General features: G+C 57.7%; 33 protein-coding genes (1 of these 33 only partly in view). 15 read left to right on the forward strand and 18 right to left on the reverse strand.

The annotated features are described in order from the left end of the window. A protein-coding gene (locus BGC09_RS09210) for a beta-sandwich domain-containing protein (protein WP_069803590.1) crosses the window boundary here: on the reverse strand, positions 1-2,514 show its 5' portion. It extends 939 nt beyond the left edge of the window; 2,514 of the gene's 3,453 nt are visible here — the first part of the coding sequence; the start codon lies at positions 2,512-2,514; the stop codon falls past the left edge of the window. Positions 2,515-2,725: 211 nt separating this feature from the next. After that, positions 2,726-4,018, reverse strand: a complete 1,293-nt coding sequence (locus BGC09_RS09215) for an NAD(P)/FAD-dependent oxidoreductase (protein WP_069803591.1) — start codon at positions 4,016-4,018, stop codon at positions 2,726-2,728. A 794-nt stretch (positions 4,019-4,812) separates the two neighbouring features. On the opposite strand from BGC09_RS09215, the gene BGC09_RS09220 reads away from it, so the two are divergent. The 6 genes from BGC09_RS09220 (at position 4,813) to BGC09_RS09245 (ending at position 11,428) form a co-directional block, all read left to right on the forward strand. Next, the gene (locus BGC09_RS09220) at positions 4,813-6,729 is read left to right on the forward strand and encodes a DEAD/DEAH box helicase family protein (RefSeq protein ID WP_176728885.1); all 1,917 of its coding nucleotides are present in this window, start codon (positions 4,813-4,815) and stop codon (positions 6,727-6,729) included. 12 nt (positions 6,730-6,741) lie between these two features. After that, positions 6,742-6,915 carry a hypothetical protein gene (locus tag BGC09_RS22845; protein ID WP_176728886.1) on the forward strand — a complete coding sequence of 58 codons (174 nt, stop codon included), beginning with the start codon at positions 6,742-6,744 and terminating at the stop codon, positions 6,913-6,915. A 7-nt stretch (positions 6,916-6,922) separates the two neighbouring features. Beyond that, entirely contained in the window at positions 6,923-8,917 is a 1,995-nt protein-coding gene (locus BGC09_RS09225; protein ID WP_069803593.1) for an AAA family ATPase, read from the forward strand. Further along, positions 8,914-9,351 carry a DNA phosphorothioation-associated 4-like protein gene (locus BGC09_RS09230; protein WP_069803594.1) on the forward strand — a complete coding sequence of 146 codons (438 nt, stop codon included), beginning with the start codon at positions 8,914-8,916 and terminating at the stop codon, positions 9,349-9,351. The genes BGC09_RS09225 and BGC09_RS09230 overlap by 4 nt, the downstream gene beginning before the upstream one ends. Positions 9,352-9,370: 19 nt before the next feature. Continuing rightward, a complete protein-coding gene (locus BGC09_RS09235; RefSeq protein ID WP_069803595.1) occupies positions 9,371-10,258 on the forward strand; it encodes a sigma-70 RNA polymerase sigma factor region 4 domain-containing protein in 888 nt (295 codons plus the stop codon). Positions 10,259-10,513: 255 nt separating this feature from the next. Continuing rightward, entirely contained in the window at positions 10,514-11,428 is a 915-nt protein-coding gene (locus BGC09_RS09245; RefSeq protein WP_069803597.1) for a restriction endonuclease, read from the forward strand. Between the two features lie 22 nt (positions 11,429-11,450). On the opposite strand, the gene BGC09_RS09250 is transcribed toward BGC09_RS09245, so the two are convergent. Genes BGC09_RS09250 through dndC form a run of 4 tightly spaced genes read right to left on the reverse strand, consistent with a single transcriptional unit; the run spans position 11,451 to position 16,544 of the window. Further along, a complete protein-coding gene (locus BGC09_RS09250) occupies positions 11,451-12,611 on the reverse strand; it encodes a cysteine desulfurase family protein (RefSeq protein WP_069803598.1) in 1,161 nt (386 codons plus the stop codon). 23 nt (positions 12,612-12,634) lie between these two features. Further along, complete coding sequence (locus BGC09_RS09255; RefSeq protein WP_069803599.1) at positions 12,635-13,060, reverse strand: DndE family protein; 426 nt, start codon at positions 13,058-13,060, stop codon at positions 12,635-12,637. Positions 13,061-13,094: 34 nt separating this feature from the next. Beyond that, positions 13,095-15,128 (reverse strand): DNA sulfur modification protein DndD, encoded by a 2,034-nt coding sequence (dndD, locus tag BGC09_RS09260; RefSeq protein WP_084658270.1) that lies wholly within the window; start codon positions 15,126-15,128, stop codon positions 13,095-13,097. Then, positions 15,129-16,544, reverse strand: coding sequence for a DNA phosphorothioation system sulfurtransferase DndC (gene dndC / locus BGC09_RS09265; RefSeq protein ID WP_176728887.1), 1,416 nt, complete (start codon positions 16,542-16,544; stop codon positions 15,129-15,131). Between the two features lie 513 nt (positions 16,545-17,057). Between dndC and BGC09_RS09270 the strand changes: the two genes are divergently transcribed. Together BGC09_RS09270 and BGC09_RS09275 are read left to right on the forward strand one after the other, a co-directional pair. Further along, complete coding sequence (locus tag BGC09_RS09270; protein WP_069803602.1) at positions 17,058-17,846, forward strand: helix-turn-helix domain-containing protein; 789 nt, start codon at positions 17,058-17,060, stop codon at positions 17,844-17,846. A 655-nt stretch (positions 17,847-18,501) separates the two neighbouring features. Further along, the gene (locus BGC09_RS09275; protein WP_069803603.1) at positions 18,502-20,784 is read left to right on the forward strand and encodes a transglycosylase domain-containing protein; all 2,283 of its coding nucleotides are present in this window, start codon (positions 18,502-18,504) and stop codon (positions 20,782-20,784) included. A gap of 17 nt (positions 20,785-20,801) precedes the next feature. Here BGC09_RS09275 and BGC09_RS09280 read toward each other — a convergent pair whose 3' ends face one another. Further along, positions 20,802-21,665 (reverse strand): PHP domain-containing protein, encoded by an 864-nt coding sequence (locus tag BGC09_RS09280; protein WP_069803604.1) that lies wholly within the window; start codon positions 21,663-21,665, stop codon positions 20,802-20,804. 239 nt (positions 21,666-21,904) lie between these two features. Further along, the gene (locus tag BGC09_RS09290; RefSeq protein ID WP_069803606.1) at positions 21,905-22,639 is read right to left on the reverse strand and encodes a response regulator; all 735 of its coding nucleotides are present in this window, start codon (positions 22,637-22,639) and stop codon (positions 21,905-21,907) included. Between the two features lie 366 nt (positions 22,640-23,005). Here BGC09_RS09290 and BGC09_RS09295 point away from each other — a divergent pair, with 366 nt between their 5' ends. From BGC09_RS09295 to BGC09_RS09310, 3 genes are all read left to right on the forward strand, one after another. After that, positions 23,006-23,635 (forward strand): histidine phosphatase family protein, encoded by a 630-nt coding sequence (locus BGC09_RS09295; protein ID WP_141727707.1) that lies wholly within the window; start codon positions 23,006-23,008, stop codon positions 23,633-23,635. A gap of 401 nt (positions 23,636-24,036) precedes the next feature. After that, positions 24,037-25,587 (forward strand): MFS transporter, encoded by a 1,551-nt coding sequence (locus BGC09_RS09305; RefSeq protein ID WP_069803608.1) that lies wholly within the window; start codon positions 24,037-24,039, stop codon positions 25,585-25,587. 307 nt (positions 25,588-25,894) lie between these two features. After that, a complete protein-coding gene (locus tag BGC09_RS09310; protein WP_069803609.1) occupies positions 25,895-26,425 on the forward strand; it encodes a DinB family protein in 531 nt (176 codons plus the stop codon). A 58-nt stretch (positions 26,426-26,483) separates the two neighbouring features. On the opposite strand, the gene BGC09_RS09315 is transcribed toward BGC09_RS09310, so the two are convergent. The 5 genes from BGC09_RS09315 to BGC09_RS09335 form a co-directional block, all read right to left on the reverse strand. Beyond that, positions 26,484-26,762: an Lrp/AsnC family transcriptional regulator gene (locus tag BGC09_RS09315; RefSeq protein WP_052887501.1), complete on the reverse strand. Its 279-nt coding sequence runs from the start codon at positions 26,760-26,762 to the stop codon at positions 26,484-26,486. A gap of 313 nt (positions 26,763-27,075) precedes the next feature. Continuing rightward, the gene (locus BGC09_RS09320) at positions 27,076-28,035 is read right to left on the reverse strand and encodes a ribonucleotide-diphosphate reductase subunit beta (RefSeq protein WP_069803610.1); all 960 of its coding nucleotides are present in this window, start codon (positions 28,033-28,035) and stop codon (positions 27,076-27,078) included. Continuing rightward, complete coding sequence (locus BGC09_RS09325; protein ID WP_084658274.1) at positions 28,016-29,662, reverse strand: long-chain-fatty-acid--CoA ligase; 1,647 nt, start codon at positions 29,660-29,662, stop codon at positions 28,016-28,018. Before BGC09_RS09325 ends, BGC09_RS09320 begins: the two co-directional genes overlap by 20 nt. Positions 29,663-29,704: 42 nt before the next feature. Beyond that, on the reverse strand, positions 29,705-30,142 hold the full coding sequence (locus BGC09_RS09330) for a MaoC/PaaZ C-terminal domain-containing protein (protein WP_069803611.1): 438 nt from the start codon (positions 30,140-30,142) through the stop codon (positions 29,705-29,707). A gap of 359 nt (positions 30,143-30,501) precedes the next feature. Continuing rightward, positions 30,502-30,987, reverse strand: a complete 486-nt coding sequence (locus tag BGC09_RS09335) for a hypothetical protein (RefSeq protein WP_069803612.1) — start codon at positions 30,985-30,987, stop codon at positions 30,502-30,504. Positions 30,988-31,384: 397 nt separating this feature from the next. Here BGC09_RS09335 and BGC09_RS09340 point away from each other — a divergent pair, with 397 nt between their 5' ends. From BGC09_RS09340 to BGC09_RS09350, 3 genes are all read left to right on the forward strand, one after another. Next, entirely contained in the window at positions 31,385-32,422 is a 1,038-nt protein-coding gene (locus BGC09_RS09340) for a thiamine pyrophosphate-dependent dehydrogenase E1 component subunit alpha (RefSeq protein ID WP_069803613.1), read from the forward strand. Further along, positions 32,419-33,435 (forward strand): alpha-ketoacid dehydrogenase subunit beta, encoded by a 1,017-nt coding sequence (locus BGC09_RS09345; protein WP_069803614.1) that lies wholly within the window; start codon positions 32,419-32,421, stop codon positions 33,433-33,435. Before BGC09_RS09340 ends, BGC09_RS09345 begins: the two co-directional genes overlap by 4 nt. A gap of 401 nt (positions 33,436-33,836) precedes the next feature. After that, a complete protein-coding gene (locus tag BGC09_RS09350) occupies positions 33,837-34,607 on the forward strand; it encodes a hypothetical protein (RefSeq protein ID WP_069803615.1) in 771 nt (256 codons plus the stop codon). Positions 34,608-34,685: 78 nt separating this feature from the next. On the opposite strand, the gene ccsB is transcribed toward BGC09_RS09350, so the two are convergent. The 4 genes from ccsB to BGC09_RS09370 all read right to left on the reverse strand — a co-directional run bounded on the left by ccsB (position 34,686) and on the right by BGC09_RS09370 (position 38,309). Further along, on the reverse strand, positions 34,686-35,762 hold the full coding sequence (gene ccsB, locus BGC09_RS09355) for a c-type cytochrome biogenesis protein CcsB (RefSeq protein WP_069803616.1): 1,077 nt from the start codon (positions 35,760-35,762) through the stop codon (positions 34,686-34,688). A gap of 263 nt (positions 35,763-36,025) precedes the next feature. Then, positions 36,026-36,589: a PadR family transcriptional regulator gene (locus BGC09_RS09360; protein WP_176728888.1), complete on the reverse strand. Its 564-nt coding sequence runs from the start codon at positions 36,587-36,589 to the stop codon at positions 36,026-36,028. 219 nt (positions 36,590-36,808) lie between these two features. After that, positions 36,809-37,492 (reverse strand): DedA family protein, encoded by a 684-nt coding sequence (locus tag BGC09_RS09365; RefSeq protein ID WP_069803618.1) that lies wholly within the window; start codon positions 37,490-37,492, stop codon positions 36,809-36,811. Further along, positions 37,473-38,309 carry a YjbE family putative metal transport protein gene (locus tag BGC09_RS09370; protein ID WP_069803619.1) on the reverse strand — a complete coding sequence of 279 codons (837 nt, stop codon included), beginning with the start codon at positions 38,307-38,309 and terminating at the stop codon, positions 37,473-37,475. The genes BGC09_RS09365 and BGC09_RS09370 overlap by 20 nt, the downstream gene beginning before the upstream one ends. A 440-nt stretch (positions 38,310-38,749) precedes the next feature. Between BGC09_RS09370 and BGC09_RS09375 the strand changes: the two genes are divergently transcribed. Continuing rightward, on the forward strand, positions 38,750-39,664 hold the full coding sequence (locus BGC09_RS09375; protein ID WP_069803620.1) for a glucosaminidase domain-containing protein: 915 nt from the start codon (positions 38,750-38,752) through the stop codon (positions 39,662-39,664). A 171-nt stretch (positions 39,665-39,835) separates the two neighbouring features. On the opposite strand, the gene murJ is transcribed toward BGC09_RS09375, so the two are convergent. After that, positions 39,836-41,620, reverse strand: coding sequence for a murein biosynthesis integral membrane protein MurJ (gene murJ / locus BGC09_RS09380; RefSeq protein ID WP_084658284.1), 1,785 nt, complete (start codon positions 41,618-41,620; stop codon positions 39,836-39,838). Positions 41,621-41,870: the final 250 nt, after the last annotated feature.

Genomic DNA, 41,870 nt, shown 5'->3' on the forward strand with positions numbered 1-41,870 from the left:
CCCGGCGGCGATATAGTTATTGAGCTGGCCGGCGGCGGCGTCAGGCCACTGAAAGACCACGCCAGACACGCCGCGGTAGAAGGCATTATCGCCGGGATTGATCCCTGCCTGCTGCAGGGCTTGCAGCGAATAACTATGGCCAGCATTGTCGAAATTGGCCTGAGCGGGCAGGTGGTCGTCGCTCACCCCAATGTTGTTGTAGCTCCCGTAGAGGCCCCTGGTAGCAATGGAGAAGATGTGCAGGCGACTGGGGCCGGCAGGTGCTGGTGGCAGGGTCACGCTCTTAATTGTTTTGGTCGCATCGACCGCCACATCTGTGTAAAACAGGTAGACCGTCACCGGCTGCTGACCGCCGGGTCCATTGCGATAGCTCATCGTCGCCACTGTCTTATTATTAAAGGCAGGGGAGCTGCTGGTCCAATCGGTCAGGCCGAGCGTAAACGGCTGGGTCGAGCCGTCGCTATAGGTAATGCGTGCGGTGCCGCTGGTTGATCCCTGGGTAGCCGAGCCGAGGAAGGCCACCAGCGTCACGCCTGGGCCGCTGTTCAGTGGGATCGTCTGGCCATTGGCCTGGTAATTGTCCTTGACTCCGGCGGGCAGGTCCGGCCAGATGAAAGCCAGACCATTACAGAGCACACTCGCCCCTGGAGTAATGCCAGCTTGTGCCAGGGCTGTTGCAGAGTAGCTATAGCCCAGACCGTCGTAGTTCGCTGCCTGCACATTCTGTGTAAAGTCGTCGCTGATGCCGACATTGTTGTACGTCGCTGGCGGGGGAGGGGCACTGCTCTTATTGAGCAGGCCGTAGACGGTCAGCGTCGTCTTAGTTGGCACGAAGACCCGGCCATCGGCGATAGTTGGCGTACTGAACTTCACATAGCTATCGAGCGTATCGTAGTCCGGGTCCTGGGCGCTGCTGTACAGTTCATGGCCCAGATTGGTCGCATCGTAGGCGCGCAGGGCGCCGCCTGGATCGATCAGCCAGAGGATGCCGTTGCTTGTCCCATTGCTGGAGAGCGAGGGATTGCCGCCGGAGAAGAGGAAGCTTCTCTCGGGCGTCTGGGAGCTTGGTGTTGGCGGAAGCAAGACCTGTCCTTTAGCGTTGCGCTGCAGGCGGTAGGCCAGAGTAGGGTGTCCGACGCTGGAAATGTAGACATACTCCGCGCTCGCGCTGCGCCAATAAGCGGGTGTGCCATACATGCCGCCGACAGTGCTGGGAGGGGTCTCCTGAAGGACCTGGTCCACGTCGGTGCGGCTCCGATTCGTTTCGGTGCAGGGTTGGGTGATCGTCGTAAACTGGCCCAGCTTATTGGTATCCAGCACATAGATGCGGCCCTCCTTGCCGCCTCCGATCAGCTCTGGATAGGAGGGGAGCAGCAGCGGCCCGCCCGAGCCGAGGTCGGCGTCGGCCTCACCCAGGCACTCCTCATTGAAGGGCGCGAAGAAGTCCAGCAGGCGCAGATCGGGACTGAGTTTGACAAAGCTATCACCCAATGATGGACGAGGGGCGGACGGTTCGAAGTCGCCGTTACCGCTGATAAAGTAGATATTGCCCTCGCTATCGGAGGCCAGGCCGCCGCCTCCATGCCAGACGCCGGCACCGGCCCCGTCGGGGGTCACGTTGAAGACGTGGGTTTGGCGGAAGCCGTTGCCGTCGTAGGTATAGCTGATGATCCAGCCGTGGTACGGCATATTGTCGCAGAACGATCCCCAGGCGATGTAAATCTGGCCGTTAGCCAGTAGCAGGGCGGCGCGCTGGCGCTCGTAGCGGGGGTCGAAGCTCACGCTGCCGTTCTGGCTCCCGGCCCCCTGGCCAGGGAGGCTGGCCCGGACCACCACCGGGCTGCCGGGGCGCTCGCGCCCTGTGCTGATGTCAATGGCGTGAAGCCGGTCGAAGAACTGCCCGCTGCTATTTTGCGAGAAGGTCACGAAGAACATCGTGCGAGAGGCCAGATCGATCACTGGCGTGCCGGTGATCCCGACCTCCGGCACCGTATCGCCGCAAGCCACATCCTCCCAGGAGACGGTCGTCTCGCCGGAAGGCAGATAGTTGACGTGCCAGAGCGGAGGAGGGGCGCCGTTGCTGCTCTGGGCATCGGCATCAAAGGCGTAGATGCTATCGTGCTCGGTGGCGACAAAGACCACATTGTGGGGGGTGCCATTGACGTTCACATTGGGCACATAGAGTGGCTGGGCATAGATCTGACCGTCGACGGGGTAGGCTACCCGTTTGCCGAAGCTCTGGGCATTGACATTGCCTGGGGTCAGGAGGGTCTCCGTGGTATTCTGGCCGCTGCGCCAATTATCGTTTTTGTAGGTCAACACAGCGGTATGGCCGCTACTGCGGGGGATTATCGTCTGGGTTTGGCGAGAGTCCCTTCCCATCTGAGTTGCGGACCGCTCGGGCTGGAGTCGGGCGCTCATAAAGGGAGCGGGCAAGAGTGTGGTGGCAAGGGCCAGGAAGGTCAGCAGCTCAAGCAGTGGATGCTGCTGACGAGAGAAGCGAGCCTGGTTCATCAAATCCTCCTCCTCTCCTCACTGTACCAGGGTATTGCTGCTTCCATGCAGCTTTGCGTGTAGTAGTTTTCTGAATGGTAGCCTGTATTCGACAGTGGCAAAGCAGATATAGAGAAGCAATTAGGCTTGATCACGAAACTACTCTAATTGTAGTGTAGAATAAAGGAGAAGAGAGGAAGGATATCGAAAGAAGGTGGAGAAGGGTGCTTTCTCAGGGGTGAGAGGAAGCTTCCTTCTCCTCCAGGATCAGGCGAACCAGGCGCTCAGCCAGAGCGATCGAATAGTTCTGGCCGCGGTCGTGGGGATAGACCTGGAACATATTGGCCAGCCAGAGGCCGGGGAGGGGAGTTTTCAGGGGAGGGATATGCTCGCGGTAATCGGGGGTGACGATAGGTTGGGCGAAAGGAGCGCGGAACATCCAGCTCTCGCGCACCCAGGAGGGGTCGAAATCCGGGCGAATGCGGCGCAGATGGGGTAAGAACTGGGTCAGGACCTCAGCTTTCTCCATCTGGAAGAGCGGGTCATCCATTGGGCGGTAGTTGCCCAGGTAGAGCAGATGGCGACCGCCGTACTCCTCGGGAGGGCGCAGGTTCGTATGTTCGACGATACTCAGGAAGGGATAGCCTGGATCGCAGATATTGAGCCAGTAGGTAGCTGTCAGGCGGCGGTCGAGAGCCAGGATCAGGCAGTGGGTGCCGTAAGCCTGGCCCCACTCGTAGCGAGCGCGGTAGTCTGAGGGCAGGGCTGGGATCAGGCGCAGGGTCAGGCGGGTAGCCAGGGTAGAGATTACCTGATCGACCGTCCAGGTGCCGCGCGTAGTGCGGACCTGCCAGCCGCTGGTGGCGAGGGGTTCGGCGCCTTCGATGCGTGTCCCGAGCAGGATCTTGCCGCCGAGGGAAGTGATGCGTTCCGCCAGGCGGTCGTAGAGCTGTTGGAAGCCGCCTTTGAGGTAGCCCAGGCTAGTGGTGCGGTCGTGGAAGCGGGCCCAGAACCAGGGCAGGGCAATCTGCTCATGGAGGGCGCCGAACTTGCTCACGAAGAGTGGTTCAAAGACCAGCTCGTAGGCGCGTTTCCCCATCCAGCGTCGTAGCCAGGGGGCGGCGGTGCGACCTTCTAGTGGCCAGGATGGGGAGAGTTTCAGGAAGGCGGCGACTGCTCCGACGCGCAGGCGCTCGTAGAAGCGCAGCGGGCGAAAGGCCAGGAGTGAGGTAGGCGAATCGAGGCGGTAGATCTGGCCTTCGATCAATGACTCTGTGCGTGGAGTAGACCAGACCAATTGTGGGCCGAGACCCAGCTCTTTGATCAAGCGAATGGCGGCGCGGTCAGTGCGGAAGAGGTGGTGATAGAACTTCTCCAACCAGACGCCTGGCGCGACCTGGAAACCGGCGGCCAGGCCGCCGGGGACCTCCTCCTGTTCGAAGACCATGACTGACTGGCCGGCCTGAGCCAGGCGATAGGCGGCCACAAGGCCAAGTGCGCCGCCACCGAAGATTGCGTACTGCATGGTGAGTATAGTGCTCCTCTCCCTGGTGCTTGCGATAGCCCTTACGTGTATGCGTGTCGCGCGTTGTGGTCAGTCTCTTTGTTCTGTTCTGGGGCGAAGCGGGCGGATGACCTGCTATCTTACTCTCTCCTCTCTTCTTGCCCGAGCCGCCGTGGTGGTGTGTGGCGTGTGCCTTGCGAACGGCGGTTCTGGGGTGTGAGGGGAGGAGAAGCGAGCGCAAGCCATTCAGCCCGCCAGCAAAGCGAGCCAGTCGGGTTAATCGATCTAGCGACGGAAGGGCCTCGCCTGCGTCCTTGCTCTCCTGCTGATTGGCATCTATTGTACCACAGCTGCGCGAGGCCTGTCAGCCCCTGGGAGAGAGCAGGTCGGGGAGGACCCATAGCTTCCGATCAATTTTAGGCTAGATTCCCTCTGTAACAGCGAAGTCCTCCGCTTGAAATTCGGAGTCATTCACTGTATAATACAGTTTATCCACCATCTTTCTTAAAGAAGATCTCTATCAAGCTCGGTTAATTATGGATGGTTATGGCCAACCTGCAGGGAACGGGTGGCACTTGGAAGCGCCTTGCTTAGGGTGATGAAGGGATGATCTAGGCAGCGGCCTCGTCTTGCTCCCGTAGTCGCGAGTATGAACCATGGAGCCATTCACGAACCTCTGTCTTCCGCGTGTGATGGACACCTCCACTTATGACCTCACCACTCAGTTTTTTGAGAGACTACTGTCTCGTGCTCAGAGCTACGATCGCGGCGTGGGTTATTTCAGCTCGGGTTGGCTGCGGATCAATGCAAGGGGCATGGTGGCCTTTGCGAACAATGGAGGGCGTGCACGCTGGATTACCAGTCCTATCCTGGATCAAGAGGACTGGAAAGCGCTGATGACTGGCGAGGCTGCCAAGATGAACCCGGCGCTTCACCGGCTCCTGGAGCGGAACATCACCAGTCTTGAGCAGGCTCTGGAAGAGGATGTGTTATCGGCACTTGCCTGGATGGTGGCAGATGAGGTCATAAGCTTTCGTCTTGCCCTGCCCCAGAATAGCCTGGAGAGCGGGGATTTCCATGACAAATTTGGGGTTTTTACAGACGCCTATGGCAATCGTATAAGCTTCAATGGCTCATATAATGATAGCATTCACGGGCTGCGTAACTACGAATCCATCAAGATCTTTTGCTCGTGGGAGTCACCCATTCTGGCGGAGCTAGTACAAGCTGATGCCGAGCGCTTTGAACGGCTATGGAACAACCGCGATCCCAATGTGAGAGTGCTGGAGTTACCCGAGGCCGCTCGTGAGAGAATTGTACGTCTCCGTCGAGGTGAGCGTCCTTATGCCGAGCCAGAGTGGGTGAGACAGCGTCGTTTGGCGGAGAATGGAGCAGTGTATCAGATCGGTCGTCCCTTTTTTCCAACTGGCCTGGTTCTTCGTGATTATCAGCAGGAAGCTGTTGACGCCTGGTTCAATGCCGATCGGCGTGGCCTGCTAGAGATGGCTACTGGTACTGGTAAAACGATCACAGCTTTAGCTGCTTCTGTCAGGCTTTTTGAGCTAGAGCAGAGACTTGTGGTGATCATCGCAGTGCCCTACCAGCACCTGGTGGACCAATGGGCAGAGGAGGCTAAGGTTTTTGGCTATCGTCCCATCCTCGCTTACGGTTCTCGGAAGCAATGGCTGGAGAAGCTGCGGACGCGCCTGGAGGACTACCGGGCTGGTTACCGTCCCTGCCTCATGGTGATTACCACTCATAAAACCTTCATTAGTGAGGCCTTTCAAGATCTGCTGGTTCGCCTCAAAGGACCAGTGCTCCTGATCGCTGACGAGGTGCATCACCTGGGTGCTCAGCAGAGCCGCAAAAGCTATCCCTGGCAGATCCCCTACAGGCTAGCGCTCTCGGCCACTCCCCAGCGCTGGTTTGACGAAGAGGGCAGCCGTGCCCTAACTGAGTACTTTGGAGAGACTGTCTTCTCCTTTCCACTAGAGAGAGCGATCGGATCTTGTTTGACACCCTACTATTACTATCCGCATCTTGTGCCCTTGACAGGCGAGGAGCTGGATGAGTATCATAGGCTCTCAGTAAAGATTAGCCAGTTCGTCTACTCGGAGGACGAGAGTAAACAGGAGGCCCTGGAGCGCCTCTTGATAAAACGAGCACGTTTGCTGAATAATGCCAACAACAAGCTGGCTGCTTTGCGGGACCTGTTGCACGAGCCGGATCAGCTCAGTCACACGCTCTTCTACTGCACTTCGGAGCAGATAAAGGATCTGACTCGTCTATTGGGATTGGAGAAGGGGATGCGGGTCCATCCTTTTACGGCGAAGGAAGATGCGCAGGATAGACAACATTTACTAGAGTGCTTTGCTTCCGGTGACCTGCAGGCCCTGGTGGCGATGAAGTGTCTTGACGAAGGGGTCGATGTGCCTGAGACACGCACGGCTTATATACTGGCCAGCAGCGGCAATCCGCGCGAGTTTATCCAGAGGCGAGGTCGCATTTTACGCCGGGCTCCGGGCAAGAAGGTTGCTGAGATCCATGACTTAATTGCGGTTCCGCCGCTGGGGCGCGTTAGCCAGAGTTCGCCGACCTTCGCCTCGGAGCGCAAGATCATGCGCCGCGAGCTGCAGCGTTTCAAGGAGTTTGCGGAGCTGGCCCTGAATAAGTATGGCGCCCTCAACAGCGTTTGGGAGCTGATGAGAGCTTACGATTTAGCGGATTTATAGGGGAGGGTTCCGATGCTAAAAGAGTACATAAGGAAGATAGCAGGAGAATACGGTTACCCCATTGGATCAATTTTAAGGGAACTGATTGAAGAACAAAATTTGGATAAAAAGAATATCGAGATGGTTATAGATAAAATTATAGATAAATACGCAAAAAATATGAGACAATCCAATGAGAGGGGGTAGATCAAGCATGATTCTCAAGAGTTTTTCAGTCGAACTTTTTCGGCAATATATGAAAAGGCAGGAAATAAGGTTTGCTCATGATAATGAGCGTAAAAGAAACATAACGATTATCAATGGGGTGAATGGAACAGGGAAAACCTCCCTTTTTGCTGCAATTAACTGGTGTCTTTTTGGCTTTGAGGCAATTAGAACAGTTTCTTCAATTGACGTTGAAGATGAAGAAGATCTCTTTTGTAAAGAAGCCATTAGCCGAGCTGTTCCCCTGGAACAGCTGCAGATGTCTGCTACCTTAACGTTTATCCATAAAGGAGATCAGTATGAGGTCAGTCGCTGTAGAGAGGCTATCAAGGATACAAATGGTGGTATCCTTCTAAAGAAGGAGAGGTTTCTAGTTGCGAAGCGTTGTTTCGATGGTACAACGGATATTCTGAGCACTGATGATCAAGATCAATTTGGGCCTGAGAGGGAGATCAGAAAGGTGCTTCCGGTGGAGGCCAGCAAGTACTTCTTCTTTGATGGTGAGCTTATTGACTCCATCACCAGACCAGGATCGAAGCAAATTGCTAGTGCAATTAACAATATATTTAAGGTAAATAATCTTGTAGAAATTCACAAATCTATAAAAAGCATAATTAAATCTTATGAGCATAGAATGGCTGTTATCGATCAGAGTAATAAAGAACTCGAAAAAGCAATTCATGAGAAGGAGAAACTAGAGGGCGAGCTCCATGAACTGGACCAGAAGTATGAGCAGATATCAAGATCTATGGAAGAAGCTGAAGAGTATAAAAAACGTATTGAAAGAGAAATAAAAGATAGCGGAGCTGAAAGGGTGAGTGAGCAAATTAAGTACCAAGAGGGTATTATCAATTCTAAACGTGAAGAAGTTGAAGAACTGGCAAAAATAGTTAAAAAGGAAACCACAGACGCTTATTATGTTTTGGCTCTGCCTATTCTCAGAAAAGCTTACTCATCACTAGCAGACATAGGAGCTCAAGAAGCAATTCCCAGTTACGCGCTCCAACGCCTGGCACGTGACTTGCTAAGTCAACTATGTTGCATCTGCGGTCGTCCCTTCGAAGAAGATGGGCCTGAGTATCAGCGCTTGCGGGCACTCCTGGAGAAAAACGTCTTCGATGATAACCGCTCCAACAGAGAGGCTGGCCTGAGTACCGAGTTGTTCTCCCTGGAGCAGAGCAGCAGGGAGAAGCTGGAGCATCTCGGCAATTGGTGTAAGCGGTATGTAGATCTAAGAGATACTATCACTAATGAATTACAGAGATTGGACGATCTTCATGGTCAACTTGAAGCTATGGGGGGAGCTAGCGTCGCTGCTTGGCAAAAGCAATGGCGAGAGGTTACTGAGAGGTATTATGCACTACAGAAAGAGCTGGACCGGATCGGTAAACTTAGGGAGATGACAAACTCTCAAATGAAGGATAAAGAAAATAAGATTAATGCTATTAGTAATAGCAAAAATGTTGATTTGATTAAATTTAAGCATGAAATTGCTAGAAGTTTGAGAGATGTGGTTGAAGATAATATCCAAAAATACAAGGAGAAAGTGAGAGTTGATATAAGTAGAAAGGCCTCGGAGATCTTCCGCTTACTTCTCTGGAAAGAGGGACAGTTTCAGGAGATTTCCCTGGATGAGAGCTTTAACCTCGAAGTAGTAGATCGCTACAGTAAGCCAGCTCTTCAGGATCTCTCCTCTGGAGAGCGGCAGATACTCAGCCTGGCCTTCATTGTTGCAATGTCTCGTCTGAGCGGAGAAGAGGCTCCTCTCGTGATGGACACCCCTTTTGGGAGGCTGTCTGCCGAGAATCGGGCTAATATCACTGAGCATCTGCCTGAGCTTGCCGACCAAGTGATTCTGTTCGTCACTGATGAGGAACTGCATGATCAGGCCCGGGCCAACCTGGAGCCTCACATTGGCCGGGAGTACAACCTCGACTTTGATCGTCGTACAGGTTGCACAACTATTGTGGAGGTTCGACGATGACAGCTGAGTCTGAGGGCTTAAGAGAAGCGATTTACATCGAAGTAGGAGTTCATCCCAGCTATAAACGTCTGACTGAAAGTAAAGAACCTGCTGAGTCCCCTTTTAGCACTATGAAGGATCTCTTCATGTGGGCTGCTTGCTTAGGAGCTAGGCGAGGCTGCAGGAAACCACTAGTTTCCAGAGAGACTATCTTTCGGTGGGACCAACTCAATTCCCGCGATATTGTCCTACTTGAGGCGATCGCCCTGGTCGTCACAGGTGATCCTCAAGTCATCTTACACCGTAACACCGTTCTAGAGATCGCTGAAGAATGTGCCAACGCTGGTATTGCCGAGCTGTTGGACGAAATAGAGTCACGTCATGGAAAGCCGCTTTGGAATCTCCTGGAGTTTGTAGTGAAGGAATGTGCCCTGGAGGGGGATGGCGAAGAGTAGTGAAGGGAGTATCGTTGCAATGCCATTCTCGCCATACTTGGAGCCGCGGCAGGTTCCACTGGCCAGCCTGCTGCTCGATCCCAATAATCCGCGCTTCTTCGACCTGGAGGACTGGCAGAAGGTCCCTGAGAATCTCTATCACTTAGAGAGAGTTCAGCTTAAGGCTTCGCAGCGTCTCGAAAGCTCCCAGGCCTGGCAAATCACCGAGCTTGAGCAATCCATCAGAAGCAACGGCTATATTCCCACGGAGCTGATCGTCGTCAAGCCCTATGAATTGAGCGATCCTGTTCTCAATGCTGATCAGGGACCTTACTTTGTCGTGATCGAGGGCAATCGCCGCCTGGCAGCGATTCGCAAGATCGTTAGGGAGGCCCTTAATCCTGAGCAAGACGAGCTGGTGCAGTCTCTTCAAACGCTCAACGTACTTGTCTATACCCCCACGGGAGATCCGGAGCAAGATCGCATCAATGAGACTATTCTGCAGGGCATTCGCCACATCAGCGGTCCTAAGGAGTGGGGAGCCTACCAGAAAGCACACCTCATTGTCCAACTGTATGATACGTTAGGACAGTCATGGACAGAGATTGGACAACGTCTCGGCCTCAGCGCCAGGGTCGTGGGCCGCTACTATCGGGCCTATAAAGCCCTGCGCCAAATGATGGAGGACGAAGAGTTTGGCCCAAAGCCAAACCGAGGCTCTTCAGCCTCTTTGACGAGGCTCTCAAGAGCAATGCGATCAAAGAATGGCTGGGCTGGAGCGAAGAGTTATGGCAGTTCACGAATGCTGAGCGTCGGCCTACCTTCTATGGGCTGCTTCTGGGAGACCTGGAGGGGGAGCGTGGCCCCGAGATCACGAACCCCCAGCAGATGCGCCAGTTCGGTGAAACCCTCGCCTCGAAAAAAGTAGATGTTCTGGAGCGCTTTATCGAGGGCGAGCTGACCATCGAAAGAGCGGTCAGTCTGACGAAAATCGAGCCTATCACTGTCCCCTTGCGCGACTCCCTCCGAACCTTTCTCCAGGCTCTGGAAAAGTTCCCTGCTAGCCTCCTGACAACCATTACTGAAGAAGATCTGCAGCTCTTTGAAAGCATAGAGAAGAAGCTTCAGGAACTACGGGCCTTGAGACAAGCATCGCTACAATACTCTCAAGAGAGAGCGGCCAATGAATGAGGTTGAGCCTGAGCACATCGCTGACATACTCGCAGAGAGCTTTGATTTCTATAGCCCACCTCGCTCGCTGCGGGAGGTCCTGGTGGAGGTAACCGCCCAGCAGGGGCCTCTGCTCTCCCCACTGGCCGTGGTTGAGCAGGTAGAGGAGCACTATGAAGACTATCTCTCTTGCCTGCTCAATAAGCAGCAGGTCCTTCGCGCCAAAGGATTGTTTGCTCCCTATGATATCGTTGCTGATGGGGACGAGATAGCCGGTTTCTCTTATCCACGAGCCAAAGATTCGACCTATATGCAAAGTGTCAGGAAGGTAGCTCCTCAGATCCCTGCTATTCTAGAGGCAGTGAGAAGCCTTTCTCCCTTGGAGTTCGAACAGCTTTGTGTACGCATTCTAGGCCTGCTCAACGCCAGGGGTATGAAAATGACAAAATACTCTAGGGATGAGGGTATCGATTTTCTTGGCTGGCTGGATATCCATGAAAACTTTCTGCTCGGGGAGCAGCCTGTGCCTTTCCGTGTTGGTTTCAGTATGCTAGTGTTAGGCCAGGCCAAGAAATATGCGCCTGATCACCCTGTCGGTGTCAAAGAGATCAGAGAGTTGGTAGGGGCTGCCGCTGCCTTCCATCATGATCAGCTTGCACCTTGGCAATCGCGCTTGCAGCTAGACTCTTTCAAGCTCATGATTCCTATCCTTCCTTTACTCATGAGCACTGGAACCTTCTCTAAAGAGGCGCGTAAGCTAGCCCATAACTGTGGAGTGCTCACGCGCCACGGAGCGGAGATCGCCCTTTTTTTGGGATTGGAGGGGATAGGAGTGAAGGATGTGCCTGACCTCCATCCCCCGCGAGTCCGCTTTGACAAAGAAGCCTTTTTACAGTGGCTGAGGGAGAGAGGACTCTCCTCCTCCTAACCGACTGACTGGGCGCGGAGAGTCAGATCCTCAGTTTATGGGTTAGCTCCTCGACTGCTCCTGCAAGGCTGTCGACAGCCCTATCTATCTCTTGCTCGGTATTGCTTCTTCCCAGGCCAAGCCGAATAGAACTCTTCGCCCTTTCCTCTGGGTAACCGAGAGCGAGGATCACGTGGGAAGGCTCGACTTTAGTTGTAGCGCAGGCGGAGCCCGTCGCAAAGGCCAACTCATGCTTGAGGGCCACCAGCAATGCTCGGTTATTGACCCCAGGAAGGTAGATATTCAGGTTATGGGGAAGCCTTTGAGTGGGATGGCCGTTGATCTCAATTCCTGGGACTCTTGCACGCAGCCCTTCCCAAAGCCGGTCACGCAGGCGTCGCAGGCGCTCGCTTTCTTGGCGCATTTCTCGTGAGGCAATCTCTGCGGCCTTGCCGAGGCCCACGATCCCAGGAACATTCAGCGTACCTGAACGTAGCCCTCGCTCGTGTCCACCACCGCGTATCTGCGCTTCCAGGCGCAAAGAACGCTTGAACCGGCGTACATAGAGCGCCCCGATCCCCTTGGGACCATACATCTTATGTCCCGAGAGTGACAGGAGGTCTACATGCAGCTCCTGGACATCGAGGGGTAGATAGCCAGCTGCCTGGGTGGCATCTGTGTGGAAGAGTACCCCATGCTCTCGGGCGATCTCACCGATCGCCTTAATGGGGGCAATCGTCCCAATTTCATTATTGGCAGTCATAATGCTGATCAGCACCGTGTCTGGTCGAATAGCCCTCTGCAGCGCATCGAGGTCGACTAGGCCGAAACGATCAACGGGCAAGCGAGTGATCTGCCAGCCATGACGCTCCAGGTAGAGGCAGGGATCGAGAATGGCTGGGTGTTCCGTGGCAGCGGTAATAATGTGGCGCCCCTTGTCGGCGAGCGCCTCAGCAACACCGAGGATAGCCAGATTATTGGATTCAGTAGCTCCGCTGGTAAAGATAATTTCCTCTGGCTTGGCTCGGATAAGGCGCGCTACCTGACTGCGCGCCTGCTGGACAGCCTCGTCAGCCCGGCTACCGTATTCATGATCAATGCTAGAAGCGTTACCAAACTCCTCAGTGAAGTAGGGCAGCATCGCCTCGAGCACCCGCTGATCAACCGGGGTGGTAGCGTGATGATCCATATAGATCGGTCGCATGGATGCACTCCTCTCTAGGCTGCTTAAGCCAGGCTTTCCAGCTCCTCCGCTAAATCGGGATGAGCGGCTTTCAAGCGGCGCTGCGCCTCGGTCACGAGATCACCCAGGTCCTCCAGGCTCTTCAGGCGCTGGTAGAGCATGATCACTCCCCGGCAGAGATGGGCTTTAAACTGAGCCTCCAAGTCCTTGTCTGGATCAAGTCCTTCCCGGGCAAGTCGCTCGCGTAAGAGGGCGAAGAAAAAGAGATCCCACGGACCTGTCAGAGTGTATCGGTTGAACTCGCGGACCTGACCATCCTCATAAAGATGGGGATCGGGGGGAGTGGGATCAGCCAGAGAAAGGCAGTATCCCAGACGACAGAGGAGGTTAGGAGTCAGACCAGTACGTGCCTTAAGATTGCGCAGGCGTAAGTCAACCTCCTCGCCGACATAGATGCGATTCAAAGGCATAGCTTGGATCTCCTATCCTGCTGAGTAATTGCGACTAGCTGGGCAGGGCTGCCTGATCTGCTGACAGCTCCTGGAGAGATACGATCGTTTCTCCACGTTGGGAGTCATAGCTTAGCTGATAAATGCGTGCAACGCGCTCGCGGATCTGGCCAAGGAGGTAAGTGTCCAGCTCAGTATCAGTTGCGAATAAAAGAACCTGCTCGCTGATTTGCCCAATATAGTCCTGCAAAAAGCGCTGGCGGTGCTCTGCGTCAAGGCGAGCTAAGGGGGTGTCGATTGCCAAAGGCAGGTCACGATTGCCGATCCTTCTTAGTGCCCATAGCAGCGCCAGTGCATAAAGCTGGCGTTCTCCTGCCGAAAGCTGCTCCAACTTAAATGACTGGCCCAGCGTATTACTGAACTGAACTTTCCAGCTCTCTGGGTCGATCGTGGCCTCAGAGAGAAGGCCGTCCTTATGGCACAGCTGGTTAAAGCAGTGAACAAGCTCGCGCTCAAGCTCGGCCAGCTTCTGACGTAAGAGGGCATCTTGATAGGTGCGCAAAACTACCTGACTCAGCTCGGCCAAGCTACGCTGTTTCTCGCTGCGTTGAGCCTTCTCATAGGTTTCGACCAAGCTCTTCAGCTCGCGCTGCTTCTCCTCGATCTGAAAACGGAGCGACCCTAACTGTTCAGTGAGCTTCGACTCACGCTTGCGTTTCTCCTCCAATTGGGCTTTCAGCTCACCTATTTTGGCATAAATAGGGGCGATCAATGAATCATCGGGTGCCCTCTCCAGGCTCTTGTCTATACGCTGTAATTCGCGCTTCAGAGCGCGAAGCTGCTTTGTTTGAGCTTCGACATGCTTGGGGACAAGCTGGACAGCTGCCATAATCCATTGCTTAAGCTTTCTATGGTCCGGCTCTGCCAGATGGTGAGTCAGCCGGGCAGCATTTGCCTGAGAAGGTATTATCTGCTCGAAAGCTTGTTTTATGCGCTCTGCTAGTATAGATCGGCTACCCTCTGAAATCTCGACCCCTTCCCAGAGATGAGAGCTGGTCAGGAGCCTCTCCAGGAGCTGATGCTGACGCGACCAGAAAACAGAAGCCACCTGCTGGCGTTGGATCTCAAGCTCTCCTTCCAAAGTCTCCGCCAGTTGCAGGCAAAGCTCTGGTGCAAGAGCAAACGGGAGCAGCTCTGAGCACAGCTCTCGTAAGGTATCAGAGATCTCCTCGATCTGCCTGTTGATCTCTGCCTTGCGCTGCTGGAGCAGAGGGCGTTGAGCGGCATACTTGCCTCCCTCGGCAGAGAGACGATGCTCCTCCTCCCTGAGCGCTCTCTCTAGATCAGAGATAGAAGAGTGGATTCTATCGCGCTCCGAAGAGAGCTGAGCGATCTGCCATTCCAGCTGATCCGTCTCAGCGCGTAATGACAGCGCCTTCTTGTAAAGGCTTTCCACCTTTTCCGAGCTACCCCCCTGGCGGTTCACTAGCTGGCGCAAGTCTGTTTGCAGCCGATTGACGATGTCCAGCCCAAGTAAGCGGGCGAAGATCTCAGAAAGCGCCTTTCCCTGCTGGGCGGGATCAATCAGAGCTTCGAACTGCTCAGCGTCGAAGAAGCACAGCTGGCCATAGCCGGGTGAAATATACTCATTTAGCCAGACCTGGTAGTCAGAGGGATCAACTTCCAAGGGCTCGCCATTGCGCAGGACTAAAAGTGTTTCCCGAATGGTTCCATGCTGACGCTGCCAGCGGCGCTCGATATCGATGATGCTCATTTGGCCAGATTGAACATACTCAAGGCTCACTGTTACAGCACTCTGTCTAGCGGAGGCATGGTCTTCCCCCCCTGTGGGGGATCTGTGTATGCGCTCCATTAAGAAACGCTTGTAATTGCCCTCTTCGGAGAAATAGGTGGCACCGTAAAGTGCTAGAAGCAGCGCTTGGAAAAGCGTTGATTTGCCAGCTCCATTGTGGCCCCTAAAGACAGTGATATGGCGTCCAGGTGATCTCTCGACAAGCGGTCTCAGATCGAAGACATGACGGCCTGCAAAAACCCCAAAGTTTTCTACTGAGAAATGGATAAAGCGCATTTATTTCTCCGCTACTGAAGGCAAGGCTAAGTCTAATCTAATCTCTTGATAAAAAACGTTTTTCTCCCTAGCCGCCGTCATAATTTGAGATTCGTCTCCCCACTCCTGGGTCAAGATAGAGGTTAGTGCTTTATGGATGCCGGCTCGTTTCGTGATATCAATAGATTGTTTCTCTACCTCTAGCAGCTTAGCTAGCAGCTCAAAAGGAAGGTCGTATTCCTTGCAGATGCCCTCTAACAGAGCTTTCTGGGCAGAGTCGAAGACATGGTCATCGTCCTTTGGCCACGGAAGATCGAAGCCGTTGACCTGACGGAAGATCGCTGGCACTGAATCCTCCCAATCCTGGCGTTCGACACGCCAGATTCGCCTGATCTCAAAAAGCTCCTCGTCCGAAATCAGCTTCATTGTAGGATCTGGGCCGTGCTGCTGAATCTCCTTCTGGGCTACTAGAAGTTTGTGCAGCATGATCTTGCTTGTATTGAGAGTGTAGGTCCGTGCCGCCAGAGTACCATCCTTCTTAAAGACCACACGCCCATCGCGACCACGGATATCGCGGAATTCACGCTTTCGCTCGGGATCAATAGTTGTGACGAGCCACTCGCGAAACTCGAGTAAGGGGAGCATCCACTCCTCGCCGTTGTCGATCAGGGCCTCCATTGAAGTATCTCTCCTTGCAACTGTGCAGACCCAGCATCCAAACCGAGAGTTCCCACATGAGGGGGTGCTGGTGTCGATGACAAGAGGACACTCGCCAGCGCTGGCATTGCGGTAGAGTGCCGCCAGATCCTCGTTGTTGTTTCCCCAAGGAGAAGGCACCTGAAGCAGGTATTTCCACACATCATCTGTCGAAAAATCGGCGATGGGAGCATAAACATAGGCACCGCGCAACGAGCTGTGCCGGCGAAGCAGGTGTCCCTTAACCTGGTAGGTGTTCATCAGCTGCATGCGCGTCGAACTCTCCGTTTTTCGCACCCCCAGAACCATAATTACCTCACCGTACTGGGCCACTTTTTCTTCGATAAAGCGATTAGCAGGGGTGATTTTCATGCGCTCAGTGCACCAGCGGAAGCGCGTTGTTGGCGCTGGATAGCCTCGCCCTATGAGGTTCACCCAGAAGCTGTCATTGAGCGTTGGCATAACCTTCTCTGCCCTAAAAGGCATGCCCAAAGCGCGAGCGGTTTCGTTGATACGCTGAAGAGTAGTGTCAATATAGTCCACAATCACCGGAGTTTCCACTCGCGTGTCGGATGCGATAACGAAAACGGGCTTCTGACGTTCCTCTGGCGGTAGAACCTCAAGCGCCTTCCAGACGAGCTGAAGCACTGTTGTGGAATCCTTGCCTCCACTGTAACCGATTACCCACGGTTGGGGATAGCGCTTGTACACATTGCGGATCTCTTCATAGATGTCTTCCAAGCTGCGATACTCAAATATAGATCGCTCATGTGGAAGCCCTGTGAGCATAGGTAGACCTCACTTCTGCCAAAAACTTCCAGGCAGCCTGCTTGTCTCTGCCATCTTTCAGCGAGCTGCAGAGCAGCTAACGAGTGGGTCTTGGCCATTAGCTTACGCTACTGACCTCGCTGCCAGATCTCTTTAAACGTGGCTAGCTTTAGAAAGCATCTTTCTAAAAGCTACGGCATTCTTCATCAGTAGCCTGCATTATATAATATGTGGCGGCATGAGGATACGGTTGACGGTACTATCCATCTAGTGCAAATGATCGTCTTCCGCATGGGGTGGGAGAGAGCGGCCTTGACGGGCATGCGCAATTCCCATACAATCTATTTACAGGGGAGAGACGTGCAGCCAGCCGGTGAAGCTCAGGAACCATTACGCACAGAAGGTAAGATACCAGATCGTCGTTCGTCCGTTCGCCGTTCAGCTGTCGGCACCACACCGACCCTGGCTCTGAAGGGAGGTCGGGCTATGACGTCTGCTTCTACACCACGGCCAGAGGAGGAGTGGCTGAGTCTGCGCGAGGCCGCAGAATTGCTGGGGATGCATCCAGCTACGGTGCGCCTATGGGCCGACCGCAACGCCTTGCCCTCACGACGTACCAGCGGAGGGCATCGCCGCTTTCGCCGCTCCGATATCGAGGCCCACTTGCGCCAGGAAAGCGAGCGCAAACCGCGCCCTGCCGCTCGACTCCTCGTGCAAAGCGTCCTGGGACGTGTACGCGAGGCCTGGGCCGAAGGCGTCCTGGAGCGCCTGCCCTGGCACCGCCATTTCGATGAGGCCGCCCGCGAAGCCTATCGCCGCCTCGGACGACGCCTACTGGAGCTACTGCTACGCGCCCTGACAGACGCAGGCGCCTACCCCGAGCTGCTGCATGAGGCCGCTCACCTCGGCTACGAATATGGCTCGATTACCCGCACCTCCCACGTGCCTGTGGCCGACGCTGTGCGCGCCTTCCTCTATTTCCGCAGCCTCGTCGACGAAACCCTGATCCAACTGGCCGAAGTCCAGGGAACTCGCGATCATCAAGAGATACCCTGGGCCGAAAGTCTCTATCAAATCCAACGCCTGACGAACGAAATCTTGCCCGCCCTGATCGAGGCCGCCCTCGGCGAGACTGCAAATCAGCAGCCGGCTGTTGCCCAAACAACAGCCAACACCCACGGCAACACCCCGGCTCCCGAAGACTCCCCCAGCCAGCCCACCGAAAACCTTCTCCCCAACAGAGAAGCGAGAGCCCACCCAGACCACCCAGAGTAATGGCCCAATAACCAGCTCCTCCCCTCCCCTCCTTCAAGCTACCCTGGCCGCCTGCTTACCTTTCTCTCCTAGGAAATGACTCCACCCGCTACGAAAGGAGAAGGATCGACGTATTATCACCTGTGAGCAAGAGAGGCCCGCTACGCGCTGGGGGATGCGCAGGCGACAGGTCTCAGCAGTAATCTAGAAAGTATTCCGTAACTTCCAGCCCACAATTGAATTAAAGATACATTCTGTGTTACAATATGAATATAACTCCGAAACGGTGCGGGGAAGGGTGGACTGGTGACTGGCGGCACCGATCATTCGTTCGTGAATAAGGGTACGACCAGAAGTAAGCACAACAGTACTAACGCCGTGTTCTTGTGGCCGCTCCAGCCCGGCAGGCGGAGCGGCAAAAGCCGGCACAATTCTGCATTTCCTGTGAAATCCACTCCATCGAGATAGACTATCAGTTTCTGTTATCTGCTATTCTGGATATAAGGACCCACTTGACTCTCAAGCGACTCTCTGTCTGTGAGAGCGTGGGTCGAAGTCGTGAGTACTGTCTCCGAGAAAGATCAGCGGCCAGCAGAGCAGGCGGGGGAAGCCGAAACGCAGACCCTGCCATGCGCTCAATAAGCAAGCAAGCAGGAGAGAGAAAAAGGGGTAGACTATGTCCGACGAGAGGCAGATAGAGGTTCTGGAAGAAGAGTCGGCGGGAGAGAAGACGGAGGTGCTCCACCTCCCTGCTCGTCTGCCGGCTAACAGCCGCGCAGCTGCCGCACAACGACTGGAGGAGCGCCCTGAAAAACCGGCAGTGGGCGTTTTCTATGAGGCTCCTCATCTGATGACCCACCCGCACGGCTGGCGTCTCAGGCGCCACTATAAGCGCAAGAACCTCCATCGCAGTAATCTGCGCTACGCGCTGGCTGAGAAGATCGGCACCCAGTGGACGCTGATGCCCCTGGCCGTGATCTCACTGGCGGTGGTCATTGTGCTCACCAGCGTGCTGGTTGGGGTAGCGGGTCTGGTCAGCGCTACCGAGGAGCGCTTCGGACAACAGGTCGTCACTTTGGCTGACATCCTGCCCAAGGATAACCTGAAAATGTACGATGCCAGTGGTGACCTGATCTATCAGATGACAAGCGAAGGACTGCAAACAACGGTCCCGCTCTCCCAGATCTCTATCCATCTACAGCATGCCGAAATCGCGATCGAAGACCAGAATTTCTGGAATAACCCAGGCTATGATATCACTGGCATTGTCCGCGCCGCCCTCGACGATCTCACCCACGGTCGCATTGTCTCTGGCGGTAGTACTATCACCCAGCAGCTCATTAAAAATGCCATTGTCGGTAATAAAGATACCATTATTAGAAAATTGCAAGAAATTATTCTTGCTCCGCAGGTGACACGCTACTATACCAAGCAGCAGATTCTCTCTATGTACCTGAATACCGTCTACTACGGTGAGCAGGCCTATGGAGCAGAAGCAGCTGCTTTCACCTACTTCGGTCTCAAGGACACCCCAACGAAGAAGGCCGCGGCTCAGCTCGATATCGCCCAGTCGGCTATGCTGGCTGGTATCCCCAGTTCGCCGATTGCCCGCGATCCCTTCATTAACTGGCCAGCTGCCTTCCAGCGCGCCAAAGATGTGCTCCATCAGATGCGCATTCAGGGCTACATTAATGCCCAGCAGGAGCGTGCGGCTATTGTAGAGATGCAGCAGCCGAATTTCCTGCATCGCGGCGTGGTCAAGAACAGTCCTGATGCCCCGCACTTTATCAATTATGCGCTCAGCGAGCTGGCCCAGGTCTTGCATGTGAAGGTTCCTCAGCTCGCTCGCAGCGGGCTAAGTGTCCATACGACGCTCGATCTCGCTCTGCAGAAGCAGGTTTTCAACATCGCGAAGCAGCAGATTCAGAAGATGGCCGCCCACCACATGAGCGATGCGGCGGTAGTGGTGATGGACCCGCATACGGGGGCCATCCGCACGCTGATTGGCAACATTCACCCAAACGATCCCAACACAGGCCAATTCGATGTAGCAACGCAGGGCTATCGCCAGCCTGGCTCGGCCTTTAAGCCCTTCATCTATGCCACGGCCTTCGCCCAGGGGATCAGTCCGGGCATGCCAGTTTACGACGGCCCGTTGACCATCCAGATGTGCTGCGGCCTGCCGCCCTATACGCCGCATAACTATGATATGAGCTATCACGGCCTGATTACCTACCGCTATGCCCTCCAGAACTCGTTCAACATTCCGGCGGTCAAGCTGTTGATGCAGGTCGGCGTTGATAAGGCTCTCAAGACGGCGGAGACGATGGGCATCACGAACTATGTCGGTACGCCTAACTATACGATGGTGCTGGGCACGCTCGGTGTCCATCTCTTGGATATGACCGCCGCCTATGCCGTCTTTGATAACGACGGTGTCCGCGTGCCACCGCATGCGGTCAACACAGTGACCGACTCGCAGGGACACCTGATTTACCGCTTCGTGCCGCAGGGCAAGCGAGTGATTAGCCGCCAGGTGGCCTTTGTTGTCACGAATGTGCTCAGCGATAACAATAACCGCACCTACGAGTTCGGTAAGTGCAGCGCCCTCTACCTCTATAGCAACACGCAGCAGCAGTGCTATGCCGGCAATCCCGGCGTGGTCCGCCCGGCAGCGGCCAAGACGGGGACGTCGGAGAACTTCATGGATAACTGGACGGTGGGCTATACACCTGATACGGTGGTGGGGGTCTGGGTCGGCAATGATGATAACTCGCCGATGCTCAACGTCATTGGTGTCGACGGCGCCGGCCCCATCTGGCACGATACGATGCTGCTGGTGGAAAAAGGCAAGCCGGTAAAGCAGTTCCCTGCCCCACCGCCTGGCGTGGTGAAGAAGACGGTCTCCTATCAGGGACTGACCACAACCGATTGGTATATTGTTCACAATGGCGAGTAGGATAGAGGCAATCGCCTCTATCCTACCTGAACACCGAGACGCTCCAGTAGACGCCGGCTAAGCTCGGCGCGGTACTTGATAGGCATGCGTCCGACGTGTCCGTGAGAGTCGGAGCCGGTGCTCAGCAGGAGGTCGTGCTTGTTGACGTAGGCGAGATAGCTCTCGATCGTCTCAGGACTGTGGTAGGGATGGTAGACCTCAATGCCGTCGAGCGGGACCTCGGCCCGCACTTCGTCCAGCAGGGTGGGGTCGTAGAAGGTAAAGCCTCGCTCCTTCCGCCCTGGATGGGCGATCAGGGCAACTCCCCCGCTGCGGTGAACGGCGTCGACGGTCACGGCCAACTCGGCATGGATGCTGCGCTGACCAGCCTCGCGCAGGATCTCCAGCGCCCGTGGCCAGTCCGGCGCATAGCCATGCTCGATGAGGAGAAAGGCATTATCCCGCAGCTGCCGCGGCTCGCCTCCGCTGGCAGCGAGCAGCTCGGCTGCACGCGGAAAGCTGTAGCCGCGCCTCTGGAGGGTCTCATAGACCTCCCATGCCTGCTCTCTCTGCCGACCCTTGACATCGGCTATGACCTCCCGTAACAGGGTGGTTTCGGGATCAAAGCCGTAGCAGAGGACGTGCGCCGAGTGGTTGCGCCAGGTGGTGCTCATTTCAACGCCAACGAGCACACGTAGCCCTTTGCTGGCAGCTAGCTGGCGCACGGTGTTGATGGTGTCAACACGGTCATGATCAGTGACGGCGACCAGCGCAAAGCCTTCTTGAACCAGGTAGTCGATCAGTTGATCGGCTGTCCAGCGCCCATCACTGTAAGTGGTGTGCATGTGCAGGTCAATGGGCGCTTCTGGAGAAAGCTTGAGTGGTGCTGTAAACAGGTCCAAGAGTGAACTCCTTCTACCGATAGAAATGCAATGGGGGTGGCCTTCGTTGGCGTGCTTCCACCTCGCTCGCTGAAGATCAGCCCTGGCTGGTGCCGGCGTGCTGGCAGGGCACCACTTCCCTCGGAGGAACGTTGGCGCGCTCTGCTCAGTCGCTGTCGCAGCCAGGCGCTGGAAGCCTGGATAGCCTGCTGCCTCGCTCTCCTCTGGCCTTACCTTGGCTTGCTTCGCCTCCTTGACTCTTAGCGACGGAAGCAGTAGCCAACGCCACGCACGGTCTGGATAAGCTTGGGGTTGGCGGGATCTTCTTCGATCTTCTCGCGCAGCCAGCGCACGTGCACGTCGACAGTGCGTGTGTCTCCTACATAGTCGTATCCCCAAACGTTATGGAGAAGCTGATCTCGAGTGAGCACTGTTCCACGGTTGCGCACCATGTAGACAAGGAGATCGAACTGCTTGGGCTGCAGCTCAATTTCTTGATCGCGACAAAAGATGCGTCGACCGTCGAGATCGATGCGCAAGGGGCCGGCGACAAGCTCGCGCCTGGGCCGTGTAGGCGCTTCGGGGCCGCCCCGCAGACTCTCCTCGTCAAAGGCGCTGCCATACTCAACGCGACGCAGTAAGGCCCGAATACGCGCCAGCAACTCCCGACGCCCGAAGGGCTTGGTCACGTAGTCGTCTGCTCCCACTTCGAGGCCAACGACTTTGTCGATCTCGTCCCCTTTGGCTGTGAGCATGATGATGGGAATGGTGGCGGTCTCCGGCTCGCGTCGCAGCTGCCGGCAGACTTCCAGTCCATCAAGGCCAGGCAGCATGATGTCGAGCAGGATGACGTCGGGGTGCTCGCTCCGAGCCGCTTCCAGGGCGCTGTAACCATCTGCCGCTGTAATCACCTGGTAGCCGGACTGCTCCAGGTTGTAGGCAATGGTTTCGACCAGAACCTCCTCATCATCTACGACGAGAATCTTGCGCGCCACGGTTCTTCTCCATCCTCGTCTCTCTCTGGCTGGCTGAGCTAGAAAGGCATCACTCTGAATCACTTCATTTCATTATACTATATCGCTCATCCTCCCCAGCCTGCCAGCCGGCTCCCGCTGACGCCAGTGTTGTCCGACGGCTTTCAGACATGGTAGCATGAGATAAAGAAGGCGGACAGGCCGGCGGCAAGGAGCAAGCAGCGTGCTTGAGACGACGTACACACGTACCCACGCACGCACGCACGCATCGCCCGGCTGATCAGTCCCATCCCTCTCTCTCTGTCTTACTCATTCTCGGTCAGCTGCTTGTGGCTCAGCGCTGGCTCCTGACCCTATCTTGAGGAAGAAGCAAAGGAGACCCTGCTTATGACTCATCTCTATCTGATCCGGCATGCGGAGGCACTGAACGCTGTTCAGCGACGTTTCGGTGACCTGGACCTCACTCCTCGGGGGATCAGGCAGGCCGAACGCCTGCGCGATCGCCTGGCTACAGGCGAGATCGCTGCCGATGTGCTGATCTCCAGTACCTTGCGCCGCGCCTATCAGACCGCTGAAATTATTGCGCCAGCTCTGGGCCTCCCTGTTATCCCTGATGACGAGGTGCAGGAGATGCGCGAGGGACAGGCCGCCGGCTTAAGCGAGGAGGAGTTTGTCGCGCGTTTCGGATTCCCCAATTTTGAAGAGAATCCTTTCCAGCCAGGCGCCCCGGAGGGCGAAAGCTGGCCGGAGTTCTTGCTCCGCGTCGGGCGCGCCCTTCAGCGCATTACCCATGAGTATGCAGGGAAAACGATCGTGGTTGTCTGCCACGGCGGCGTCATCGATGGTTCGTTTATCTACTTCTTCGGCCTCAATTCTTTTTCTTTACCATCTGTGCGCTTTCAAACAGAGAATACCTCTATTACACATTGGTACCACGGCACTTCGTTCCTACAGGAACGCGCCTGCTGGCATCTGCGTTCTTACAACGATACCTGCCATCTCCGCGATATGGAGTAAGCGACTCACTCAGGTGACTGCCTCCGCTGACTGCCTCCGCCCTGCCCGATGACGAGGCCGACCATCTGACTTACTGGCTGGCTGATCGGCTGGTTCGAGCGATCCTGGCCTGCTCCCGCCTGGATCACTGCCAGCCGATCGGCGGGCATGCTCGGGTACTTGGACCGTGTTGTAATGTAGTGGAAGAAAGGAAAGAGGCTCAATCGAGGCCATGCTGGGGTTCCCGGCGTCCAAGCGACCATCATGGACGAAGGGACGAAGGTAGTGTAGAGCAGAGCTGGCCTCGTTTGTTAACCAGCCTTAAAGCCTACTTAACAAATCCATAACATTGGCGCGCTACGATTCTGCTAGAACTGGTTTGAGTCGCGAACATGTCCCTGAAGCAAGGAGACACAACACATATGGTTGATGGCGGAGAGCCATCCCGGATTGTCGCCGTGGATAGTGCTATTGATGCGCGTAAATCTGTCTTACACACTCTTGACAACAGTAGCCTCTCGGGCTTCCACTGGAAAGCGATGATCACCTCTGGCATGGGCTTCTTCACGGATGCCTATGACCTGTTTATCATCGGTGTTGTCCTCGCAATCCTGACGCCCCTCTGGCACCTCGGCAATTTCGAAATTTCCCTCGTTGGCAGTACCTCGCTGATCGCAGCGGCCCTCGGCTCAATGATCTTCGGGCGTCTTGCCGACTTCGTGGGACGGCGCTCGATCTACGGCTTCACACTGCTGGTGCTGGCGGCAGGGGCCCTGGCTTCAGCGCTGGCGCCCAACGTCGTCTGGCTGATCATCTTCCGCTTTATCCTGGGCCTGGGGATCGGTGGCGATTACCCCCTCAGCGCAACGCTGATGAGCGAGTACGCCAATCGGCGCGATCGTGGTAAGCTGGTGACGATGGTCTTTGCGATGCAGGGGGTTGGTCTGATCCTGGGTCCCCTGGTGGCTATCGCGCTGCTGCTGGCCGGGCTGGACCACGATCTGACCTGGCGCATTATGCTGGCTCTGGGTGCTGTGCCCGCGCTGGCCACCTTCTATCTGCGTCGTCAAATCGCTGAGACGCCACGCTTTGCCTTGATGATGCAGGGCGACCTGGAGGCTGCTGCGGCAACGGTCGGTCGGGTGACGGGCCAGAATGGCCATGCTCACAACGGCGCTGGCTCCTCGCTCTGGACTCAACCGTCGGCTCAGAACACTCAATCTGAACCGGCCAAGAGCAAGAAACGCTCCTGGCTTCCGTTGCTCTGGCGCGCTCCATACCTGCGCTGGCTGATCGGTACCGCTGGCTCCTGGTTGCTGCTCGATATCGCTTACTATGGGACGACCATCTCTAGCCCGCTGGTGTTGAAGGCGCTCAATGCCCACTCCAGCCTGCTGCTCAACATGGTCTATACGCTGCTCATCTTCCTGGTGGCCGCTTTCCCCGGCTATATTCTAGCCGCGCTGACTATTGACCGCCTGGGGCGCAGGTGGATTCAGTGTGTGGGCTTTGCCATGATGGCCCTGGCCTACGGGCTGCTGGCGATTTTCCCGGCCTTGACCCAGCTCACCGTGCCCTTCTTGCTGGTCTACGGTGTGAGCTACTTCTTCACCGAGTTCGGCCCGAATGTGACCACCTTCGTCTATCCTGCTGAGATCTTCCCGGTGATGGTCCGCTCCACCGCCCACGGCATTGCGGCTGCCCTGGGCAAGGTGGGTGCCTTTATCGGGGCGTTGATCTTCCCCTTCCTGCTCAGTAGCTTCCATCTGCCGGGCGTGATGACCTTCACCGCCATTATCTCGGTGGCTGGCCTGGTCCTGACCTTGCTCACCCTCCCCGAACCCAGCGGTCGCTCGCTGGAAGAGATCTCGGGAGAGTATAAGCTGGTCGAGAGCGAGGCGCTTTCCTCCTCCGCTTCTTCCTCTCCTCTGCTCACTGAGAGGGTGGCCGTCGGTGAGCCGCTTGCGCGTTAAGGCTGGCCTTCTGCTGGCTGCCTGTCCACCGCGGGGCGGCTCCCGCAGCAACTGGCGAGGAACGTTAGCCAGCAACATGGCGCAGCACAATGACGGCGTGTACAATAGCTCCTGAGAGCGCGCCGTCTTTTTCTTTGCTCGCTGCCTGAGTATCCTGCCGGGACAGCGAGGCAAAGGGCCAGGAAGGGAGCCGGCGCCGAGGTCGGCTTGACTTATTCGGCCTGGAGGCCTTCGACGGCCAGCAGCCCAGCCCGCGGTGTGGCGGAAAACCAGGCCGGGTGAGGACAGAAAGGGGAAAGCTCTTGCCATGAATATTATCGATTTTTTCCGACTGGAGCAGCGTCGCCTTCACCAGTGGATGCGCAATAGTGTGAGCGATCTCAGTGTGGAGGAATGGCACTATCAGGGGCCGGGCCAGGCCACTACCATCGCCTTTCTACTCTGGCACTGTGTGCGCACGGAAGATAATATTTTGCGCTTCATTTTGCAAGGCCGGCAACCGATCTGGAACGAGGAGGAGTGGCATACGCGCCTGGGCTTGCCGCCGCGCGTGCAGGGCACTGGCATGAGCACGGAGGAGGCCCGGCAGTTTCGGATCGCTGACCCGGCTTTGTTTCTCCAATACGCGGCTCGCGTTTGGCAGGAGTTTGAAGACTATCTGGCGGCTGTCGAAGATGGCGGGGCTGAGTTGTCTGCACGCCTTGTGAAGGTCAAGCCTCTTGGCGAAATGCCGGCCATCCAGGCGATTGGCCAGGTCTGCCTGACGCATTGCTTTACTCACCTCGGAGAGATCGCTCACATTCGCGGCGAGCTGGGCAAGCAAGGGTTGCCCATCTGAGTTGAGGCAGCGGCCAGAGCGGCCTGGTGGCGAGCGCGGCGCTCTTCCCTCCTGCTCGCTATTCGACGCCGAGGTCCCACGCCTGTTGGAGATCGGCCCGCGAGTAGCACTGAAAGGCCATCAGGGTGTGGGTGCGGGTAATCGTCGGGATGGCAGTCATCTTCCCCGTCACCACCTCGGCCAGGTCCTCATAGCGGGGCAGGCGCAGCAGCGCCACCAGGTCATAGTCGCCGGTGACCGAATACACCTCGGCTACGCCGGCGATCTCCAGCAAGCGCTGCGCTGTCTCGTTGATTTGCCCTCGCTCAACGTTCATCAGCACCAGGGCCGTGATCATCGCTTTCCCTCCTTCTTCTTCTTGGAAAAAGCCTGCTTGCGCGTTAGTAGCATACCCCACTCATCCTAGAGCCAGACAGGTGCTGCCAGGGGCGAGTCAAGTGCAACCAGGGGTCACCTACTACCACCGCCTGTGCAGGCTGAGCGCCAGAGGAGCGGGTGAGCAGGGGAGGCAGATTCGATTCCTTTCCATTCCTTCCTCTTTTCATCCCATACTCGCTTGTTGCTGGCTGATCAGCCTGCGTCAGGCGCGTGCTCTCCCTCTGGCTCAGAGCTGGGGCCTGAGCCAGAGCCTGGCCATCCCTTCCATCTCCCTATGCCTGAAAGACGGGCGGTGGTGGGACAGTGGGTAGCTCCATACTTAGCCCGATGCCCTTGAGCTTCTTGCGGAGCGACTCAATGGCATAGCGTGGGGTCTGCCAGGGATCAAGGCGGGCTGCCAGGTACTGCGGGATTTCGCTCTCTGGAGGGGTAAGGCCCGCCAGGGCGGTTGGCAGATACTTCTGGACGGCAGCGTAGACGATCTGAGCCTGTTCGTGGTTCTGCTGGATCATATCGCGCAGAAACTTGACGCCGAAGAGCACATGGCGCGACTCGTCGCGGGCCACTGCGGTAAAGCCGGCACGGAAAGCGGGGAAAAGATTGAACTGCCGATAGGTCTCCAGGATGGAGCGCTGGCCGGCTAAAGCCATCGTGCCCTCAACGATGATATGGTAGAGCGTGACCCCTTCGATCAGATGGGCGAGCTGGCCCGGCTCCTGGCGGATGCGCTCGGCGATCGCAGCCAGCTCCTCGATCAGAATGGTCTGCAGATGCTTGTTCATATATCCGACAGCCACCTGCAAAGCGCCGTCGAGGCTATCCTCTTCCACGCCCAGCACCTCGCGAAAGAAGCGGTCAAAGAAGACCGTATGGCGGGCTTCGTCGACAAGCTGGGTGGTCAAGAAGAGCCGCATCTCCTCGTCAGGCATGGCCACCACGTAGGGGGCTAGAGTGTTGGTAACGCACTCTTCCCCTTTGAAGAAGGCCGAGAGGCCATACATACGGGCCTGCCGCTCCTCATGGGGCATAGCCTGCCACTGCTGGCGGTCATAGCTGAAATCCAGCTCCTGTGCCTGCCACTGCTGACGCTCCCAGCGATAGTAGAGCTCGCGGTAGCTGGGCAGGTGGACCAGTCCCTGATCGATGATATTGAGCACCGCATCGATCGGCGTCGCCTGCAGCTGGGCGAGGGGAGCAGTCTCCAACGGGTTGCTATGAGGGCTGTTGGACATAACGCCTCCTCAGCTCCTTCTTATCGATCTTGCCCACGAGGTTACGCGGCAGCGAATCAACAAACTCGATCTCGCTTGGCGTCTTGTAATTGGCCAGATATTCACGGCAGAAAGCTTTGAGGGCCTCGGCGTCAACCGGCTCGCGCGTGACCACGAAGGCCTTCACCTCCTCGCCCATGCGCTCGGAGGGGATGCCGACCACGGCGGACTCGATGACCGCGGGATGGCGGTTGAGCACTTCCTCAACATCGCGTGGATAGATGTTAAAGCCCCCGCGAATAATCAGGTCCTTCTTGCGCTCCACCACGTAGATGTAGCCGTCCTCGTCCATGCGTCCCATATCACCGGTATGGAGCCAGCCATTGCGCATGGCGGCTGCGGTCTCCTCGGGCAGATTGTAGTACTGTTGCATGACATTGGGGCCGCGGGCAATGATCTCGCCCACCTCGCCTACTGGCACGTCCTGGTCGTTCTCATCGACGATGCGGATCTCGACACCTGGCAGCGGCTTGCCGACCGAGCCTGGCTTGCGCGGCATCTCGCGATTGTGGCCTGTGAGGGCGGCGGTTGCTTCTGAGAGGCCATAGCCTTCGAGGATGTGACAACCGAACTTCTTTTCGAAGGCTTCCAGCACAGCCACTGGCAAGGGGGCCGAGCCGCTGACGCAGTACTGCAGGCTGCTGGTGTCGTACTTGTCGGCATCAGGGCTATGGAGCAGGGCCACGAACATGGCAGGCACGCCAGCGAAGCCGGAGACGCGATAGCGCTCGATCGCCGAGAAGACAGCGGTGGTATCGAAGCGTGGCAGCATGACGATGCGCGCGCCGTTGAGGTAAGCCACATTGGAAGCCACCAGGCCAAAAGCATGAGCCAGAGGGAGGATGGCCAGATGGGTTTCACCCTGGCTCTCGGCGGCGCTTGGGTCCTCATCGCCACCGACGCCGCGTCCGCTGACGGCGTTGGCCACCAGATTGCGGTGGGAGAGCATGACGCCCTTGGGGTGACCCGTAGTGCCGGAGGTATAGAGGATGACAGCGGTGTCATCGGGGCTCAGACTGATACCGGGCAGGTCGCTCAGGTAGTAGTCGGCGTAATCTAGGCCGCGGGCGAGGACATCCTGGTAAGCGTGGATCTGGGCCCTCCCCTCTGGAGGCGCGTTTCCTGCTCCAGCTGCTGCCGCGTCGCTGACACAAATGATCTGCTCCAGGGTAGGTACCTGGGCCAGAGTAGAGCTGTGGAGCGGGAGCAGGAGCGGGCTGGTGATCAGCAGGCGGGCCCCCGAGTTCTGGGCAATATAGTGCACCTCGGGGGGCTTCAGCAGAGGAAGAACGGGGATAACGATGGCGCCGGCACGCGCAATGGCCTGGTAGGAGATAATCACCTCGGGACAGTTCGGAATCATCACCATCACGCGGTCGCCAGGCTGTATGCCGAGCGCGCGCAGGCCGGCGGCCAGTTGCACGGCCTCGCGGGCGATTTCCACGTTGGTATAGCGGCGGGGCTCAGCCAGCTGGGGGTCCTCATAGACCAGGGCCTCGTAGGTGCCAAAGCGCTGGCAGTTGTAGATCGCCAGGTCGTACTGAAGCCGCAGGTCAGCGATGTCCCTGATGTTCCTGGCTTCGACCATGCGCAAACCTCCTTGTTAGTCGACCGATGGACAGTCACTCTTTTAGTTGGCGGACGGCAAAGAGATGACGGCTTCGCCACCCGTCACTCGCTCGCCGCGCTGGTTCTCGGCCCAACACTCGATGGTGATCAGCTCACGCCCATCAGCCTCGCGGCTACGCGCCGTCACTCGACCCCGACAGGTCAAAACGTCGCCCGGGCGCACCATGCTGGCAAAGCGCACCTTGAGGCGAGCGAGGAAAGCCTCGGGGTAAGAGGCGATCTGCTGCTCGATAAATTGGCCAAGGAAGGCCATGCTGAGCATCCCATGAGCGATGACCCCGTCAAGCCCGACGCGGCGCGCTGCCTCGTCGTCCAGGTGAATCGGGTTGTAATCGCCCGAAGCCTCAGCATAACGGTGGAGCTGTTCGCGGGTAACCGGCGGCTTCACCAGTGGGGGAAGTTCTGTGCCGATAGCTGCCTCGACAATGCTGCTAGTCATAGCCTGCCTTTCGTTGCACTGGGGAGAGTGGACTCGCTCCGTCCCTCCAGGGTGATCCTCGGCGATCGCCCCGGCTCTGACTGGGGAGTACTCACTCACGTACTGACGCGCTTGCGTAAGGATGCACTCTCACGCTCGCAGTTGGACATCTCTAAAATGCGGCAGCGGCAGCAACCGCTCTCGATAAAAACTGTAACATGATCAGGCCGCTTAGACAAGGGGCTGGGGCCGTGTGCCAGTGAAGCAGCCTGGCTTTCGCCATAGCAGGGCCTGTGGAGCAGGCAGAATGATGCGGACGTTCTTCGCCAGGCCGACTGGTCGGCAGGGAGCTGGCCGGGGTGCAGCGCGTTGGGACTCTCTCACCATGGTACGAGCTGGTTGCGCCACTCGCTCGGCGGCTCCTCGATGACCGCTGGCTGCCAGCCCGGCTCGCCGTAAAGAATATCTTCCTTCCAGCTGGGATTTTTTCGGCAAAAATGATAGCGGATGCGCCAGCGCTGGTTGATCCGTTGCTGCTCGTGATAGGCTGTCTCGACCCCTAGATGAAAGCTGAGCAGACGGGCATAGTAAGGCTGGAGGCGATACTCCAGATCGTCGGTGTTGAGGTCATGCTCTGTGAAAGTTAGCTCCAGGGTAAAAACATAGGGATAGCTCAAAACTTCTGGGGCCCGGTCTTCTTCGTCAAGATGGTGGATCATGACCAGCATACCTAACATTTCGAACTGGTAATAGAGCGCGTCGCGGGTCCGCTGCCGCTTGAAAGGAGGCAAGGAAAGAAGGGTACCGATCTCGCTGGCGAGTTGATGCAGAGATTTCTCTGTTTTGATGAAGACCTGGAAAGACATACAGATACTCCTTACAGGGGCGGAGATCCGAGGACAGTCGCGCCATCTGGGTGACAGACAACAGGTCTGATAGTGCTGTATGCCTCATCTTACTGCTCATGAGAGGGCCTGTCAATCTGTATCAAGCCAGTTCCATCTTTGCCTTGACAGCGGTGTGAGGCATCGGGTAGTCTTGAGGCAGACAGACAAGCAAGCAAAGCTGAGCCAGACAGACGATCGAGTTGCAGCCAGCGCAGGGTCGGCAGAAAGAGAGCAACGAAGGCTTGAGCTGTCTTTCCTGCGTCAGGCTGGTCCTGCCAGGCGGTTCTATCCTCATCTCGGGCCTGCTGCTGCCGTAGCCGAGAGCGGCTCGGCAATGTTCTCGTAGCGCCTTGCTTCCAGTCAGAGGGAGGTGGCCATGATTAAGCCTGAACCCAGCCCGCAGGACCTGCAGTATCTTGTTGCGCAGGCGGAGCTGGACGCGGACCAGTTACGGCGGGCCTATCGACAGCTCTGCCTGATTCGCTCCTTCGAAAATCTCATCGCCGATCGCTACTACATCGGCAAAGCGCCCGAGTTCAACATGGCGGCGGGACCAATCCGGGGTGAAATGCACCTGGCCGTTGGCCAGGAGGCGGTAGCGGTAGGGGTTTGCTCTCTGCTCGAGGAGAGTGACGCGGTGGTCAGTACCCATCGGCCTCACCATCACGCTTTGGCCAAAGGGGTCGAGCCAAAGAAGCTGGCGGCTGAAATCTTTGGCAAAGCCAGCGGCCTCTGCCACGGCAAGGGTGGCCATATGCATCTCTTCGACACAAGCAAGCACTTCTCCTGCAGCGGCATCGTGGGAGCCTCCTTTCCCCAGGCAGCGGGTGCCGCTTTTGCCTTCCGCAAGCTCGGTCAGCGCCAGGTAGCTGTTGCCTTCGCCGGCGAGGGGGCTGCCAATCATGGGACGTTTGCCGAGACGTTGAACGTGGCCGGCCTCTTCCAATTGCCCCTGGTGGTGGTCATCGAGGACAACCTCTACGCGGACTCGACGCCAAAGTGGGCCGCTCTCTCCACGGTTCACCACTTTCAGCGGGCCCAGAGCTTCAATGTCCCCTCCTATGTCGTCGATGGCATGGACCTCATCGATGTCTACCGCGTGGCCAAGCTGGTGATCGAGCGAGCGCGCAACGGCATGGGGCCAGCCCTCATTGAGGCGGTTTGCTATCGCTACCGCGGCCACTTTGAGGGAGATGCCGAGGAGTATCGGACGCGCGAGGAGGTTGAACGCTGGCGGGCTCTCGATCCCATTCCGCGCCTGGGTGAGCGCCTCAAGGTGCTTGGCTGGGCCGATGAGGCGACGCTCAACCGCCTGCGGGATGAAGCCCAGCAGGAGGCGGAAGCGGCAATCCAGTTTGCAGAGAGCAGTCCATTACCGGAGCCGCAGGAGGCTCTGAGGGGGGTCTTCCAATGAGAAAGCTCAAGGGGCTGGCTTTTGCCATTGCTGAGGCTATTGATCAAGAGATGGCTCACAACGAGCGCCTGGTGGTCTTGGGGGAAGATGTCACCTACTGGGGAGCCGTCTTCGGCTTTACGATGGGTCTTTTTCCGAAGTATGGGCGCGAGCGAGTGGTGGACACGCCGATCACCGAGCAGACCTTTATGGGGATGGCCGTCGGAGCGGCCTCGGTTGGCCTCCATCCGGTGGTCTCGCTGATGTTCGTCGATTTCTGCGGGGCTGGCTTCGACCAGATGTTTAACCACATGGCCAAAAACCACTACATGTCGGGGGGCCAGTTACCGATGCCCGTGACGGTCATCACCGCCATTGGCGGTGGTTATGGCGATGCCGCCCAGCATTCACAGGTCCTCTATGGTCTCTTCGCCCATCTGCCAGGCTTCAAGATCGTGGTGCCCGCCACGGCCTACGACGCCAAAGGTCTGACGGTACGCGCGCTGGCAGACCCCAATCCGGTCATTATCTTCGGCCACAAACTGCTAACGGGGCTGCCTTTCCTGCCGTTCGAGGGCGAAGAGGAGGAAGTGCCCGAGGAGCGCTACACCCTGGAATTTGGGCAGGCGGCTGTTCGCCGTCAGGGGCGGGACCTGACTATCGTCGCTGCTGGCCTGATGGTTCCTCGCAGCCTGCAAGCTGCCGAGCGGTTGGCGCAAGAAGGCATCTCAGCGGAGGTTATTGACCTGCGGACTTTGGTGCCGCTAGACGAGACCACGCTGGTCGCCTCGGCTCGTAAGACTGGCCGGGTGCTGATTGTGGACGAGGATTACATGAGCTACGGGCTGAGCGGTGAGGTGGCTTTCCGCATTCAGGCTGGCGCGCTTGGCTCTCTGAAGGCCCCAATCCAACGGCTGGCAGTGCCCGATGTGCCGATTCCCTTCTCAGAGCCCTTGGAGAGCGCTGTCATTCCCAGTGTCCAGCGCATCTACGAGGCCGCTCGTAGCCTCGTTGGGGTTCAGGCGCTCGCTTAAGTGAAGGTCAGGAGCACGGCGCGCATCGCTGACACTCGCCTGGGAACAGAAGGCAGACGAGGCTGATCGACGGCTGGTTGACTGGTTGCTGGTGGCCTCAGCCTCGCCTGCTGGAAGGGAGAGGGAAGCTTGCACCTCTCAGCTCCCCCTGCTATACTGAGCAAAAGCCGATGGGCAGGTCCCGTCAGCCAGGAGGCAGCCGTTTCTTGCGAGAGTGTAACCTGGTGAGAGGCTGGCCTGTCTGGCCCGACCTCCTGGTCCTGGCTGCGTCCCGCTTGTTGCCCCAAACGGCGGCAGCGGGTCGTCTGATCTGGTAGAGGGAGGGATGGCAGCGGCCATGAGCGGGCGGACTGACGCGGAGTAGAGTAAAGCAAGTAACAGGTAAAGAGCAACGAAACCGTATGGCTGCGAGACACAAACCCGGCCTGCCGGCTCTTCCACCGGTACAGGCCGGCCCTATTCTACATGCCACCCCACTGGTGGAGCGCTGGTTTTGGCACTACTGGCAGCGGTTAGGGCTGCCAGAGAGCGAGCTGGCACTGTTGGCCCTGACCCAGGATCGTCGTGAATATCAGTGCTGGACAGGCAAGCGACTCAATTTCATGGTGCTCGGCTGCTACTGCTACGTACAGCTCGGTGGGAAGATCAGTTCTTCGGTAGCCGATCGGGTCAGTCGCAAGCCGGGTCAGCCGGAGAGTGGGCGAGCCAGTCCAATGCTGCCGCTGCCGGGCTTCAGCGAAAGGGCAGTGTCTCGCTCAGCCTCTGCCGTAGGCGGGGAGGTAGCGCGCCATCGGCACTGCATTTTCATTGAACCGGATATGCAGCCGCGTTCCATCGAGGTCACGGTAGCGCATGAGCTGATCCACCTTGCTGACCGGGTGCGAGGTACTCCACGACGCCATCGTCATCACGGCTATGATTCCATCGCCGCCGACGAGGCCGCTATTACCGGCTATGATCTGGAAGAGCTGCGGCGGCTGCTTCACGAAGAGAGCGCCCGTCGCGAGCAGCTGCGACGGGCGCGAGCGCCTCTGCGTTACATCTATGTCTGTCCCAACTGCGGTAAGGAATACCCGCGAGCACGCCGCTACAGTCGTCCTGTTTCCTGCAGCCTCTGTGACAAAACCTATAACCCACGCTACCGACTCCTGCTAGCCCGTGAGCTGCTCTAAGAAGCACGAAGCGGAGCTGAGTTGTCTTGTCTGAGCTGGGTCAGGTGGACGACGGCAAACGGCAAAGCCGTCGGCGACCTACTTGGCGTAGCTGTGCAAGCTCGGCACCAGGAAACTCACCCCGTAGTAAGTAAAGAGCGTGGCAGCGAAGCCGATGACCAGCAGCCAGCCGATGCGCTTGCCGCGCCAGCCACGGATACCGCGGGCATGCAAATAGACGGCGTAGATCAACCAGGTGATCAGCGCTGAAGTTTCCTTGGGGTCCCAGCTCCAGAAATGGCCCCAGGCATAATTTGCCCAGTAGGCACCCAGGATCAGGTTGAGGGCCAGCAAGGGGAAGCCAATGATCACCGCCTTGTAGCCCAGCTCATCGGCAGCCTCTGCCGAGGGCAGCCAGGCGATTCGCTGACCACTTCCACCCTGGAGCAGGATAATCAGGCCGGTCCCGAAGGCCACGCTGAAGAGCGCATAGGCAAAGATAGCCATCGAGACGTGCAGCGTCAGAATGGGCTGGTCCTGCAGCGCTGGAATCAGCTGGGCCGAGCCAGTGATCAGATTGTAGGTGGTACCCACATAGATGGCGATGACCAGCGTCACCACCGAGAGCAGGCAAACGTAGAGACCCCAGGCGCGCACACGCTCGTGGAAACGCGCCTCGAATAGCAGATAGCTGAGCAGCAGAGCCGCCGTAAAGCTGACACTGAACTCGAAGAGATTGCTCCAGGGGGCGTGCCCCGTCACAATCGTACGCAGCACCTGCGAAAGGATCAGGGTCAGTGCCGCGAACCAGCCAACTGTCGTGCCGATGCGTCCAACGGCGATCAGGCTGCGGTTCAGCGGAATGGGTTGCTCTCCATCGGGCTGCTCGTTAAGAATGACTTCGCTGCGCACCAGGGTGGCAACCCCTCCCTCGCTACCGGCGGCAACAGCAGCTGCCCGCTTGCTGCCCTGTGCCAGCTTGCCTTTGCCGCGCTGGCGTTGCTCCTCGCTGGCGACCTGCCTGGCCAGGCGCGCGGTGCCGATGGTATACCAGAGATAGGCCGCCGTCATGACGCCGATCATACAGAGGCCAGTAGTAAAAAGATACTTGGACAGGGTCGCCAGTCCCTGCAGGGCCGCGGTGCCGCTACTGGCCGTCACCATGAAAAGCTGCATCACTAACCTCATTGATCATGTCATATCAGGACTGCCAGGCTCATTCTATTCGTCTCGCTTGCCACTCCTTTCGCGCATCAGAGGCGCGGAAGGAGGAGAGGTCAACGGAAGGTTTGGATCTGGTTATTAGAGATAGTAGCATAGCTGAGGAGGGGCGTCAAATGAAAGAGCGCGGTGCCGAGAATGCCTGACGTATCAGAAAGCGCGAGGCTGCTGGCTGGTAAAGGTCCTGGAAGAGGCAGGGAGTGCTATCGCTCTGCTTTCTATGAAGATGTGCCCACGAGGCGGTAGTCGTGTTGCAGCTCTTGCAGCCAGGCGATGAGGGCGCGTGTCTGATGAATGCGGCTGCGTAGCACCACTCGGTCGAAGAAGGTCAGATCCTGAGCGGGCGCGAGTTGTTCCTGGCCCCCCTGCAACCCTTCGAGGTGGCGCAGGAATTCCTGGCAGGCAGCAATCTGGCGCTCGATCAGGGGCGGCATCTCGGTGGGGAGCACGTGCCGGATAAAGTAGAGCTTCAGCAAGAACAGGATGCGGATATCGCGCGGGCGCTCGACCGGTTCCGTCAACCAATGCCGAAAGGAGTCTCTGCCAGCAGGAGTCAGATGAAAGACTTTCCGTGGCGGACGCGAGCCTTGCGGCTCCAGCTGCGCAACAATGTAGTTGAGCCGCTCCAGCTTCTTGAGGAACGCATACATCTGGCTCATTTCCAGATGGACAATCTGGCCCAGGGTACCACCCTGGAAATGCTGGAACATCTCGTAGCCATGCATGGGGCGCGCCTCCAGCAGCCCCAGAATGGCATATTCGGCAGGCTCGCTGACGTGCATACACCGCTCCTCTCGTGCAACAACCCGGCTCCTGGCTGGCGCGGTCTGTGCTCTCATTATAGTCTACTCATAGAGACGCAGCAAGCCACCTCCGTAGCAAAGGACAACCCAACGGCAGCGACCTGCAGGCAGGAAGGAAGAGAGGAAGAGGGGACTGAGGGTCAGGGCAACGTTGCGCCAGTGAGGAGAGGGTGTTTTTCTTCGTCTGACCTGCTGGCCTTATTGCTGGGGGAGACCTGAGCGCGGACCTGGATGTCGATGGCGGCGCCGCCAGTGCTTGCGGCCCAGGCGCCAGGCGAGCCAGCTGATCGCGATGCCCGCCAGCAGCAAGCCGACGGCCCAGCCGCTTCCCTTGAGCAGCTGACTCAGCAGGGCGTACTCGCTGGCCAGCCAGTAGCCGAGGCCGCAGTAAAGCAGGCTCCACAGGCCGGCTGCAAGCAGTTCCCAGAGCAAGAAGCGCCGATAGCGCATGGCCAGCATTCCCGCGCTAAGAGCGGTCAGCGAGCGCATATGACCGACCAGATGAGAGAAGAGAATGGCCTTCCCACCGTGACGTTGCAGCCAGCGGCGGGCCAGGCGCAGGCGGGCGGTCAGTCGCCAGCGTCGATCAAGGTGGGCGGGCAGATGATGGAGCAAGGTCTGGGCGAGTAGCAGGCGCCCAATCAGATAATCGCAGTGATAGCCGAGCACGGTGCCCAGCCAGACGCAGAGGAAAACGCCCACGATATCGAGCTGGCCTTGTCGCGCCAGAAAGGCCGCCAGCAAAGCCAGAGAACCACCCGGCAAGAGGAGGCCCAGGAGGGCCGTATTCTCGGTGAAGGCGCCCAGCAGGGCCGCAGCATAGCCATACTGCTCATAGAATTGCTCTAGCCGGGCCAGCACCCTATCGCTGAGATCGTTCATCGGGCTTTTTCCGCAACAAGGCCTCATCCCGGGTCCGAGCCGGGCCGGTAGCCGATGGTTGAGATTCTACGGGTGCCCCCGACGGTGCAGAGGAAAGGGAACGTGGTGGTTGCCGACGGGCGCGCAGGCGCAATGCGATATCGACGGCCAGCACCAGGCCCAGACAGAAGGCATAGACCACATACTCGCTCCACCAGACCTGCTTCAGGAATGGCCCCAGGCGGAGATCGCTCAAGATCATATGGCCCGCCGTCCAACCGAGGACCAGCGCAGCCACATCCAGTAACCAGGGCAAGCGCCCGATCAGCTCGGCGACCAGAGCGCTCCCGAAAAGCAGAATAAGCAAGCTGAGCAGAATGCCTGCCGCCAGCAAGAGCAAATTGCCGTGGGCCAAAGCGCCAACAGCGATCACATTGTCCAGGCTCATCGTGGCATCGGCGATCATGATGGTCAGCAGGGCCTGCCATAGCGAGGGGCCGCCCTCCCTGGATCTTCCACTGGCCTGGGTGGCACCATCGGCGCCAGCTGACTGGGCGCTCTCGGGATGATTGATGCGCTCCATCAGCAGATGAATCGCGATGTAGAGAAGTACCGCTCCTCCGAACGCCTGCAGAAGCGGAAGTGTTAGCAGCAGCGTTGCCACGATCGCAAAGAGAATGCGCAAGACCACCGCGCCGCCGCCTCCGATGAGAATCGCCAGCCAGCGCTCTCGTCGTGGTAACCGGGCTGCAGCCGCGCCGATGACCAGGGCGTTATCGCCGCTGAGCACCAGATCGACCAGAACAATGCCGCCAATAGCCCCAAGTAATTCCAGCACCGTCTCTCTCTTTCCCCTCCTCCTGGCTGATATCGTCCCTCGCCTGCTTCCACGCCTGGACTGAGCGGTTCCCTTCCTGGGCTGTGGCAGACACGCTAAGAGAGGGCCGGCTCAGGCGGCGAAGTTTCCGCGGCGAGGTTCCTAGTGAAAGTACGGTGGACGCGCGCCACGAGTTATCAGCAATCCTACTGACAGCGGCGCAAAGGCAGATGTTACCTGAAAGTGGTGATCCTCTTCCCTTGTAATCGAGGGTCTCAACTGGCATTTTTAGCCGGTCTATGGTATGCTCTCTAGTGCTAAGACAAGTGCAGGTAGCTGTCAGTCAACCCATCGCTGCAGCAGAGCATGCAGTTACTTCTTGCATCCGGGCGCAGTGCTGTGTTACAATATCCGCATCTTTGTATTGCAAGACACGAACAAAAGTTCTAAGGGGCCTGTGCATGGCTAACGGGAGCAGCTACGGACGCAACAGCCGATCAGAGGATCAGCCAGTTTTATTTGTTCCCCCGCGGCGCAGGGCGACGCGCATCCTGCCAGCGGAGGGAAGCGGAGTGACGGAGCCGCCGCGTGTGAGAGGGCGGGCCTCCTCGTCGATCCCCGTGACCACCATTGAATTGCCGGAGAGTCGTCCTTCGGCGGGGGGATTCCTCGGGGCGCACAGGCACTGGCTGGGACCATTTTTGCTATGTCTGGGCACCGTTGTTCTCGGTCTCCTGGTCATGCTGAGCGCCGCCATTTACGAGCGGGGCGCCCATCTCGACCTGGTAACGGTGCCTGGCCAGGTCTATCCCGTGCAGATTGGCGGCTCTTTCGATGCCTTCAACACCTGGGAAACCAGCACTGGCCCACTGCCACCCAAACAAAGTATCCCCACCCATCCCGGTCCCTACTCGGTCCTGGGGAAGCCGACAATCACTGTCGACTTCATTAATAAGGTCCTTGCCGCTTATCACTCGCCGGCGGCTGGTAAAGGGCAGGCGCTCTATAACTATGGCGTACAGTATGGCATTGATCCGGTCTACGCGCTCGCCTTCTTTATGCATGAAAGCTCGTTTGGCACCCAGGGAGTGGCGCGTGAAACGAAGTCGCTCGGCAACCTCCGCTGTATTCCCACTCGTCCCTGTACCAGTCCTGACGGGCATGGTTTCGCTATTATGTACAGTTGGGAAGATGGCTTTCTCCAGTGGTACAAGCTAATTCGCAATCTCTATGTGGCCCAGTGGGGGCTGGTGACCATCGAGCAGATCATTCCAAAGTATGCTCCTGCAGCCGATCACAACGATGAGAAGGCTTATATTCGAGCAGTTGAGCATGCCGTCGATACCTGGCGTGCTGGCAGCATCTATGTGACCTGAAGCGTAGCCATCTGGCTGGCCTGGCTGCTTACCTCGCCGACCTGCCTGGCGGGGGCGGCCTGGGAAGTCTGCTCGGCCTGCCCTTTCCCTTGCCCAGAATGAGCAGGCTGAGCAGAGCGCCAAGGCAGGCTGAGCGCAGCTCACCCAACCCGCTTGCGCAGAGAGAGAACCTTATTTCCTCCCCAGTTTGGCCATCACTGCGCGGGTCAGCAAATGGATCTCCTCCACCCGCAGTATGAGAATGCAGGCAAGATAGACGGCGGCGGCCACTCCCCCGGCGATCACTACTGTCAGCAATGCGCCCAGGGTCGTCGCCTCTGAAAAGAAAGGCAGGTGCCCCAGACCGATTTGAAGCAGCCAGGCGACAAGGCTCATGACGGCGGCGGCCAGCAGGATCTTGCCCAGCGCTGGCAGGGTTGTGCGCAGGTGCAAAGAGCCGTGTTGTACTCGCCAGATCAGGAGCAGGATCAGGGCATGTGAGGAATTTTGGACGGTATTGGCGAGGGCCAGGGCGGGCATGCCAATGGTGCTGTAGCCTGGCAGAGCCACGGCCAGATAGCCCAGGATGGTGATGAAGCCCACGGCCACCGGCACAATGGTATTTTTGCGTGCAAAGAAGGCGGCCATCAGGAGCTGGTCAACGGCCACAAAGGGCAGCTGGTAGGCGTAGTTTTGCAGGGCCGTCGCCGCCAGGATAGTATCGTGCTGCGTATAGCGACCGTGGCGATAGATCAGGTCGCAGATCGGCTGGCGCAGAATGATCAGTCCCAGGGCTGCCGGAATCATCACTAGCAATCCCAGGCGGATACCGGCCATCAGGGTCTCTTTAAACTGTTCCTCCTCGCCGGCGTTCGCCTGGACCGAGAGCAGCGGCAGAATCGAGAAGGCCAGGGCCGAGGCCACCAGCCCAATGGGAAACTGCAGCAGGCGGGTGGCATTCTGCAGGGCGGTAACGTTGGCCGCGCCGTCGCCGGGAGTGAGCGAGGCCAGATGCAGATCAAAGTTGGCGAGCAGCACGTTGAGGACGAAATAGCTGACAGCCACCGGGGCATAGAGCTTGAGGATGCGCGGGATGCCGGGATGGCGCAGCTGAAAGGTGAAGAGGTAGCCCAGCTTCTGCCGCCGTATCCCTGGCAAGAGCAGGAGAATCTCGCCGGCGGCCCCCAGTAGCACACCGCAGGCAATCCCATACTGGCCAAAGTGCTGCTCGCCTACCAGCGCCCCAACGATGACGCCGATGATGATGCCAATGTGAAAGGCGGCGGTTGCAAAGGCGGGCCAGCCGAATTCACGGAGGGTATAAAGGGCTGCCAGCAGGACTGAGAATGGCCCGAGGCCAACCAGCGAGAAAAAGATGATCTGCGAGTAATGCAGCGTCAGCGTTTTCTCAGCCCCTGTATAGCCCTGGGCAATGAAATTTACGAAGAAAGGAGCGAGCAGGGCGTAGCCTGTGGCTATCAGGAGCATGAGGAGCGTGACGACATTCACCAGGGTGAAAACCAGCTCGCGAAATTCCTGGCGTTTCTCGGGCGCGACATAGTCGCTGAAGGTAGGGATGAGGGCCTTATCGACCGAGCCGTTAATGACGAAATCATAGAAGGTTTGCATGGAGACGCTGGCGGCCAGAAATGGCCCAGCGACGCTCTTACCGAGGGCCGCGATGACAATCTGGCGCACCATGCCCATGATGCTGCTGCCCAGGTTGCCGAGCATGACCAGCGAGGCCCCACGGGCAACCTGGCCGTGGGGGCTGGAGGGGGCCGTCGGCTCAGCGGTGGCTGCCGACGCCGTCTCTCTCTTCTCCTCCACGCCCTCGACTGGCAGCGGTAGCTCTCCTTCCGCCGCGGGCGCCCCGACGGTGATCAGCGGCAACGGACCAGAGGGATGCTCCGGCGCTGGTGATCCCTCCGCCGCTGTGTCTGCATGAGTCGGATGTTGTGCTTCGTAGTCTGCCATAGGCTGGATCGATCCTATCTCCGTGCGATATGAAGCCTGCCTGGCTATTCGGCGGGCGGGCCGTCAAGCGCTCTCCAAGACAACTGGTCGACGTGAGTGGTGAGCGGCAATGCGGGCGGAACGTCCCTGATCTGAGTGCTTCCTGCCGGGGAAGCACGTCCGTGAAAGGCGCATTGACCAGCCGACCAACCGACCAACCAACCGACCAACCAGCCAGCCAGGCTGCTAAGAGGTCATGGCAGGCGCTTGA

The sequence above is a fragment of the Thermogemmatispora onikobensis genome (genome assembly GCF_001748285.1).
Classification (GTDB): Bacteria; Chloroflexota; Ktedonobacteria; order Ktedonobacterales; family Ktedonobacteraceae; genus Thermogemmatispora; species Thermogemmatispora onikobensis.

Bases quoted from the DNA above. Each gene is read 5' to 3' on its own strand.
- BGC09_RS09215 (WP_069803591.1), bottom strand. From the start codon at position 4,018: ATGCAGTACGCAATCTTCGGTGGCGGCGCACTTGGCCTTGTGGCCGCC.
- BGC09_RS09220 (WP_176728885.1), top strand. From the start codon at position 4,813: ATGGTGGCCTTTGCGAACAATGGAGGGCGTGCACGCTGGATTACCAGT.
- BGC09_RS22845 (WP_176728886.1), top strand. From the start codon at position 6,742: ATGCTAAAAGAGTACATAAGGAAGATAGCAGGAGAATACGGTTACCCC.
- BGC09_RS09225 (WP_069803593.1), top strand. From the start codon at position 6,923: ATGATTCTCAAGAGTTTTTCAGTCGAACTTTTTCGGCAATATATGAAA.
- BGC09_RS09230 (WP_069803594.1), top strand. From the start codon at position 8,914: ATGACAGCTGAGTCTGAGGGCTTAAGAGAAGCGATTTACATCGAAGTA.
- BGC09_RS09235 (WP_069803595.1), top strand. From the start codon at position 9,371: ATGCCATTCTCGCCATACTTGGAGCCGCGGCAGGTTCCACTGGCCAGC.
- BGC09_RS09245 (WP_069803597.1), top strand. From the start codon at position 10,514: ATGAATGAGGTTGAGCCTGAGCACATCGCTGACATACTCGCAGAGAGC.
- BGC09_RS09250 (WP_069803598.1), bottom strand. From the start codon at position 12,611: ATGCGACCGATCTATATGGATCATCACGCTACCACCCCGGTTGATCAG.
- BGC09_RS09255 (WP_069803599.1), bottom strand. From the start codon at position 13,060: ATGCCTTTGAATCGCATCTATGTCGGCGAGGAGGTTGACTTACGCCTG.
- dndD (WP_084658270.1), bottom strand. From the start codon at position 15,128: ATGCGCTTTATCCATTTCTCAGTAGAAAACTTTGGGGTTTTTGCAGGC.
- BGC09_RS09270 (WP_069803602.1), top strand. From the start codon at position 17,058: ATGACGTCTGCTTCTACACCACGGCCAGAGGAGGAGTGGCTGAGTCTG.
- BGC09_RS09275 (WP_069803603.1), top strand. From the start codon at position 18,502: ATGTCCGACGAGAGGCAGATAGAGGTTCTGGAAGAAGAGTCGGCGGGA.
- BGC09_RS09295 (WP_141727707.1), top strand. From the start codon at position 23,006: ATGACTCATCTCTATCTGATCCGGCATGCGGAGGCACTGAACGCTGTT.
- BGC09_RS09305 (WP_069803608.1), top strand. From the start codon at position 24,037: ATGGTTGATGGCGGAGAGCCATCCCGGATTGTCGCCGTGGATAGTGCT.
- BGC09_RS09310 (WP_069803609.1), top strand. From the start codon at position 25,895: ATGAATATTATCGATTTTTTCCGACTGGAGCAGCGTCGCCTTCACCAG.
- BGC09_RS09315 (WP_052887501.1), bottom strand. From the start codon at position 26,762: ATGATCACGGCCCTGGTGCTGATGAACGTTGAGCGAGGGCAAATCAAC.
- BGC09_RS09320 (WP_069803610.1), bottom strand. From the start codon at position 28,035: ATGTCCAACAGCCCTCATAGCAACCCGTTGGAGACTGCTCCCCTCGCC.
- BGC09_RS09325 (WP_084658274.1), bottom strand. From the start codon at position 29,662: ATGGTCGAAGCCAGGAACATCAGGGACATCGCTGACCTGCGGCTTCAG.
- BGC09_RS09330 (WP_069803611.1), bottom strand. From the start codon at position 30,142: ATGACTAGCAGCATTGTCGAGGCAGCTATCGGCACAGAACTTCCCCCA.
- BGC09_RS09335 (WP_069803612.1), bottom strand. From the start codon at position 30,987: ATGTCTTTCCAGGTCTTCATCAAAACAGAGAAATCTCTGCATCAACTC.
- BGC09_RS09340 (WP_069803613.1), top strand. From the start codon at position 31,385: ATGATTAAGCCTGAACCCAGCCCGCAGGACCTGCAGTATCTTGTTGCG.
- BGC09_RS09345 (WP_069803614.1), top strand. From the start codon at position 32,419: ATGAGAAAGCTCAAGGGGCTGGCTTTTGCCATTGCTGAGGCTATTGAT.
- BGC09_RS09350 (WP_069803615.1), top strand. From the start codon at position 33,837: ATGGCTGCGAGACACAAACCCGGCCTGCCGGCTCTTCCACCGGTACAG.
- ccsB (WP_069803616.1), bottom strand. From the start codon at position 35,762: ATGCAGCTTTTCATGGTGACGGCCAGTAGCGGCACCGCGGCCCTGCAG.
- BGC09_RS09360 (WP_176728888.1), bottom strand. From the start codon at position 36,589: ATGCACGTCAGCGAGCCTGCCGAATATGCCATTCTGGGGCTGCTGGAG.
- BGC09_RS09365 (WP_069803618.1), bottom strand. From the start codon at position 37,492: ATGAACGATCTCAGCGATAGGGTGCTGGCCCGGCTAGAGCAATTCTAT.
- BGC09_RS09375 (WP_069803620.1), top strand. From the start codon at position 38,750: ATGGCTAACGGGAGCAGCTACGGACGCAACAGCCGATCAGAGGATCAG.
- murJ (WP_084658284.1), bottom strand. From the start codon at position 41,620: ATGGCAGACTACGAAGCACAACATCCGACTCATGCAGACACAGCGGCG.